49 protein-coding genes (2 of these 49 cut by a window edge) are annotated in these 57,671 nt (G+C 69.0%); 26 read left to right on the top strand and 23 right to left on the bottom strand.

What is annotated here, in order from left to right; all coding sequences use genetic code 11:
* Together P1Y20_RS16520 and P1Y20_RS16515 are read right to left on the bottom strand one after the other, a co-directional pair.
* Positions 1-179 carry the 5' end (the start) of a DsrE/DsrF/DrsH-like family protein gene (locus P1Y20_RS16520; protein ID WP_304449811.1) on the bottom strand. It extends 430 nt beyond the left edge of the window, so only the first 179 of its 609 coding nucleotides appear in the window; the start codon lies at positions 177-179; its stop codon lies beyond the left edge, outside the window.
* 2 nt (positions 180-181) lie between these two features.
* Positions 182-427, bottom strand: a complete 246-nt coding sequence (locus P1Y20_RS16515) for a sulfurtransferase TusA family protein (protein ID WP_304449810.1) — start codon at positions 425-427, stop codon at positions 182-184.
* Positions 428-658: 231 nt separating this feature from the next.
* On the opposite strand from P1Y20_RS16515, the gene P1Y20_RS16510 reads away from it, so the two are divergent.
* The 4 genes from P1Y20_RS16510 to P1Y20_RS16495 all read left to right on the top strand — a co-directional run bounded on the left by P1Y20_RS16510 (position 659) and on the right by P1Y20_RS16495 (position 4,354).
* The gene (locus P1Y20_RS16510; RefSeq protein WP_304449809.1) at positions 659-1,846 is read left to right on the top strand and encodes an MBL fold metallo-hydrolase; all 1,188 of its coding nucleotides are present in this window, start codon (positions 659-661) and stop codon (positions 1,844-1,846) included.
* A 25-nt stretch (positions 1,847-1,871) separates the two neighbouring features.
* Positions 1,872-2,369 carry a YeeE/YedE family protein gene (locus P1Y20_RS16505; RefSeq protein WP_304449808.1) on the top strand — a complete coding sequence of 166 codons (498 nt, stop codon included), beginning with the start codon at positions 1,872-1,874 and terminating at the stop codon, positions 2,367-2,369.
* The gene (locus P1Y20_RS16500) at positions 2,366-2,842 is read left to right on the top strand and encodes a DUF6691 family protein (protein WP_304449807.1); all 477 of its coding nucleotides are present in this window, start codon (positions 2,366-2,368) and stop codon (positions 2,840-2,842) included. The genes P1Y20_RS16505 and P1Y20_RS16500 overlap by 4 nt, the downstream gene beginning before the upstream one ends.
* A gap of 390 nt (positions 2,843-3,232) precedes the next feature.
* Positions 3,233-4,354 (top strand): MBL fold metallo-hydrolase, encoded by a 1,122-nt coding sequence (locus P1Y20_RS16495; protein WP_304449806.1) that lies wholly within the window; start codon positions 3,233-3,235, stop codon positions 4,352-4,354.
* 216 nt (positions 4,355-4,570) lie between these two features.
* Here P1Y20_RS16495 and P1Y20_RS16490 read toward each other — a convergent pair whose 3' ends face one another.
* Positions 4,571-5,344: an SDR family NAD(P)-dependent oxidoreductase gene (locus P1Y20_RS16490; RefSeq protein ID WP_304449805.1), complete on the bottom strand. Its 774-nt coding sequence runs from the start codon at positions 5,342-5,344 to the stop codon at positions 4,571-4,573.
* Positions 5,345-5,678: 334 nt separating this feature from the next.
* Here P1Y20_RS16490 and gfo6 point away from each other — a divergent pair, with 334 nt between their 5' ends.
* The 3 genes from gfo6 (at position 5,679) to P1Y20_RS16475 (ending at position 9,260) form a co-directional block, all read left to right on the top strand.
* Positions 5,679-6,755 (top strand): D-xylose 1-dehydrogenase Gfo6, encoded by a 1,077-nt coding sequence (gene gfo6 / locus P1Y20_RS16485; RefSeq protein WP_304449804.1) that lies wholly within the window; start codon positions 5,679-5,681, stop codon positions 6,753-6,755.
* 132 nt (positions 6,756-6,887) lie between these two features.
* On the top strand, positions 6,888-7,931 hold the full coding sequence (locus P1Y20_RS16480; protein WP_304449803.1) for a zinc-dependent alcohol dehydrogenase: 1,044 nt from the start codon (positions 6,888-6,890) through the stop codon (positions 7,929-7,931).
* A 99-nt stretch (positions 7,932-8,030) separates the two neighbouring features.
* Positions 8,031-9,260 carry a mandelate racemase/muconate lactonizing enzyme family protein gene (locus tag P1Y20_RS16475; RefSeq protein ID WP_304449802.1) on the top strand — a complete coding sequence of 410 codons (1,230 nt, stop codon included), beginning with the start codon at positions 8,031-8,033 and terminating at the stop codon, positions 9,258-9,260.
* Positions 9,261-9,511: 251 nt separating this feature from the next.
* Here P1Y20_RS16475 and P1Y20_RS16470 read toward each other — a convergent pair whose 3' ends face one another.
* Positions 9,512-10,927, bottom strand: a complete 1,416-nt coding sequence (locus P1Y20_RS16470) for a GntP family permease (RefSeq protein ID WP_304449801.1) — start codon at positions 10,925-10,927, stop codon at positions 9,512-9,514.
* Positions 10,928-11,081: 154 nt separating this feature from the next.
* Positions 11,082-11,948, bottom strand: coding sequence for a fumarylacetoacetate hydrolase family protein (locus P1Y20_RS16465; protein WP_304449800.1), 867 nt, complete (start codon positions 11,946-11,948; stop codon positions 11,082-11,084).
* 109 nt (positions 11,949-12,057) lie between these two features.
* Between P1Y20_RS16465 and xacF the strand changes: the two genes are divergently transcribed.
* Entirely contained in the window at positions 12,058-13,497 is a 1,440-nt protein-coding gene (xacF, locus tag P1Y20_RS16460; protein WP_304449799.1) for a 2,5-dioxovalerate dehydrogenase, read from the top strand.
* A 149-nt stretch (positions 13,498-13,646) separates the two neighbouring features.
* Positions 13,647-14,546, top strand: a complete 900-nt coding sequence (locus P1Y20_RS16455; RefSeq protein WP_304449798.1) for a dihydrodipicolinate synthase family protein — start codon at positions 13,647-13,649, stop codon at positions 14,544-14,546.
* Between the two features lie 13 nt (positions 14,547-14,559).
* Here the strand turns inward: P1Y20_RS16455 and P1Y20_RS16450 are convergent, their stop codons facing one another.
* Together P1Y20_RS16450 and P1Y20_RS16445 are read right to left on the bottom strand one after the other, a co-directional pair.
* The gene (locus P1Y20_RS16450; RefSeq protein ID WP_304449797.1) at positions 14,560-15,345 is read right to left on the bottom strand and encodes an HpcH/HpaI aldolase family protein; all 786 of its coding nucleotides are present in this window, start codon (positions 15,343-15,345) and stop codon (positions 14,560-14,562) included.
* A gap of 99 nt (positions 15,346-15,444) precedes the next feature.
* On the bottom strand, positions 15,445-16,188 hold the full coding sequence (locus P1Y20_RS16445; protein ID WP_304449796.1) for an SDR family oxidoreductase: 744 nt from the start codon (positions 16,186-16,188) through the stop codon (positions 15,445-15,447).
* A 153-nt stretch (positions 16,189-16,341) separates the two neighbouring features.
* Between P1Y20_RS16445 and P1Y20_RS16440 the strand changes: the two genes are divergently transcribed.
* The 3 genes from P1Y20_RS16440 to P1Y20_RS16430 all read left to right on the top strand — a co-directional run bounded on the left by P1Y20_RS16440 (position 16,342) and on the right by P1Y20_RS16430 (position 20,318).
* Positions 16,342-17,517, top strand: a complete 1,176-nt coding sequence (locus P1Y20_RS16440; protein WP_304449795.1) for an enolase C-terminal domain-like protein — start codon at positions 16,342-16,344, stop codon at positions 17,515-17,517.
* Between the two features lie 462 nt (positions 17,518-17,979).
* Complete coding sequence (locus P1Y20_RS16435; protein ID WP_304449794.1) at positions 17,980-18,735, top strand: IclR family transcriptional regulator; 756 nt, start codon at positions 17,980-17,982, stop codon at positions 18,733-18,735.
* Between the two features lie 614 nt (positions 18,736-19,349).
* Positions 19,350-20,318, top strand: a complete 969-nt coding sequence (locus tag P1Y20_RS16430; protein WP_304449793.1) for a C-terminal binding protein — start codon at positions 19,350-19,352, stop codon at positions 20,316-20,318.
* 658 nt (positions 20,319-20,976) lie between these two features.
* On the opposite strand, the gene P1Y20_RS16425 is transcribed toward P1Y20_RS16430, so the two are convergent.
* The 4 genes from P1Y20_RS16425 to P1Y20_RS16410 all read right to left on the bottom strand — a co-directional run bounded on the left by P1Y20_RS16425 (position 20,977) and on the right by P1Y20_RS16410 (position 26,655).
* Complete coding sequence (locus tag P1Y20_RS16425; protein ID WP_304449792.1) at positions 20,977-21,990, bottom strand: alcohol dehydrogenase catalytic domain-containing protein; 1,014 nt, start codon at positions 21,988-21,990, stop codon at positions 20,977-20,979.
* A gap of 67 nt (positions 21,991-22,057) precedes the next feature.
* Positions 22,058-23,221 (bottom strand): pyridoxal phosphate-dependent aminotransferase, encoded by a 1,164-nt coding sequence (locus tag P1Y20_RS16420; protein WP_304449791.1) that lies wholly within the window; start codon positions 23,219-23,221, stop codon positions 22,058-22,060.
* A 137-nt stretch (positions 23,222-23,358) separates the two neighbouring features.
* Positions 23,359-23,952: a flavin reductase family protein gene (locus tag P1Y20_RS16415; RefSeq protein WP_304449790.1), complete on the bottom strand. Its 594-nt coding sequence runs from the start codon at positions 23,950-23,952 to the stop codon at positions 23,359-23,361.
* Positions 23,953-24,015: 63 nt separating this feature from the next.
* Positions 24,016-26,655, bottom strand: coding sequence for a heavy metal translocating P-type ATPase (locus tag P1Y20_RS16410; RefSeq protein ID WP_304449789.1), 2,640 nt, complete (start codon positions 26,653-26,655; stop codon positions 24,016-24,018).
* Positions 26,656-27,277: 622 nt separating this feature from the next.
* On the opposite strand from P1Y20_RS16410, the gene P1Y20_RS16405 reads away from it, so the two are divergent.
* The 3 genes from P1Y20_RS16405 (at position 27,278) to P1Y20_RS16395 (ending at position 29,512) form a co-directional block, all read left to right on the top strand.
* On the top strand, positions 27,278-28,408 hold the full coding sequence (locus P1Y20_RS16405) for an FAD binding domain-containing protein (protein ID WP_304449788.1): 1,131 nt from the start codon (positions 27,278-27,280) through the stop codon (positions 28,406-28,408).
* 107 nt (positions 28,409-28,515) lie between these two features.
* Complete coding sequence (locus tag P1Y20_RS16400) at positions 28,516-28,701, top strand: hypothetical protein (protein ID WP_304449787.1); 186 nt, start codon at positions 28,516-28,518, stop codon at positions 28,699-28,701.
* Positions 28,702-28,723: 22 nt separating this feature from the next.
* Positions 28,724-29,512 (top strand): acetoacetate decarboxylase family protein, encoded by a 789-nt coding sequence (locus P1Y20_RS16395; protein ID WP_304449786.1) that lies wholly within the window; start codon positions 28,724-28,726, stop codon positions 29,510-29,512.
* A 416-nt stretch (positions 29,513-29,928) separates the two neighbouring features.
* Here the strand turns inward: P1Y20_RS16395 and P1Y20_RS16390 are convergent, their stop codons facing one another.
* The 3 genes from P1Y20_RS16390 to P1Y20_RS16380 all read right to left on the bottom strand — a co-directional run bounded on the left by P1Y20_RS16390 (position 29,929) and on the right by P1Y20_RS16380 (position 31,248).
* A complete protein-coding gene (locus P1Y20_RS16390; RefSeq protein ID WP_304449785.1) occupies positions 29,929-30,351 on the bottom strand; it encodes a universal stress protein in 423 nt (140 codons plus the stop codon).
* A gap of 237 nt (positions 30,352-30,588) precedes the next feature.
* Positions 30,589-30,756 (bottom strand): hypothetical protein, encoded by a 168-nt coding sequence (locus P1Y20_RS16385; RefSeq protein WP_304449784.1) that lies wholly within the window; start codon positions 30,754-30,756, stop codon positions 30,589-30,591.
* 318 nt (positions 30,757-31,074) lie between these two features.
* A complete protein-coding gene (locus P1Y20_RS16380) occupies positions 31,075-31,248 on the bottom strand; it encodes a hypothetical protein (protein WP_304449783.1) in 174 nt (57 codons plus the stop codon).
* Between the two features lie 499 nt (positions 31,249-31,747).
* Here P1Y20_RS16380 and P1Y20_RS16375 point away from each other — a divergent pair, with 499 nt between their 5' ends.
* The 3 genes from P1Y20_RS16375 (at position 31,748) to P1Y20_RS16365 (ending at position 35,389) form a co-directional block, all read left to right on the top strand.
* The gene (locus P1Y20_RS16375) at positions 31,748-32,404 is read left to right on the top strand and encodes a helix-turn-helix domain-containing protein (RefSeq protein ID WP_304449782.1); all 657 of its coding nucleotides are present in this window, start codon (positions 31,748-31,750) and stop codon (positions 32,402-32,404) included.
* 126 nt (positions 32,405-32,530) lie between these two features.
* Positions 32,531-33,904 (top strand): aminomethyltransferase family protein, encoded by a 1,374-nt coding sequence (locus P1Y20_RS16370; RefSeq protein WP_304449781.1) that lies wholly within the window; start codon positions 32,531-32,533, stop codon positions 33,902-33,904.
* A 54-nt stretch (positions 33,905-33,958) separates the two neighbouring features.
* Entirely contained in the window at positions 33,959-35,389 is a 1,431-nt protein-coding gene (locus tag P1Y20_RS16365; protein ID WP_304449780.1) for an FAD-binding oxidoreductase, read from the top strand.
* 10 nt (positions 35,390-35,399) lie between these two features.
* Here P1Y20_RS16365 and P1Y20_RS16360 read toward each other — a convergent pair whose 3' ends face one another.
* From P1Y20_RS16360 to P1Y20_RS16350, 3 genes are all read right to left on the bottom strand, one after another.
* Complete coding sequence (locus tag P1Y20_RS16360; RefSeq protein WP_304449779.1) at positions 35,400-36,260, bottom strand: methylenetetrahydrofolate reductase; 861 nt, start codon at positions 36,258-36,260, stop codon at positions 35,400-35,402.
* 70 nt (positions 36,261-36,330) lie between these two features.
* Positions 36,331-37,341, bottom strand: coding sequence for a DUF8073 domain-containing protein (locus tag P1Y20_RS16355; protein ID WP_304449778.1), 1,011 nt, complete (start codon positions 37,339-37,341; stop codon positions 36,331-36,333).
* A 116-nt stretch (positions 37,342-37,457) separates the two neighbouring features.
* Positions 37,458-38,414, bottom strand: coding sequence for a succinylglutamate desuccinylase/aspartoacylase family protein (locus P1Y20_RS16350; protein ID WP_304449777.1), 957 nt, complete (start codon positions 38,412-38,414; stop codon positions 37,458-37,460).
* A 145-nt stretch (positions 38,415-38,559) separates the two neighbouring features.
* Here P1Y20_RS16350 and P1Y20_RS16345 point away from each other — a divergent pair, with 145 nt between their 5' ends.
* The 4 genes from P1Y20_RS16345 to P1Y20_RS16330 all read left to right on the top strand — a co-directional run bounded on the left by P1Y20_RS16345 (position 38,560) and on the right by P1Y20_RS16330 (position 45,727).
* Complete coding sequence (locus tag P1Y20_RS16345; RefSeq protein WP_304449776.1) at positions 38,560-41,124, top strand: GcvT family protein; 2,565 nt, start codon at positions 38,560-38,562, stop codon at positions 41,122-41,124.
* A gap of 200 nt (positions 41,125-41,324) precedes the next feature.
* Positions 41,325-43,874 carry a GcvT family protein gene (locus P1Y20_RS16340; protein WP_304449775.1) on the top strand — a complete coding sequence of 850 codons (2,550 nt, stop codon included), beginning with the start codon at positions 41,325-41,327 and terminating at the stop codon, positions 43,872-43,874.
* A gap of 50 nt (positions 43,875-43,924) precedes the next feature.
* The gene (ilvA, locus tag P1Y20_RS16335; RefSeq protein WP_304449774.1) at positions 43,925-45,184 is read left to right on the top strand and encodes a threonine ammonia-lyase; all 1,260 of its coding nucleotides are present in this window, start codon (positions 43,925-43,927) and stop codon (positions 45,182-45,184) included.
* A gap of 99 nt (positions 45,185-45,283) precedes the next feature.
* Positions 45,284-45,727 (top strand): universal stress protein, encoded by a 444-nt coding sequence (locus P1Y20_RS16330; RefSeq protein WP_304449773.1) that lies wholly within the window; start codon positions 45,284-45,286, stop codon positions 45,725-45,727.
* A gap of 58 nt (positions 45,728-45,785) precedes the next feature.
* On the opposite strand, the gene P1Y20_RS16325 is transcribed toward P1Y20_RS16330, so the two are convergent.
* Positions 45,786-45,947, bottom strand: a complete 162-nt coding sequence (locus P1Y20_RS16325; protein WP_304449772.1) for a hypothetical protein — start codon at positions 45,945-45,947, stop codon at positions 45,786-45,788.
* Between the two features lie 50 nt (positions 45,948-45,997).
* Complete coding sequence (locus tag P1Y20_RS16320) at positions 45,998-46,414, bottom strand: hypothetical protein (protein WP_304449771.1); 417 nt, start codon at positions 46,412-46,414, stop codon at positions 45,998-46,000.
* Positions 46,415-46,811: 397 nt separating this feature from the next.
* On the opposite strand from P1Y20_RS16320, the gene P1Y20_RS16315 reads away from it, so the two are divergent.
* Positions 46,812-48,563 (top strand): BCCT family transporter, encoded by a 1,752-nt coding sequence (locus tag P1Y20_RS16315; RefSeq protein ID WP_304449770.1) that lies wholly within the window; start codon positions 46,812-46,814, stop codon positions 48,561-48,563.
* Between the two features lie 112 nt (positions 48,564-48,675).
* Here P1Y20_RS16315 and P1Y20_RS16310 read toward each other — a convergent pair whose 3' ends face one another.
* A complete protein-coding gene (locus P1Y20_RS16310) occupies positions 48,676-49,272 on the bottom strand; it encodes a hypothetical protein (RefSeq protein ID WP_304449769.1) in 597 nt (198 codons plus the stop codon).
* A gap of 69 nt (positions 49,273-49,341) precedes the next feature.
* Positions 49,342-51,729, bottom strand: a complete 2,388-nt coding sequence (gene folP, locus P1Y20_RS16305) for a dihydropteroate synthase (RefSeq protein ID WP_304449768.1) — start codon at positions 51,727-51,729, stop codon at positions 49,342-49,344.
* Positions 51,730-51,957: 228 nt separating this feature from the next.
* Here folP and P1Y20_RS16300 point away from each other — a divergent pair, with 228 nt between their 5' ends.
* Positions 51,958-53,685 (top strand): formate--tetrahydrofolate ligase, encoded by a 1,728-nt coding sequence (locus P1Y20_RS16300; protein WP_304449767.1) that lies wholly within the window; start codon positions 51,958-51,960, stop codon positions 53,683-53,685.
* A 4-nt stretch (positions 53,686-53,689) separates the two neighbouring features.
* Here P1Y20_RS16300 and P1Y20_RS16295 read toward each other — a convergent pair whose 3' ends face one another.
* Positions 53,690-54,070, bottom strand: a complete 381-nt coding sequence (locus P1Y20_RS16295) for a Rid family detoxifying hydrolase (protein ID WP_304449766.1) — start codon at positions 54,068-54,070, stop codon at positions 53,690-53,692.
* Positions 54,071-54,164: 94 nt separating this feature from the next.
* Positions 54,165-54,575, bottom strand: a complete 411-nt coding sequence (locus P1Y20_RS16290; protein ID WP_304449765.1) for an EamA family transporter — start codon at positions 54,573-54,575, stop codon at positions 54,165-54,167.
* A 200-nt stretch (positions 54,576-54,775) separates the two neighbouring features.
* Here P1Y20_RS16290 and P1Y20_RS16285 point away from each other — a divergent pair, with 200 nt between their 5' ends.
* Both P1Y20_RS16285 and P1Y20_RS16280 read left to right on the top strand, forming a co-directional pair.
* Positions 54,776-55,999, top strand: a complete 1,224-nt coding sequence (locus P1Y20_RS16285; RefSeq protein WP_304449764.1) for an NAD-binding protein — start codon at positions 54,776-54,778, stop codon at positions 55,997-55,999.
* A 64-nt stretch (positions 56,000-56,063) separates the two neighbouring features.
* Positions 56,064-57,671, top strand: the 5' portion of a protein-coding gene (locus tag P1Y20_RS16280) for a BCCT family transporter (protein ID WP_304449763.1). The gene runs 249 nt beyond the window's last position; the window shows 1,608 of its 1,857 coding nt (coding positions 1-1,608); it begins with the start codon at positions 56,064-56,066; its stop codon lies beyond the right edge, outside the window.

Below are 57,671 nucleotides of genomic sequence, written 5' to 3'. Positions count from 1 at the left end.
TTCGTCGCGACGATGACCATCGAGGTCTCGTCGTCCCCGCTCTCGTCTCTGAGGTCCGCGACCTCCTCGCGTAGTGCGTCGATCTCGGCCGCGAGTTCGGCCGCGGTCTCGTCGTCGAACGCGTCGGTCCGCTCCGCGGCGGCCTCCGTCGACGAACGTTCGGACGTGTCCGTGCTCATGGTCACGCCGTCCTGCGCACGTAGTGTTTGAACACGTCGGCGTCCTCCTCCTGACCGAGGAGTTCGACGCTGTCGGTGGCCTCCGCCCAGCCAGCGATGTCGCTCACGCTGCCGGAGTCGGTGGCGAGCACCTCCAGTACGTCGCCCTCACTCAGGTCGTCGATAGCTCCCTTGGTCTTCACGACCGGCATCGGGCACGATTCGCCTTTCACGTCGAGCGTCTCGGTGACTGTGTATTCCGTACTCATAGTGGATTCGCCTGTTCCGTATTGGGCTTACAGCACCATACTCGTGTGTCGGTAAAAAGCTTGTCGGTCCGTGGGAAAACTAAGCACGAGTAGCTCAGAGTGTGCTGGCTATGGACGGCGTGTAGCGCCTCGTAGACGCGTTTCTGGCCACGGAGGGAGAAATAGTATTGTACTATAGTGGAATTACTCTCCGAACCCTTATGTACGAGCGGCCAGTAGCAGGGGGTACAGATGGACGATACGTTTCCCGACCCGGACGCGGACGTGGCATCGGTCGCCCCCGAGACGCTCAAGCGGCGCATCGACGACGGCGAGCCCGTAACGCTCCTCGACGTGCGTGCGACGAGCGAGTTCGAGGAGTGGCACATCGACGGCGACTCGGTGGAGGTCGTCAACGTCTCCTACTTCGAACTGCTCGAGGGGGTCGACGACCACCTCGACCGTATCCCCGCGGGCGACCCGACGGTCGTCGTCTGCGCGAAGGGCGGGTCGAGCGAGTACGTCGCCGGGCAACTGGTCGACGCGGGCCGCGACGCCGTGAACCTCGAACGCGGGATGCAGGGCTGGGCGCGTCTCTACGAGTACCACGAACTGGCCGTCGACACGGACGCGACGGTCGCGCAGTACCAGCGACCCTCCAGTGGCTGCCTGGCCTACATGGTCGTCAGCGACGGCGAGGCCGCCGTCGTCGACCCCCTCCGGGCGTTCGTCCACGAGTACGTTCAGGACGCCCGTGCGATGGGCGCCGAGGTCACCTACGCGCTCGACACGCACGTCCACGCCGACCACGTGAGCGGCGCCCGCGAACTCGCCGCCGAGACGGGCGCTCGCGTCGTCCTCCCCGAACCGGCGGTCGAGCGCGGCGTCGAGTACGACGTCGATTACGAGACCGTCGCCGACGGCGACGTGCTCTCGATCGGTGACGTCGAGGTCGACGTGCTCCACACGCCCGGTCACACCTCCGGGATGACCTCCTACCTCGTCGACGGCTCGGTGCTCCTCACCGGCGACGGACTGTTCACCGAGAGCGTCGCCCGTCCCGACCTCGAGGGCGCCGACGAAGAGGCGGCCCGCGCGGCCGCCGGCGAACTGCACGAGACGCTCCAGTCGACCGTGCTGTCCCTCGACGACGACGTGCTGGTCGCGCCCGCACACTTCAGTGACGCCGCGACCGCCCGGGCGGACGGGACGCACACCGCACGCCTCGGCGACCTGGTCGAGCGGATGGACGCGCTGTCGATGGACCGCGAGTCGTTCGTCGAGTTCATCCTCTCGGACATGCCCCCGCGCCCGGCGAACTACGAGGAGATCATCGCGACGAACCTCGGTCGACGGGACACGGCCGACGAGGAGGCGTTCGAACTCGAACTGGGCCCGAACAACTGCGCCGCGAGCAGCGACGCGATGACGAGCGACTGACCATGGAGGCGCTCCGCACGAACCAATGACGCTCTCACCACTCCCGCTGGTCGCGCTGGCGGAGCTGTTCCCGCGAGGTATCGCCCAGTACGCCGCGGGCGGACTGCTCATCGGACTCGGCGTCGCGACCATCTACCTCGGGACCGGCATCATCGCGGGCGCGAGTACGTTCCTCGAGTCCACGCTGTCGTACGTCTCGGACGTCCCCCGGTTCAACCGGGCGAAGTACCTCGCCTCGCGCGACTGGCGCGTCGTCTTCACCGCCGGCATCGTCGGCGGCGCCGCGGTGTACGCCCTCGCGTTCGGCGAGTTCGGCTGGACGACTGAGGTCCAGCCGTGGCGGCTGTTCGTCGGGGGCGTCCTCGTCGGCGTCGGCACGCGCCTCGGGAAGGGGTGTACCTCCGGCCACGGCGTCTGCGGGGTCGGGTCGCTCTCCGGGACCTCACTGGTCAACGTCGCGACGTTCATGGCCGTCGCCATCGGGACGGCGCAGGTCGTCGCCGCGCTGGGGGTGACGCCGTGAGCGCCGACGACGACGGGCGCGGTCTCGCGTTCACCCTCGTGGTCCTCCTGGGCGGCCTGGTCTTCGGCTTCGGCCTCGCCCTCAGCGGGATGGCGAAACCCGAAATCGTTCTGGACTTCCTCCAGTTCGAGGACCTCGGTCTGCTGTTCGTGATGGGCGGTGCCGCCGTCGTCTCGGCCCTCACGTTCTTCGGCGCGACGCGGTTCCTCGACCGCGCGCCGCTCACCGGCCGCGGCTACACCCGCCGCCTGAAGACGATGGACCGGAACGTCCCCATCGGCGGGGTCGTCTTCGGCGTCGGCTGGGGGCTCTCGGGTATCTGTCCGGGCGCCGCGTACGCGAGCGTCGGTATCGGGAACCTCACTATCCTCTGGGCCATCGCCGGGATGTTCCTCGGCGCCTACGTCCAGGGGTTCGCCCGCTCCTCCGGGACGGACGAGACCGACACGGTGGACACCGTCTCCACCGACTGACGCACGCCTCTCGCGACGGTCGGACGCGGACGCTCCTCGCGATTAATATTGCATAACTGCTGAATCATTAGGTGTGGACTCAGTGACGACGCCGTTCGGAGTCGAACGCGCGAACGGCCGACGGGGAGCGACGACAACGGGGCGGTTCGTGCCGGGAGGCTACTCACACCGACCGTCGACGCCGGTTTCGTCGGTCGCCCCGTCGGGACTGGAACCCGCGACGTGATGGGGGTAGCGAGGGTGAACGAATCTGGAAAACCCCTCCTCCGAGCACCGCACCGCCTTCGCTCGACGGAACGAGGGGACCACTGCGGTCGGTGCACCACGTCTTGTCGACACGCCCGCGAAGCCAACTGATTTAAGTAGCTGTAGTGTATAGTTGTGGTTGTTATGAGCACTACTACATGCGAGCCGACGACGGTCGCACGACGGGTACAGGACGACGAGGACGGGCCGTTCGTGCTCGACGTCAGACCGGAGGATGACTTCGAAGAGTGGCGGATTCCCGGCAGCACGAACCTCCCCATCTACGACGAACTCCTCGACTACGATTACTCCACGCTGGAGACGCACCTCGACGAACTCCCGGCGGACGAGGAGATCGTGGTCGTCTGTGTCGCCGGCGTCACGTCCGCACGCGCGGCCGAGTTCCTCCGTGAGCACGGCTACGACGCGACGTCCGTCGACGACGGGATGAACGGCTGGGGGCGCGTCCACCGTCAGTACGACGTCGACGGCGTCGACGGCGTCGTTCAGGTCGTTCGCCCTGGGACCGGGTGCGTCTCCTACCTGGTCCACGACGGCGACGAGGCGGTCGTCGTCGACCCGACGCAGTACGTCGACGAGTACCTCAACGCCGCCGAGGAGCGCGACCTCGAGGTCGTCGGCGTCGCCGACACGCACGCCCACGCGGACCACGTCTCCGGAGCGCGGCGCCTCGCGGGGGAACTCGACGTTCCCTACTACATCCACGGGGCGGACGCCGGGGAACTCGACCGCGTGACCGAGCTCGCCGACGGCGACGTGCTCCCGGTCGGCGACCGCGAGCTCGCGGTCCGCCACACGCCCGGTCACACCCCCGGCAGCGTCTCGTTCGAGTACGGCGACGCGCTCCTCTCCGGCGACACGCTGTTCCTCCGAAGCGTCGGTCGGCCCGACCTCGAGGACAGCTCCGAGGACGCCGTCCGCGAGGCCGCCGAGCGGCTGTTCGACAGCCTCGACGAGCTGACCGACCTCGACGACGGGACGGTCGTCCTCCCCGGGCACTTCAGCGAGGAGGACGTCCGACCGCTCGCGACCGAACTCGGGGAGCTGCAGGCGGAGACGACGAACGAACTGCTCAGCTACGTCGAGGAGGGCGACCGGGAGGCGTTCGTCGAAACCATCGTCGAGAGCCTCGCGGACGAGCCCGCGAACTACAACGAGATCAAGCGGATCAACTGGGGCACGGAGCAGCCGGGCGACGACGTCGAGGAACTCGAACTCGGCCCGAACAACTGCGCCGCGAACTGAGGACCGGGGCCGCTCTCGGCTGTCGACGTACGCGCGTAGACCGTTCGACGGGACCGCTCGCGCTCCGGTCGCTCACCGTGTGTGGTCGAATTCTCGTCCACGACCGGGCGAACCGCCGTCCTCGTTCGGTGACGGGTCGTCCGTCGCGAGGCTCGACCTTGTCGAGGGTCTCGCTAGTGGTCCGTCCGGTACACTCGCCGAGCGCACCGACCGGGTCTAGAGAGCGCTGTCCGCGAACCCGCCGTCGACGGTCACCACCTCCCCCGTCACGAAGGAGGCGGCGTCGCTCGCGAGGTAGACGGCCGCGCCGACGATCTCCTCGCGACGTGCCACGCGGCCGAGCGGGGTTCGCTCGTCGATGCGTGCGCGTTTCTCGGTTCCGTCGGCGTACGTCTCGGCGTTCTGTGGGGTGATGACGAACCCCGGCGCGATGGCGTTGACCCGCACGTCCGGGGCGAGTTCCTTCGCCGAGGCACGGGTGAACGCCTCGACGCCGCCCTTCGCGGCGCTGTACGCCGGGAGGTCCGCCATCGCGAGCCGAGCCGACAGCGAGGAGATGTTGACGACCGACCCTCCGTCGTCCAGCGCCGGGGCGAACGTCTGGGTGACGCGGCGGACGCCGTCGAGGGCGACGTCGGTGACGAACGACCACTCGTCGTCGGAGATGTCCCGAACTGACGCCCGGGAGATGGCTCCCTGCGACGCGACGACGACGTCGACGCCGCCGAGTTCGTCGGTCACCGTCTCCCGGACGCGCGCGAGCGAGTCGCCGTCGGTCACGTCGCAGGTGACCCGCGCCGTCTCGACCCCCCGTTGCTCGATGGCGTGCGCCGTCTCCTCGACCTTCGCCTCGTCCCGACTCGTCGCGACCACGTCCGCCCCCTCCGCGGCGAACCCGAGGGCGATAGCCTGTCCGATACCGCTCGTCCCACCGACGACGACGGCTCGCTTGTCCTCGACGGTCACCGGCGTGTGCGAGTACGTGCCCATACAGACGTCACGCTCGTCTGCCGGCATGAGTGTTTTCATGGGGAGAGCGGGGAGAAACGCCGGAGACGCCTCGCGGTCTCCACGGTGGTGGACGCCTGCCCGTCACTCGCGAGTAGTCGGGCTCGAGTTCGACCACGCTCGCCACGCCGAAGGCGGCCTCCGGGAGGTCCTCGCCGTTCGCGAGCGTCGACGAGACGATAGCTGGGCGACGTGCTGTCGGAGAGGCGGGAGAGTTCTCCCGATGACGTCGCCGTCGGCGCGTCAGTCGCCGTCGGAACGAGCCAACGTGACGCCGGACGGTACGACTTTAGTGCCGTCACTCGAACGAGCGGTCGTGACAGAGCACGCACTCATCGGCCGGTTCGACGAGCGAGACTGGGAGACGAACCCGGAGGGCACGGTCAGGTTCGCGCTGATCGGTCTGGGGTGGTGGACCGTCGACGTCGTCGTCCCGGCGCTCGAACGGACCGACTACTGCGAGGCGACCGTCCTGGTGAGTTCGAGTCGGGAGAAGGCAGCGCGGCTCGCGGACCGCCACGACGCGGATCGGGGCATCACCTACGAGGAGTACCACGACGGCGTCGGGAGCGAGGCGTACGACGCCGTCTACGTCGGTACCCCCAACGCCTACCACCTCGAGTACGTCGAGACCGCCGCCGACCTCGGGAAGGCCGTCCTCTGTGAGAAGCCGCTCGAGGCCAGCGTGGAGCGGGCCGAACGCCTCGTCGAGGCCGCGGAGGCCGGCGGCGTGCCGCTGATGACCGCCTACCGAATGCACACCGAACCCGCGGTCCGGCGGGCGAAGGAACTCCTCGACGACGGGTTCGTCGGCGAACCGGTCCACGCCTACGGCAACAACACCCAGCCCGTCCTCGAGATGATTCCCGACCCGGACCAGTGGCGCCTCGACCCCGACGTCACGGGATACGGCACCTCCGTGATGGACCTCGGAATCTACCCCATCAACACCGCCCGGTTCCTCCTCGACCGCGACCCGGTCGCGGTGCGAGCCCGGATGGCCTCCACGCACGGGGCGTTCGCCGACGTCCCCGATCAGTACGCGTCGATGACGCTCACGCTCGAGGGCGGCCTCCCGCTGCTCTGTACCACCAGCCAGCACGCCCAGCAGGACTCACAGCTCACGATCGTCGGCACGGAGGGCGCTATCGAACTCCACCCGGCGTTCCACGGCGAGGCGAAACTCCGCCTCGCTTCGGGGAGCCTCCGGGTGACGGTCGACGACGTGGACTTCGACGAGGTCGCGGAGATGCGCGAGGAGTTCGACTACTTCGCGGACCGGGTCCTCTCGGGTGACCCGATCCTCCCGGACGGCCGGCACGGTCTGGCGGACATGCGGACGATCGCGGCCGTCCACGCGTCGGCCGAACGCGACGAGCGAATCGAACTCTGAGCTCACCACCGCGTCCACCTCCTCGCCGCCTCGACGGGGGAGCCGTCGAACCGGCGGCCGTTCCTCGAGGCGCCGTCGAGTGAGCGGCGACGAACCCCCAGAACTATACAGTGCGATGACGCAGACGGTCGCATGCGAGGACTCGCCAAGACCAGTCGGAGCCGTGGAGCCCTGGAACTCGTCGACCTGCAGCGACCGTCGCCCGGGCCGGACGAGGCGCTCGTCGAGGTGGACTACGCGGGCCTCTGTGGGAGCGACGCGGGCATCTACGAGTTCGAGTCGGCGTTCGAACGGATGGAACTGCCGACGGTCATCGGCCACGAGTACACGGGGCGAATCGTCGAGACCGGTGCGGACGTCACGCGGTTCGCGGTCGGCGACCGGGTCGTCGAGCGTCCCATCCGCGGTTGCGGCGCCTGCTATCAGTGCGAGATGGGGGAGGAGAACGTCTGTCAGAACGCCGTCATCACCGGCGTCGACCACGACGGCGCCTACGAGGGGTACGTCGCGGTCCCCGAGACGGCCCTCCACCCCGTCCCCGAGGGGATGGACCCGAGACACGCCGCGCTGGTCGAACCGACGAGCATCGGCGCCCGCGCGGTGATCGAGAACTCCGAGGTTCGACCCGGCGACCGCGTCCTGGTCGCCGGCCCCGGTCCGATCGGCCTCCTCACGGCGCAGATCGCGCGGGCGCAGGGCGGCGACGTCGTGGTCGCCGGCGTCGGCCGCGACGCCGCCTACCGCCTGCCGCTGGCGGAGGACCTCGGCTTCGCCACCGTCGACGTCGAGGCCGACGACCTCGACGCCGTCCGCGACGACCTGACCGACGGCGTGGGCTACGACGTCGTGTTCGACACGACCGGCCACCCCTCCGGGCTGCCGATGTCCGTCGAGGAGGTCCGCAAGGGCGGGCAGATCGTCCTCGTCGGGCAGACCGGCGAGACCACGATGCCGTACTCGCCGCTCGTGCGCGCGGAAATCGACCTCCAGTGCTCCTACGCGTCGATGTACGAGGACTTCGAGCGCTCGCTCCGCCTCATCGCCTCGGGCGACGTCGACCACGCGACGTTCCTCGACGACCGGTTCAGCCTGCTCGACGCCGAGGCGGCGTTCGAGGCGTTCCTCGCCGGCGAGACGTGTAAACCCGTCTTCGACGTCTCGGCCCTGCGCGACTGACGGGCCGGAGTCGGAGACCACCCACCCGTCGTCTCGCCTCTCGTCTCCGCCGCAGCCTCAGACAAACTTTTGTAGCGTCGACCGGAGTTCCGACCGCAGATGGACTACAGACAGCTCTCCGACCCGAACGCAGAGTACACCATGCGCGACCTCTCCGCCGAAACCATGGGCGTCTCCAACTCCCGGGGCCCCCGGGACGTCGAGATTACGGACGTCCAGACCACCATCGTCGACGGGAACTACCCGTGGACGCTGGTGCGCGTCTACACCGACGCCGGCGTCGTGGGCGACGGCGAGTCCTACTGGGGGGCGGGCGAACGGGAGATCATCGAGCGGATGGCGCCGTTCGTCGTCGGCGAGAACCCCCTCGACGTCGACCGCCTGTACGAACACCTCGTCCAGAAGCTCTCCGGCGAGGGGTCGATCGGCGGGAAGGCCATCTCGGCCATCTCGGGCATCGAACTCGCGCTGCACGACGTCGCCGGGAAACTCCTCGACGTACCCGCCTACCAGCTCCTCGGCGGCAAGTACCGCGACGAGATGCGGATCTACTGCGACTGCCACACCGAGGAGGAGGCCGACCCCGAGGCGTGTGCCGACGAGGCCGAACGCGTCGTCGAGGACCTGGGCTACGACGCCCTGAAGTTCGACCTCGACGTCCCCTCGGGCCACGAGAAGGACCGCGCAAACCGCCACCTCCGCGGCCCGGAGATCGAGCACAAGGCCGACATCGTCGAGCGCGTCACGGAGCGCGTCGGCGACCGCGCCGACGTCGCCTTCGACTGTCACTGGTCGTTCAGCGCCGGGAGCGCGCACCGACTCGCGGAGCGCCTCGAGGAGTACGACGTCTGGTGGCTGGAGGACCCGATCCCGCCGGAGAACCACGACGTGCAGGCGGAGGTCACGAGGCGCACCTCGACGCCCATCACCGTCGGCGAGAACGTCTACCGCACCCACGGCAACCGGCGACTGTTCGAAGAGCAGGCGGTCGACATCGTCGCGCCGGACGTCCCCCGGGTCGGCGGGATGCGCCAGACGCGGAAGATCGCCGACCTCGCGGACCTCTACTACGTCCCGGTGGCGATGCACAACGTCTCCTCGCCCATCGGGACGATGGCGAGCGTCCACGTCGGCGCGGCGATTCCGAACTCCCTCGCGGTGGAGTACCACTCCTACGAACTCGGCTGGTGGTCGGACCTCGTCGAGGAGGACGTCATCGAGGACGGGTACGCCGAGGTTCCGGAGAAGCCGGGACTCGGCGTCACGCTCGACCTCGACGCCGTCGAGGAGCACCTCGTGGAGGGTGCGACGTTGTTCGACGAGGCGTAGCCGACGTCGAGCCAGCGGGAGGTTGTCCCGCGCTGTTCGACGAGGCGTAGCCGACGTCGAGCCAGCGGGAGGGTTGTCCCGCGCTGTTCGACGAGGCGTAGCCGACGTCGGGTGCAGAACCGGGACGCCGCCCCCTCGTATCGAGCCGTCGACCACCCAGTCGGGTGCCGTCGCCACGTGTCGTCGAATCGAGCGAGTGACTGCCCGTGGTCGACCACACGTTCGAAAAAACCGGAGCGGTGAGACCGTCTTCAGGCCATCGGGAGGACCGACGAGAAGGCCAGTGTGCTCAGCAGGCCGCTGAATCCGATGAGGATCGTCGCGACGGTCCACGTCTTGAGCGTCTCCGCCTGCGTGAGGCCGCCGATCTCCTTGACGATCCAGAAGCCGCTGTCGTTGTACCACGAGCAGAACGACGCGCCCGCCCCGATGGACATCACCAGGTACGCGAGGTTGACCTCGAGACCGCTCGCCAGCGGCGCCATGATCCCCGCGGTGGTGACGATGGCGACCGTCGCCGACCCCTGGACGAGGCGGACGCCCGCCGCGATCAGCCACGCCGTCACGAGTAGGCCGAGACCGACCTGCTCGAGACTGCCCGCGATGTACTCGCCGGCGCCGGCGGCCTCGATCATCACACCGAACGCCCCACCGGCCGCAGTGATGGCGGCGATGTGACCGCCGCTCTTGAGCGCGTCGGTGAGTTCGTCGGAGAACGTGTCGCTGTCGAGGTCGCTCACGCGGTAGAACGTGAGCGCCGCCGCCATCGCGGCGACCGTCAGCGCGAGGTTCGGGTCGCCGAAGAAGGTCGTAACGCTGACCAGCGTGGCCGTGGCGCTCTCGCCGATGAACGCCGTTACGGAGCCCTCGAACGTCGTGACGAACGTGTTCGAGGTGACGAGGAGGACCGCAAGCAGGATGGGCAACAGCGACTCGAACACGCCGGGGAGCGCGCTGGTCGGGACCTCGTTCTGCTCGTCGAGTTCCTCGACGGTCGTGCCCATCGCGTCCCGGAGCGGGATGTCGAGCCGCCGGTTGATCCAGTAGCCGTAGCCGAGCCCCGAGATGAGTGCCGTCGGCAGGCCGACCATGAGCCCGATGAGAATCGTCTCGCCCAGGTTGGCGCCGAATTCCTCGACCGCGAGGAGCGGTCCGGGGGTCGGCGGAACGAACCCGTGCGTGACGACCCCCGCGGCCCCGACGGCGACGATGAACAGGGTGTAGTTTTGCCCCTGCCGCGACCGGGCCGCGCGCGCCAGCGGCGCGAGCAGGTAGAACACGTTGTCGAAGAACACCGGAATCGACATGACGAAACTGCTGCTGAACAGCGAGATCTCCGTGTTGTCGTCGCCGAAGAGGCTCGTGAACCCCCGGACGATGCGATTCGCCGCCCCGCTCTCGACCATCGCCTTGCCGATGATCGCCGCCATCAGGATGGGGATACCGATACCGGCCATCCCGTTCCCGAAGGCCGTCGCGAACTCGGCTGGTACGTCCGCGAACGGGATCGCCGGCGCGACGACCCCGACCACGAGGCCGGCGATCACGAGCGAGACGAACGCCGGGAGGTCGAGGACGACCAGCAGCAGGACGATCGTCACGATTCCCGCGAACAACGCGAGGAGCGGTGCCTGTCCACCCGCCTGTAGCACTGTGGTACCGAACATCACGACTACATGCATAGTTAATGTACTTTACTTTTTCTCATTATTGTCTGTCACCTATGTGGCGTGTAAAGGTCCGGGAGAGCGCGTCTCGCTCCGCACCGCGGCGACGAGCGACTCCTGGCCTTCGCGTCGTCTCCGGGACGCCGTGTCCGACTCACACCTCGACGACCGGGTTCGTGAGTTCGCCGATACGCTCGATGGCGATGGTGACCTCGTCGTCCGGCCGGAGCGTGAAGTCGTCGTCGGGGACGAGCGAGGTGCCGGTGAGCAGGACGCCGAGTTCGGGGACGACGTCGTGGGCCCGCCAGTACTCGACCAGTTCGTCGCAGGTCCGGGTCATCTCGCCGATCGAGGTTCGGTCGTCGTAGCGGACCTCGCCGTCGCGCGTGATGGACATCGACATCGAGAGCTCGTGGGGGTCGCCGACCTCCGAGGCGGACGCGACGCAGGGGCCGAGCGAACAGCACCGGTCGTATATCTTCGCCTGCGGGAGGTACAGCGGGTTCTCCCCCTCGATGTCGCGGCTGCTCACGTCGTTGCCGATGGTGTACCCGACCGTCGAGCCGTCGTAGAGCACGATGCCGAGTTCCGGTTCTGGGACGTTCCACGCGGAGTCGCCCCGGACACCGACCGCCTCGCCCGGGCCGACGGTCCGACTCGGCGTCGCCTTGAAGAATATCTCCGGGCGCTCGGCCTCGTACACGTCGAGGTACATCTCCGGCATCCCGCTCTCGGCCTCGCGCGCCGCCTCGCTGATCTCGTAGGTGACGCCCGCCGCCCACACCTCCTCTGGGACCACCGGGAGCGTCCCGTCGGCGAGCGCGTCGGGAGCGACGGTCGGTGCCTCGGCCGTGAGCCCCTCGGCCACCTCGTCGACACCGACGCCCACGGCGTCGGCCGCCGCCGCGAGCCGTCCGAACCCGTTCAATCGGGGTTTGACTGCCGTCAGATCGTACGCCGTCTCTCCGTCGACGGCGATCAGCCTGTACTGGTCACCGCTCGAAAGGCGCTGGTACCGCATGGGCGACTCCACGTCTCGCCCCGTTATAGCTTCTCGGCTCCGGACGGGTCGAGGGGCGCGGGCGTCCGTACAACAAGAACTATGAGCGAACGGGTCGACGCTGAAACGAATGCCAGACCAGCGACTGAACTACGTCGACGGCGAGTGGACCGACTCCCACACCGGCGAGACGTTCGAGACGACGGACCCCGCGACGCCCGGGGAGGTCGTCGCGACGTATCCGCAGTCCGACGCCGAGGACACGGAGCGGGCGATCGAGGCGGCGCGCGACGCGAGCGAGGAGTGGCGGGAGACGCCGGCCCCCGAGCGCGGGCGTATCCTCCGACAGGCGGGGGCGACGCTGGAGCGACGCCGGGACGAACTGACCGAACTGCTCGTCCGCGAGGAGGGCAAGACCCGGACCGAGGCGGGCGGCGAGGTCCAGCGAGCGATCGACATCTTCCACTACTACGGCGCGAAGGCGAGCGACCTCGGCGGGACCGTGAAGAGTTCGAGCGCACGTGACGTGAACCTCTACACGACGAACGAACCGCTGGGTGTCGTCGGGCTGATAACGCCGTGGAACTACCCCATCGCCATCCCCGCCTGGAAGCTCGCGCCGGCGCTGGCGACGGGCAACGCGGTCGTGATAAAGCCCGCCACGCTCGCGCCCGGCGTCGTCCACGAGATGGCGCGCGCGCTCGAGGAGGCGGGGCTCCCCGCCGGCGCCCTCAACGTCGTCACCGGCCCCGGGAGCGCGGTCGGTGACACCCTCGCCGGCCACGAGGCGGTCGACGCCGTCTCGTTCACCGGCAGCACGGCCGTCGGGAACACCGTCTACGACACCGCGACGGCCGACGGCAAGCGTGTCCAGCTCGAGATGGGCGGGAAGAACCCGACGGTCGTCTCACGCACCGCGGACCCCGAGGAGGCGGCCGACATCGTCGCGGCCGGCGCGTTCGGCGTCACCGGCCAGGCGTGTACCGCGACCTCCCGCGCCGTCGTCCACGAGGACGTGTACGACGAGTTCGTCGACGCTATCGTCGACCGCGCCGCGTCGATCGACCACGGCCACGGACTCGACGACCCGGGCATGGGACCGCACGTCAGCGAGTCCGAACTGGAGAGCACCCTCGAGTACGTCGACGTCGCCCAGGGGGAGGGCGCCACCCTCGAGTACGGCGGGTCGGCGCTCGACCGCGAGGGACACTTCGTCGAACCCGCGGTGTTCTCCGACGTCGACTCCGAGATGCGTCTCGCCCAGGAGGAGGTGTTCGGGCCGGTCCTCGCGGTCATCCCGGTCTCTGACTTCGACGAGGCGCTCGCGGTCGCCAACGACGTCGACTACGGTCTCGCCGCGAGCGTCGTCACCGACGACCACACCGAGGCGAACCGCTTCGTGCGCGAGATAGAGGCGGGCGTCGTCAAGATCAACCAGAAGACGACGGGCCTCGAACTGCACGTCCCCTTCGGCGGCGTGAAGGACTCCTCGAGCGAGACGTACCGCGAACAGGGCGACGCGGCGCTCGACTTCTACACCATCAGCAAGACGGTGTACGACACCTACTGACGCGGCGCCACCGCCTCCGAGTCGACCCTCTCGACTTCTCTTCGACACACTACACCACCGGGTGTCGACCACGACCCGTGTCGACGGACGCGACGACGACTCCCGTCGAGGTACCAACCTATAACTACCGTCGCGGGGGAGAGTCCTACATGACCGAAGACGTCGCACGACGGTTCGAAGGCGCTCACTGTCCACTCGTCACCCCGTTCGAGGGCGGGGAGGTGAACCACGAGGCACTCGCGAGGCTCGTCGACCACGTCCTCGGGGGTGGCGTCGACGGACTCGTCCCCTGCGGGACGACCGGCGAGTTCGCGAGCCTCGACGACGCGGAGTACCGGGCGGTCATCGAGACGACGGTCGACGCCGCCGAGGGCGCGCCGGTGATGGCGGGCGCGGCGGAGACGAGCGTCCCGGAGACGCTCGCGCGAATCGAGACGGCCGCCGACGCCGGGGCCGACGCCGCCCTCGTCACGCTCCCGTACTTCCACGGCTCGAACGACCCCGCGGGCGACGCGGCGTTCGTCCGCGCCGTCGCCGACGACGCCGCCCTCCCGGTGTACCTCTACAACATCCCCGCCTGCGTCGGGCGTCCCATCGCCCCCGAGACGGTGGTCACCCTCGCCGACCACGACCGGGTCCTCGGCCTGAAGGACTCCAGCGGCGACTTCAACTACTTCTCGGAACTCCTGCGCCGGACGCCCGACCGGTTCCAGCTGTTCGAGGGGTTCGACAGCCACCTCGTCGCGGGGCTGGTGTTCGGCGCCGCCGGCGGCATCAACGCGCTGTCGAACGTGATTCCGGAGGCGTTCGCTGCGTCGACCCGCGCGGTCCGGTCGGGCGACGTGGCGACGGCCCGCCGGATTCACGAGGAGCGCGTCGCGCCGCTGTTCCAGCAGTGCGTCGCCCACGGGTTCGCTCCGGCGACGAAGACCGCGCTGCGCGCCCGCGGCGTCCTCGACGGTGAGGAGGTCAGACCGCCGCTCGTCGAACTCGACGACGACGCGCGCGACGACATCGCCTCGCTCGTCGAAGGCGTCGCCACGGAGTAGCGCCGAGACGGACTCACTCCTCGCCGTCGGTCACCGCTCGCGAGTGCTCGAGCGCCGCCGCCGCGCTCTCGGCGAGGTGCACCACGTCCACGCCGGCGACGAGGTAGTCGACGTCCCACGCGAGACGCGCCTCGCGCTCCTCGGCGCTCGTCGCGAGCGTCCCCACCGCGACGCCGGCGTCGCGGGCCGCGTCGACGACGTGGCCCACCGCGTCGACGAACTCCTCGTCGTCCCACTCGCCGAACCGGCCCATCGACATCGAGAGGTCGACGGGGCCGACGAACACGCCGTCGACGCCCGGCACCGCGGCGATCTCCGCGGCGTTCTCGACGGCCCGCTCGGTCTCGATCTGGACGTACCGGACGACCGCGTCGTCGGCCGTCTCGACGTGTTCGGCGAGCGAGCGACCGTAGTCGGACGCGCGGGCGACGCCGAGTCCGCGCCGGCCGGCCGGCGGGTAGCGACACGCCTCGACGACCTCGGCGGCCTGCTCGGCCGTCTCGACCATCGGGACGAGCACCGCCGACGGGCCGAGGTCGAGCGTCCGTTTCAGCGTCGTCGGGTCGCCGTCGGCGACGCGGACGAGCGACTCCGTCTCGCCGGGGGCGGCGTCCACCGCGCGGAGCAGGTTCCCGATCGTCTCGTACGACATCGGGGAGTGCTCCTGGTCGACCGCGAGGAAGTCGTACCCCAGCCCCGCGAGCAGTTCCACCGCGGACGGGTCGGGAATCGACGCCCACGTCCCCACGAGCGGGGCGGTGGCCTCGTCGATGCGCGCCAGTCCAGGTCCTTCGGACATAGTGTGGGCCTCGCGGCACGGGTATGTATAGCTTCGACTTCGAGCCGACGTTGCCGGCGGTCGGTCGCGGTCACGAGGTGCCGCCGTCGGCCCCGTCCGTCAGAAGTGCGAGAACTTGTCCCGGCGGTAGAGGTCGAGTTCGCTCACGGAGTTCGGCGGCCGCTGTTTCGCGGCGAAGACGACGGCGTCGGCCACGTCCTCCGGTTCGGACGCCTCGTCGGGGCCGTAGCGTTCCTCGAAGGCGTCTCCCGACTCCGACCCGAACTCCGTCCGCACCTCCGTCGGGTTGACGACGGTGACGGCGACGCCGTCGTCGCCGACCGCGCCCGCGAGGCTCAGCGCGAACCCGCGCGTCCACCACTTCGTCGCCGCGTACACCGGAGCGTCGGGCCGCGGGTGTTTCCCGGCGAAGCTCCCGACGAAGGCGAGGGTACCGTCGGACTCCCGGAGGTGCGGCACTGCGGCCTGTGCGGTGTAGAACATCCCGTCGACGTTGACGTCGGTCATCAGTTCGTACTCCTCGACGGAGAGGTCCTCCACGTCGGCGTCGACGCCGAGGCCCGCGTTGGCGACGACGACGTCCAGCCCGCCGAACGCCTCGACGGTCTCGTCGACCGCCGTCGTCACCTGCCCGCGGTCACGCACGTCGGTCGGGACGACGATGGCCGCCCGGTCGTGCGTCTCGCGGACGTCCTCGGCGACGGCTTCGAGCCGTTCCTCGCGTCGGGCCGCGAGCGCGACGTCGGCTCCCGCGGCCGCCAGTCGGAGGGCGGTCGCCCGACCGATTCCCGAGGTGGCTCCCGTCACGAGCGCAGCACTGTCTTCGAGCGCGTGGTCGCTCATGCGTGACACGCTCTCGCTGCGACACGGTAAAGCTACGGGCTCGACTCGTTCCGTCTCGACGAAGAGGGAACACCCCGCCGCCGAGCCCCCGTGGGGACGACGACGCCTGCGAACCCACCAGCGTTTATTAGGACCCACCGTGATGGCCGAGGTATGGCACCGACAATCACGCGAATCGAGAGCACCGAGTTCCGGTACCCGCTCGAGGACGTCGGCACCGACGGGAACGGGTTCAACCTCGCGTACGAACCGGGGACGACGACCCACCGGAAACTGTTCGCGCTGAAGGTCCACACCGACGTGGGAATCACCGGCGAGTACGTCGGCGGGAACTCCCCGGCGGCGGCGCAGCTCAACACGTTCGCCGACTACCTCGTCGGGAGGAACCCGCTCGACCGCGAGCGACACTGGAGCGAGGTCAAGCGGGCGCTCAGGAAGTACGACCGCATGGGCATCGGACCGCTCGACATCGCCCTGTGGGACTTCGCGGGCAAGTACTACGACGCACCGGTCCACGAACTCCTCGGGACGTACCGCAGGCGCCTCCCGGCGTACGCCTCGACCTACCACGCCGACGACCACGGCGGCCTGGACTCGCCGGAAGCGTACGCCGACTTCGCCGAGGAGTGTCTGGCGGCGGGCTACCCCGGGTTCAAGATACACGGGTGGGGCGGGAGCGACGACGCGCGCGACGTCCAGCGGGAGGTCGCGACGATACGCGCCGTCGGCGAGCGGGTGGGCGACGAGATGGACCTGATGTCGGACCCCGCCTGCGAACTGGAGACGTTCGCGGACGCGCTGAAGGTCGGTCGCGCGTGCGACGAGTACGACTACCTCTGGTACGAGGACCCCTACAGGGACGGCGGCATCTCCCAGCACGCCCATCGGAAGCTCCGCGACATGATCGACACGCCGGTCCTCCAGACCGAACACGTCAGGGGACTCGAACCGCACACGGACTTCATCGCCAACGACGCGACCGACTTCGTCCGCGCGGACCCGGAGTACGACGCCGGTATCACGGGCGCGATGAAGATAGCGCGCGTCGCGGAGGGGTTCGGCCTCGACGTCGAGTTCCACGCGCCCGGCCCCGCCCAGCGCCACTGTATCGCCGCCACGCGCAACGCGAACTACTACGAACTCGCGCTCGTCCACCCGGAGGCACGGAACACCCAGCCGCCGGTGTACCGGGGTGCGTACTCCGACATGTTCGACACCGTCGACGAGGACGGGACGGTGCCGGTCCCCGACGACCCCGGACTCGGCGTCGAGTACGACTGGGACTACGTCGAGGCGAACAAGACCGGGAGCGTCCACACCTACGAGTAGGGCACCAGTCGTCCCCGTCCGGTTCCCGGACCACCCGCCCGGACCGGCCCCGGACGCGTCACGACCTCGCTCGCCGCCGTCGACGAGCAGGGACTCGCGGTCGGTCGCGTCGTCCTGACGCCCCCGCGTTTCGCTCCGCGAAGACCGACGCGTCACGACCCCCATCGACAGGGTCGACCGTCGAGGGCGTTCTATCATCGAGAACCCTCGGCTGGTACCACCTCTCGAACGCCGTGTGAACACGGAACGCCGGGCGTGAGCGACCGCGACGTCCGACGCGCCAGTCGAGGAATCGACGTCCCGGACCTGTGCCGACTCGCGACGGCGCTATAGACGTCGGGCGTGGCGCTCCGGTCCACGGGGTGTGCCGTCGCTTCCCGCGCGAGCCGCCGACCGGGGTGACCGTTGGCCGCGTTCTGCCATCGAGAACACTTATGTGGGTGCTCCGAGGAACCCACTCGCATGGACGCGAAACACCCGGTGCGGGCGACCGAGAAGACGCTCACGCTGGTCGAGGAGCTGATGGACCGAGGGCCGAGCGGCGTCACGGAACTCGCGGACGCCCTCGAGACGAGCAAGAGCACCGTCCACAACCACCTGACGACGCTCCGGGAGCACGGATACGTCGTCAAGGCCGGCGACGAGTATCGGCTCGGACTGAAGTTCCTGGAGGTGGGCGGTTCGACCCGCAAGTCCATGGAGTTCTACCAGGTCGCCGAGCCGGAGGTGAAGGCGCTGGCCGACGAGACCGGCGAGCTCGCCAACCTGCTCGTGGAGGAGCAGGGGATGGGCGTCTACCTGATGCGTTCGAAGGGCGAGGAGGCCGTCGACCTCGACACGTACGCCGGCCTCCGGACGCCGCTCCACATCACCGCGCTCGGGAAGGCGATACTCGCACACCTGCCCGAGGAACGTGTCGAGGAGATCGTCGACCGGCGCGGACTCGCACCCAAGACGCCCCACAGCGTCGGGACTCGCGAGGAGTTGAACGACACGCTGGCCGACGTCCGCGAACGAGGCTACGCGATAGACGACGGCGAGCGACTCGAGGGGCTCCGGTGTGTCGCCGCGCCGGTGAGGGGCCCCTCGGGCGTGGTCAGCGGCGCCATCAGCGTCTCCGCGCCCGCGAGTCGAATCGGCGACGAGGACCTCCACGGCAGCCTCCCCGAGCGCGTCCTCAGCGCGGCCAACGTCATCGAACTCAACATCAACTACTGACGGGGTGTTCTGCGATACGGAACGGACTGCGGGGGGAGGGGGTCGCGTCCTCACCGAAGGCGGGGTTCCGAGAGCCCGAACGGAAGAGAGGTCACGGACCGTCGTCAATCGGCGTCTTCGACCACACGACAGCGCGAACGTGACAGGCACTCGTACGAAGACGCCCGTTCTCTATTACAGAATAGACCGTCCAGGGAGATGTCGGCGGTCCCAAGGCGAGGAATCGGAACGCGCCCGTGAACGACCGCTGGACAGGGTCGGCGCTGAGACGATTCGAGGCTCCTCCTTCGACGACACGCTCGCCCGCTCCCATTCCGTGAGCGTATCGACCTTGGCGGGTTCGAATAACAAACATATAGCCGTTATGCAAACGAACCAACGGGCTCTCAACGGCCGACGTTCGTTCGGTAGGAGAGAACGAGAGGGGTCCTCGACCACCCCGTCGGAGTCGCTCCGCGTCCGCTGTGCGTTCGTCTCTCCCTCACCACGGGGGGTCTCTGCCTTCGATACGCAGTCGGTGCGGACGGCAAATCGTTCACGGACCCGCCGTCTCACCCTCGTCCACTCGCCGCCCGCCCCGACGTTTTTTGCCCCCGCGAGTCACTTCCTACGCCATGACGTACCAGATAGCGATATCGCAGGCCGACTACCCGGACGCGGAGGTGGAGCGAGCGGTGTTCGACGCTGTCGACGCGGACGTGGTCGTGGGGCACGCAGAGAGCCCCGCGGAGCTCGTCGAACTGGCGCGCGGTGCCGACGCACTGCTGGTCGAGTACGCCGACGTGACCGCCGCGGTGCTCGACGCGCTGGACGACCTGGTCGTCGTCTCGCGGTACGGCATCGGTGTCGACAACGTCGACGTCGAGGCGGCGACGGGGCGCGAGGTCGCCGTCACGAACGTCCCCTCGTACTGCGAGGAAGAGGTCGCGACACACGTGCTCGCGCTGTTACTCACCGTGGTACGCGAGACGGCCCAGTACACCGCGGCCGTCGAATCCGGGACCTGGGACTGGAAGGTCGCCACGCCGATCGAACCGGTAGTCGGCAAGACGGTCGGTTTCGTGGCGTACGGCAAGATACCCCGGGCCGTCGTGCGACTAGCGCGGGGGTTCGACTTCGAGTACCTCGTCTACGACCCGTACCTCGACGCCGGCGATATCGCCGACGAACCGGTCGAACGGGTCGACTTCGAGACGCTGCTGGCCGAGTCCGACATCGTCTCGGTTCACGCCCCGCTGGTCGACGAGACGCGACACCTGTTCGACGCCGACGCGTTCGCACGGATGCGTAAGGATGCCGTCCTCGTCAACACCGCTCGCGGCCCGCTGGTCGACGAGACGGCGCTGAACGACGCTCTCAGGGAGGGAGAACTGGGCGGGGCCGGCCTCGACGTCATGGTCGACGAACCGGTCGAGTCGTCGCCGCTGTTCGAACTGGACTCGGTCGTGGTGACGCCCCACGTCGCGTGGTACTCCGAACGCTCGCTCGACGAGGTGCGACGCAAGGCCGCCGAGAACGTCGTGCGGTTCCTGGAGGCCGGGGAACCGCACGGGTTCGTGAATCGGGATGCGCTGAACAGATAGGGTCATACATGTACATTACTCACAATATTATCTGATGAAACGCACACGTATACCGGTTCACTTGTATATCGTATATTTATGTACATGTTCAAAATTGATATACTCACTCGGTCGAGAGACGACGAAGTCCCCGGAGGCGGTGTCGACAGATTCCGATGAACACCCCGACCGTATATCCGTTCTTCGGGTCGAATATCGGTTGAATCGGTGATTCACCACCGGTCACTAGTACCGATCACTACTTCGCGTCGTGACCTCGACCGAGGCCACGACCTGTGCATTACCAATGAAATAGACCGTGGAATCTATCTCTCAGCAGTCTGCTTCTACGTGTAATGGTGCGCGCACGATATTTGTGGGTGTAGTACACTATTGTATATATTATACACAAGTACGGTGTGAGATTGCCCACGGCCGAGGAAGTCTAATATATGTCGGTAGTACGCTCTATAACCACACACTAATAGTGGACACTGCGAAACGAATAATCCAACAGTCATTATATCGGGGGATTTGGTTTGCATCCCCGTAGCAGTTCGTCACCGTGACAGGGCGTGGAACGACGTCGGTCTGTACTGTCCGGGTCATCGTAGTCGGACGTGTCATCCCTTTAGTGCATCCGGAGAACCCGCGAGAACCCATTTCGACAGGGAGCGCCCTACGGGGTTACGACGAGTTTACCGACGCTCTCGCGGTCCTGCATCGCCGCGAACGCCGCACCGGTCTCCTCGAGCGGGTAGGTCCCGTCGACCTCCGGCACGAGCGCGCCGTCGGCGACGAGGCCGACGAGTCGCTCCAGGTCGCCCTGCGTCCCCATCGTACTCCCGACGACGCGCTTGTGGCCGAGGAAGAGGTCGGGGATGTCGACCTCGGAGGTCCCACCGGCCGTCCGGCCGCAGACCGCCATCCGGCCGCCGCGTCGCAGGACGTCCAGACCGACCTGGGTGTACGCGCCACCGAGGTGGTTGAGCACGCCGTCGACCGGTCCGATGTCGGCGACCGCGTCCCGGATCTCGTCCGGGTCGGTGCTCTCGATGGCGTGGTCGAGGCCGAGCGATTCGAGGCGGTCGAGTTTCTCCCGCGAGGACGACGTCCCGACGCTGTGTGCACCGAACGTCGCCGCCAGTTGCACCCCGGCGACGCCGACGCCGCCGGTCGCGCCCGGGACGAACACGAGGTCGGCCGGCCCGGCCTCGACGCGGCGGAGCATGTGGTACGCGGTCGTGTAGGCCGTCGGGAGCGCGGCGGCCGCCGTCGTTTCGATGTCGTCGGGAAGCGTGACCAGGCGGTCGCCCCGGACGCGGGCGACCTCGGCCAGCCCGCCGTGGTAGAGCGAGAAGTTCTCGCAGAGGTTCTCCGGACCCTCTCGGCAGTAGCGACACGTCCCGCACGTCTCGTTCGGGCAGAGTACCACCCGGTCGCCCTCCCGAACACCGGTGACGCCCTCGCCGACGGCCCGGACGGTCCCGGCGACGTCGAGACCGCTGACGAACGGCAGGTCGTCCGTCTCGACCATCGCGGAGTCACCCTCGAGGATCCAGAGGTCGTGACGGTTGATCGCACACGCCTCGACGTCGACGACCGCCTCTCGGGGTCCGGGGTCGGGGGTCGGTCTGTCGATTATCGAGACGCCGTCCGGGCCGGTGAGTTCGCTGAAAGCTGCGACACGCATCGAACGGGGGTTCGCGCCCCGCCCAGTTAGCAGTGGGGGAGCGGACTCCTCGACCGGGGAAGGACGACTACCAGAAGCGGTGTTCGTCGAGGCGGGCGAGCGCCTCCTCGATGGTGGCCTCGTTCCGCGAGAAGGTGAAGCGGACCCAGTCCGCGGTCCCGTCCGTGTAGAAACTGCTCCCGGGGACGACCGCGACGCCCGCCTCTCGAACGAGGCGGAGCGCGAACTCGGTGTCGTCGACGTCGCCGGGGTAGCGCGTGAGCATGTAGTACGCGCCGTCCGGTTCGACGGGGTCCAGGCCGACGTCCCGGAGGCCGTCGTACAGCGTGTCTCGCCGGCGCTCGTACGACGCCGCGAGGTCGGCGTAGTACCCGTCGGGGAGCGAGAGCGCCTCGACGCCGGCCACCTGGAAGGGGGTCGGAGCACAGATGCTCGTGTAGTCGTGGACCTTGCGGAGTTCGGCGGAGAGGGGTTCGGGTGCGAGCGCGAACCCGACGCGCCACCCGGTCACGGAGTAGGTCTTGGAGAGACCCGTACAGACGACCGTCCGCTCGGCGAGGCCGTCGACTTCGACGGGACTGACGTAGTCGTCCGTGTAGACGATGTGCTCGTAGATCTCGTCCGTGACGACGACGAGGTCCTCCGCGACCGCGACCTCGGCGATCACCTCGAGTTCGCTCGGCGTGAAGACCGTCCCCGTCGGGTTATGGGGATGGTTGAGGAGCAGGAGGGAGGCCTCCGTCGCGGCGCCACGGAGCGCCTCCGCGTCCACTTCGAGACCGTCCGTGATGTCGAGCGGGACGGGACGGCCCCCCGCGAACTGGACGGCGGGGATGTAGCTCTCGTAGGTCGGTTCGAAGTAGATGACGCCGTCGCCGGGGTCACAGAGCGAGAGGAGCGTGGCGACGACCGCTTCGCTCGTCCCGGTGGTGACGGTGACCTCGGTGACCGGGTCGTACGAGACGCCCTTCCAGTCGGCGTAGCGTCCCGAGACCGCCTCGCGGAGTTCCGGGAGGCCCCAGGTTATCGTGTACTGACTCGACGTGTCGATCGCGTCCTTCGCGGCCTGTTTCACCCGGTGCGGGGTCTCGTCCTCGTCGGGTATCCCCTGCGCGAGGTTGATGGCGTCGTGTCGGTGCGCCTCGCGCGTCATCTCCCGGATGACGGACTCGCGCATCCCGGTGACGCGTTCGCTGCCGATCGGACGGGGGAGCGTGGATGGGTCCGGCATACATCGGACTCCTCCCGACTCGGGTAAGAACCCTGCCGATGTCTGGGGGCGCGCTGCCCCCGGCCGAAGCACGCCAGGCGACGCGAACGGCGGCGATGGTCCACCGGAGAGACAATTGATAGGCGATTCTTCCCGACTCAGAACTGCCTGGTCAGCTCCATCCGGTCGATGCTCGTGTAGTACGGTCCGCCGAGGCGACCGACCGTGTCGAGCGCCTCCATCGAGAGGTCGCCGTCGACCAGCACCGCCTCCGAAACGTGAAACGTCTCGACGTCCCCGAAGACGACCGTGCGGTCGTGTATCTCGACGGACTCCCGGTACGTACACTCGATGTTGATGACGGCGTCCGCGACGCGGGGCGGCGTGACGTGCGTCGACGGTGCCCGCTCGACGCCGAAGGCGTCGAACTCGCTCTCGTCCGGCGGGAGGTCCGCCGAGGTCCGGTCCATCTGCTCTGCGACCCCTTCGGTGACGACGTTGACAACGAACGCCCCGGTCTCGAGCGCGTTCCTGGCGGTGTCTTTCCGCTCACCGGTGTCACGGGCGTTCGCGCTGAACATCAGCACGGGCCGTTCGGACGAGACGTAGTTGTAACAGCTGAACGGGGCGAGGTTGTCCACTCCCTCGACGCTCGTCGTACTCACCCACCCGATGGGACGGGGGGTGACCGCCGACTTGACGATACGGCTGTTCGCTCGCGCGCTGAGGTCGCGCACCGGGAACTCCTGCATACGTCTCCGGACGTCCCTGGACGTTGTATAACACACTGGTCCCCGCGAACCGGGCCGCTGGGATCAGGGCGACTCACCGGGCGTGGCGCGAACCCGCGACAGCCGCATCGCGTTCCCGGTGACGCCGACGGTCATCCCGGCGTCGCCGAACAGCACGGCCGCCCAGATGGGCAGGCCGAACGGGACGGCGACGGCGAGCACCGCTTTCGCCCCGAGGCTCGTCCAGATGTTCTGCCGGATGACCCCGTTGGCCCGGTGCGAGAGGTCGTAGAGGTACGGCAGTCGCGAGAGGTCGTCGCCCATCAACGCGATGTCGGCGGTTTCGAGGGCGGTGTCGGTCCCGGCCGCCCCCATCGCGACGCCGACGTCGGCGGTCGCGAGCGCGGGCGCGTCGTTGATGCCGTCACCGACCATCGCGACGGTGCCGTACTCGCGCTGGAGCGCCTCGACCGCGTCGACCTTCTCCTCGGGGAGGAGTTCCGCGCGCACGTCGTCGACGCCGACCTGCTCGGCGATGGCGTTCGCGGTCCGTTCGTTGTCGCCGGTGAGCATGACGACGTGTGCGACGCCGAGGTCGTGGAGTCGTTCGACCATCGCAGCGGCGTCGGGACGGAGCTCGTCGGCGACGGCGATGACGCCCTCCAGTTCGTCGTCGGTCCCGACCAGCACGACGGTCTTGCCCTCCGACTGGAGCCTTGGGACCGTCCCCTCGAGCAGGTCGACGCAGTCGTTGCGCTCGCAGAGGTGCCGGCTCGTCGTCGTGACCGTTCCCCCTTCGGTCGTCGCGTGAACGTGCGAGAGGTCGAAGCCCAGTTCCTCGAACAGGCCCGGTTTGCCGGCGAAGTGGGGTGTCCCGTCGAGGTCCGCCCGGACGCCCTTGCCGGTGATGCTCTCGAAGCCGTCGACCTCGCGGTCGTCGACGCCGCGGTCGTCGGCCTGTGCGACGATGGCCTCGCCGATGGGGTGTTCCGACCGGGTCTCGAGGCCGCGCGCACACCGTAACACGTCCTCCTCGGTGTTGTCGTTGAGCGGGACGACGTCGGTGACGACGAGTTCCCCCTTCGTGAGGGTGCCCGTCTTGTCGAGGGCCACGGCGTCGACCTCGCCCATCGCTTCGAGGTGGTCGCCGCCCTTGATGAGGACGCCGTTCTTCGCGGCGCTGGTGATACCCGAGACGACCGAGACGGGCGTCGAGATGACGAACGCACACGGACAGGCGAGGACGATGAGCGTCAGCCCGCGGACGAACCACGTCACCCAGTCCGCACCGAACGCGAGCGGCGGAATCACCATCGCTGCGAGCGCGACGCTGACGACGGCGGGCGTGTAGTAGTGCGCGAACCGCTCGACGAACTGCTCGCGGTCGGTCTTGTTGGACTGGGCGTCCTCGACCATCGAGACCACCCGCGAGATGGTGTTGTCGCTCGCCTCGCTGGTCACCTTCACCTCGAGGTACCCCCCTTCGTTGACGGTTCCGGCGTACACCTCGTCGCCGGTCGTCTTGTCGACGGGGACGGACTCGCCCGTGATGGGCGCCTGGTTGACCGCGCTCTCGCCGTTGACGACCTCGCCGTCCATCGGGACGTTCTCGCCCGGGCGGACGAGGACGACCTCGCCGACCCGGACGTCGTCGACCGGAACGGTCACCTCGGTTCCATCGCGACGGACCGTCGCCTCGTCGGGTGAGAGGTCCATCAGTTCGCGGAGGGAGTCGCGGGTCCTGTCCATCGAGTAGCGTTCGAGCAACTCGGCGACGCTGAACAGGAACGCGAGCGTCGCGGCCTCGAAGTACAGCGCTGCGCCGAAGCCCAGGCTCGCGACGAGCGCGCCGACGATCGCACCGCTCATCAGGAGGTCGATGTCGAGGTTCCAGTTACGTGCGGAGTAGTAGCCGTTGCGGACGATGGTCTGGCCACCGACCGCGACCGCGACCAGGAAGAGTACGTCCGCGAGGAGTACCTCTCGACCGAGGACGCCCAGTACCTCGACGTTCGGTCCTCGAAGGACGAACTCGAAGAGGAGGCCGAGGCCGACGAACGCCCCGCTGATCCACGTCTTGACGGCCCGCTGGCTTCGCCAGACGCTGTCCGGCCGGCCCACCCCTGCCGCGTCGTCCTCCTCGGCGTTCGTCACGGCGTACCCCGCGTCCTCGATGGCGTCGACGAGTCGACGACGTGAGACGGTCCGCTCGTCGAACTCGACCCGGACGGTCCCGCTCGTCGGCCGCGTCTCGTACCGCCTGACACCGCGAACCGACCCGAGGGCGTTCTCGACCTTCCCGGCACACGAGGCACAGTCCATGTCCGGGACGTCGAACTGGGCCGTCCGCGGTCCGCTACTCGCCTCGACCGTGTACCCCGCTTTCTCGACGCGGTCGCTGATGGCGTCGGCGTCGGTCTCGGACTCGTCGTAGCCGACGAGCAGTCGCCCACTCGTCACCTGTGGGTCGACCGAGTCGATTCCCTCGAGCTGTCGAACGCTCGCTTCGACTTTCTTCGCACAGGACGCGCAGTCCATGCCGGGTACCGTCAACTCGACGGCCGTCTCGTCGTCGAGACTACCCTCGGGAGGGCCCCCGCGCGACGAGTGGTGCTCGCCGTCGGCGTCCTGCCTGCGGCCGCGACGGGGGTCACGACCGCCGGAAGACTGCGCCGCCCCCCTCCCGGATGGTGCCGTATCGGAACCGGGAGCCTCGTCTGTCATATCTCGAGCTAGCCGTCCGAGACGTATTAATCGAGCTGTTAGGAACCCGCCTGTTTACTAGAAACGTTATTACTCGAATGGAGTTCGTTTGTTAACTCCGCCGCCCGCGCTCGACATCACACAGTCGACTGCACGGTTCGTCACACAGACCGCTGACCGTTCGTTCGGTAGCGTCGGTGCGGCGGGGACGTCAGTGTACTGTAGAGGCTCGAAGACACAATACCGTTCCGACGGCGCGACCGTCTCGTGTGTGGTGCGACGCCGTCGAGGAACACAGGTGGGGATGAGGTTCGGAAGTCACACGGGGCCCGTCGTCGAACACTCGCACGGGCGGTACGGGAGACGTCTCCCCCGGTCTGCCCGTCACACGACTCCGAGAACGCAGGCCCGCCATCGGGTCGGTGACTTCGCGCCTGTAGTACCTCTGGAACACTACAGTCCTCTTCAGGTACTATGGGATGGGATGTTATACCTCTTTTTGTCCGCTCGTGACACGTTACGACAGGTGCCTGACGAAGCGGCGTCGTGTCACGTTCGAACTCGACTATGGTCGACGACGTCCTGCGGCGCTCCCGGACCGTCCGGGGTTTTAGTCGTGACCGACGTAGGGACGCTCGAACCCATGAGGCGTACGTCGGACCCGAACGAACTCCGTATCGCCGTCTCCGGCGGTTCGATGGGCGGGCTGTTCACCGGCCTCGCCCTCCGCGCGGCCGGGCACGAGGTCGCCGTCTTCGAGCGGTCGGACGTCGAACTGCGAAGCCGTGGGGCGGGTATCGTCGCCCAGCCCCTGATGCTCGACGTCCTGCGGGACCACGGAACGACCCCCGAGCACATCACGACCACGACGTCGCGGCGCGAGTACCTCGACCGGAACGGGACCGTCGAGCGAGGGTACGAGGAGGCGATGACATTCACGTCGTGGGACGCCGTCTACCGGTGCCTCCGCGAGTCGTTCCCCGACGACCGCTACCACTCGGGACGGACGACCGCCGGAGTCGACGTCCACGACGGGACGGTCACGGTCCGCTTCGAGGAGGGCGACGCGGTCGAGGCGGACCTCGCCGTCGTGGCCGAGGGCGGGCGGTCGGCGACCCGCGAGGCCCTCCTCCCCGACGTCGAGCCCGAGGACGCCGGCTACGTCGCCTGGCGGGGCGTCACCCCCGAAGCCGCCGTTCGCCCCGGCGTCCGCGAACAGTTCGAGGACACGTTCACCTTCTATCAGGGACCCGACGGCCTGATTCTGGCCTACCTCATCCCCGGGCCCGACGGGGAGACCGCGACCGGCCGGCGTCGGCTCAACTGGGTCTGGTACGATGACCTCGAGAGGGCGGAGCGAGCGCGACTCCTCACGGACGCCGACGGCCGCCAGCGGACGTTCTCGGTCGCCCCGGGCGACCTCAGGGTCGACGTGGTGGACGGATTGCGGACGGACGTCGACGAACGGCTCCCGGCCGTGTTCGCGGACCTCGTGGCGGGTACTGACCGACCGTTCGTTCAGACGATATACGACCTCACGGTCCCCGAGATGGCGTTCGGCCGCGTCTGCCTGCTGGGGGACGCCGCGTTCGTCGCCCGACCGCACACCGCCGCCGGGACGGCGAAGGCCGCCGCCGACGGCGTCGAACTCGCGGCGACGCTCGACGGGAGCGACGTCGTCGGGTCGCTCCGTGACTGGGCGGCGTCACGCCTCGCGGCCGGTCGGCGACTCGTCGCACGGGGCCAGCGGATGGGGGACGACTACATGGACTGACCTCGCCTCTCGCGACGGGACCTTTATCATCGTTCGTGTGAAACAGTTCGTTCCTTCTGCCAGTGCGATGCCTCGCACGTCGCATCTGACGGGGGAGGACGAATATCATGACCGAGGAACCATTCGCCAGCGAGGAGTGGTGGGAGGAGTATCGGGCGGTCGTCGACGCGGATGTCGAGAAGCTGTTCCGAGCGTACCTGAAACCCGTCCTCGACGACGTCCGGGGTGTCCGAGACGAACCGCTCCCCGACGTCTTCACCCCCGCAGCCGTCGGCGTCGACGCGAACAAGTGACCTTCCGTCCTATCCAACGACCATGAGTGAAACACCGTTCGACCCCGAGGCGTACACCGGAATGCCCGAGGGTGAACACGTCCCGGCGCCACAGTTGATCAAGAACGCGCGGATGCTCATCGTCGGCTACGAGGCCGACCCCGAGGCCCTCGAGGCGGCGCTCCCGCCCGGACTCGAACCCCACCCGAACAACCTCGTCCAGATGAACATGTACCGGGTGCCGTCGGCCGACCAGACGAGCCACCTCGACCCGTACACCCTCACCTACCTGACCGTCGAAGTCGCCGACCACGACAGCCGTGCGACCAGCGCGGCGGCGGGCGAGATGTCCGTCCCCGGTCGGTTCTGGGTGGGCTACTGGAACGACTCGCCGCAGATGCAGGCCTACACGCGAGAGAGTAGCGGTATCCCGGCGCTGGAGGGAACGTGCGACTGGACGGAGGACGACGGCCAGTTGGTCTCGACGCTCTCCGTCGCGGGCAACCCGGTCATCGAGGCGGAGGCGAGCGTCGGCGACGAACAGGTCGACACGCTCACCGGCCACCTCCACTACTACGCACACCGACAGCTCCCGGACCCGGCGGGCGGCCGCGCACAGGTGAACGAACTCGTCGAGGTGCCCATCCCGTTCGTCAGCGAACTGTACGAGGCCGAGGTCGACCGCGTCGACTTCGACTTCCCGTCGGGGTCGCGGTTCCAGCGGTTCGCCCCCGACGAACCGCTCTCGACGCCGTCGGTCCTCCACGGGACGGTCACGTTCACCTACTCGCAGGGGCGCTGTATCCGCGATTACCTCACCGAGGACGGCTGACGAGCGAGCCCGTCCCGACCGCTCCGACGTGACCGACCCTCCTCGCACGGGCGCTTCGGCTCGCGGGGAGACGACGGGTAAGCGATGGGTTGGCACGGAGTGGTAACGCGGCGTCTCGGGTGGCTGGTGGTAGCCCCGGTAGACGGGAGCCTCGAAAGAGCCGACGCTCGGTGCAGTGTCATGAGACGCCGCGTACGTGCCAGCTGGTGACTAACTCTCAGACGGTGTCGCGGCGTCTTGTCCTTGTACCATGCGTCAGGGGTCGACAGGAATCAGGTCGGAAACCTCCGAACCCCGCCGGAACCTGTGAGGGGTGACAGGTAAATGGTACCGGTTGACACGAATACTGCTCACAAGTATCCACGAGCCGTCACGTCACCCCCCGTCACGGGTCCCGGCGACGGGTCGTCGTCGGTTCACCCGTGCAGCGGCACCGTCGTCACGTGGACGGGGGCGGCGCGAACGACGCGTTCGGTGACGCTCCCGAGGTGGACGAGCCGGTCGATACCGGTCCGTCCGTGGGTCCCCATGACGACGAGGTCGACGTCGTACGCCCCGATGGCGTCGACGATCTCCTCGGCGGGGACGCCCCGGCGGAGGTGCTTCTCGACGGGGACACCGTACTCGTTCCCGAGTTCGTCGACCGCGTCGAGCGCCCGTTCGGCGTCGCGTTCGGCCGCCTCGACGACGAGGTCGTAGTCCGACGCGACGAACCGCGCGTCGATGACGGAGAGCGCGTGGACCGAGGCGTCGAACCGGGTAGCCAGTTCGAGGCCCGTCTCGGCCGCCTCCGCCGCGCCGTCGCTTCCGTCCGTCGGCAGGAGTATCCGCGAGTACATAGGAAACGTTCGTAACCGCCGTGTATAACGGTACCTCTACACACAGAGGACGTTCGTACGGCCGGTGGGGCCCCTGTACGGTGGTGACGGTGACAGCGGTGTCCGTCACGAGGTACCCGACGTTGTGTCGGACCGCCGGCTAGTCGATCGTCGGAACGCGAAGGAACGCGTCGGCGCTCGGTCACGAAGCCGCCGTCGGTCGAGCGCGGCGTATCACCGTCGCGGCCGTCGGTCGATCTACCGGTTGTAGGTGTCCGGAATCAGCACGCGACCGTGACGGCGAAGGAACTTCGTGACGGTCTTCTCGACGACCCCGAAGTTGGGGGGGAGCGAGACGGCGGGGAGATAGATGTCGTTGGTCGTGGAATCGCTGCGTCGAAGATGGCTACGTTTTGCGTTACTCATCTCACTTCTTCCTACTGTCCTGGGCCCCAAAGCCCCTCGCGCGTACACGTACAGGGGTTTATATTCCAGCCTGGCAAACAGTCTCGGACGCAGTTATAATTCGTGAAGGTCTCGACGACAGCCCGTCGAACCGTCTCGGCCAGAACTCAGTGTGAGTGCGTCTCTCACCCGATACCCCGCGATACTCCGGACCGCTCCGGGTCCGGAAACAGTGCGCCGCCCGCCCGCCGGTCGGTGTCCGCACCCGTTCGCCGGCGGAACTACCAGAATTTTGCCATAGTGTCGGGTACCTCGGCCGGTGGGGAGAGCACGTTCGTCTCATCCGCCGGGGTCGTGGTCGAACGCCTCGTCGGCGAGGCCCTCCAGCAGCGTTTTCGCGTCCTCGGTGGTGTCCTCGTCGACATCGTCGATGGCCCCGACGCTGTGTGCGCCACCGTGTACCGTCTCCAGCGCGTTCAGGTTGAGGTTCCCGCCCGGGTCAACGACCGGCAACTGGAGGTCGGCGAAGTTCTCCGGCGGGCCCCCGAAGGAAGACAGGAGGAAGTGGTCGGCGGTCTCGCCGAGGCGTCCCCGAGTAGGGCGGCTCGTGGAGCGCGTAGTCGGTCATCGGTCCGTTCGGTCAGCCTGGCCGGCGGGGTGGCGCCCGAGTTCGTCGGAGAACTGGGCCGCCGGGTCCGTCGCCGCTCCCTCCTCCACCCGCTCGCCGCGCGTCTCCGGCGTGGCCCGGCTCGCGCTGAGACCGGCACCCCGAGAGACGAGCTCCGTCCTGTGCTGTAGCTCGCCGACGAAGGCGCGTGGTTCATTTGAGTCGCCGTCGGCAGTGTCCCGTCGAGGCGCCCGCCCCGGAAGTCGATTATATGAGGGGTCCGGCGAGATGTCGGTGGCCGTCCCCCACCAGTGTATGTAAACGTTATTTATCACCCGGGGTTACTCTCCTGACAGACCGGTCCGCCCGACGCGACGGCGCGTCAGCGGCGGAGGCCACGCCCCCATGTCCATCACAGCGAAAGTCCACGTCAAACACGACCGCATGGCGCTCGTCCCGACCCTGCGGACCCTCGACGACGTCCGGATACGCGTCATCACGCAGGGAACGACCAGCCCCGGGATGACCGTCTTCCCGTTCCTCGTCGAGTACGACGACCGGGCGGCACTCGAGGCCGCCTTCGAGGCCGACGAGACGGTCCACGACTACGAACTCGTCGACTGGACCGACGGGACGGGCATCTACTACATCGAGCACACCCCGGAGACGAAGCTCATCAGCACCGCGGTCACGCGGGCGAACGGTTACCTCGTCCACACGGAGACGCGGGGCAACGGCTGGCTCGTCCGTCTCCTCCTGCCCGACCGGGAGGCGCTCAACGCCGTCTGGACGTACGCGACCGAGAACGACATCACGCTCGACATCGTGGAGATATACGGCAACGAGGACGCCTCCGGCGACCGCTCGTTCGGCCTGACGACCGAACAGAAGGCGGCGCTGCAACTCGCCTACGAGAAGGGCTACTTCAGCGAACCGCGCGACATCTCGCTCAGCGAGGTGGCCGAGGAGATCGGCCTCTCGTCGACGGCGATGAGCGGCCGTCTGCGGCGGGGGATGCGGAACCTCGTCGCCGCCACCATCGCCGACCAGGAGACGGAGTAGTCACCTGGGCGACGGAACGCTCGCCGCCCTGCCGGGGGCGAGGGCGGAGTCTCGACGAGCGCTACATAAACACCATTGATTGTTAACGACCCCTTTTATGTTCGATTGCTAGCGTACTACACGAGTATGCCAGACAACGACGGACACCCGAATCACCCGGGCGTCGACCAGTCTGACCGCGTCCTGCCACGGAACCTGCGCCAGAGCGGCGACCCCGGCATCAGGATGCTTGTCTCGACGCGCGTGCGCAAGTCACCGTTCTTCCACAAGTCGTTCAACGAAGAGGGGGCGTGGCGATGTACGGTGTACAACCGTATCTACCACCCGCGCGGCCTCGTCGAACCCGAAGACGGCGGCGCGATGGCCGAGTACGAGGCGCTGACGAACACGGTGACGCTGTGGGACGTCGCCGTCGAGCGCCAGATCCGCGTGAAGGGTCCCGACGCCGAGGCGCTCACCGACTACGTCATCACCCGCGACGCCACCGCCATCGAACCGATGCACGGCAAGTACGTCATCCTCTGTAACGAGGACGGCGGCATCCTGAACGACCCCGTATTGCTCCGGGTCGCCGAGGACGAGTTCTGGTTCTCCATCTCGGACTCGACGCTCATGCAGTGGCTCCAGGGCGTCAACGTCGGCATGGACTTCGACGTGGAGATCGACGAGATAGACGTCGCGCCGATGCAGATCCAGGGCCCCCGTTCGGAGGACGTCATGCGGGAGGTCGTCGGCGACGAGGTCAGCGACATCCCCTACTACGGCCTGCTGGAGGCGGAGGTCGACGGCTGCGAGGTGCTGGTGAGTCAGACCGGCTTCTCCGGCGAGAAGGGCTTCGAGATCTACGTCCGCGACGCGATGGAGAACGCCGAACGCGTCTGGGACCCGGTCCTCGAAACCGTGAAGGACCACGGCGGGATGCAGATCGCGCCCGGCCACCACCGGCGCATCGCGGCCGGCATCCTCTCGTGGGGCCAGGACATGGACCACGAGACGTCGCCGTTCCAGGTGAACCTCGGCTACCAGGTCCCCGACGAGAAGGAGGGGGACTACATCGGGAAGGAGGCCCTCGAGGAACAGAAGGAGGCCATCGAGAACGGCGAGTACCCGTTCAACCTGAAGCTCGTCGGCCTGAAGATGGCGGGCGAACCCATCCGCGACTACGCGCCCGACTTCTGGCTGGTCTCGGACCCCGAGACGGGTGAGGAGTGCGGCTACATGACCTCGCCGTGGTGGAACCCCGAACTGGAGACGAACATCGGCCTCGGGTTCGTCCCGGCCGACAAACTCCAGGAGGCGACCGACGCGCCGCTCAACGACGCCGTCTACGAGGAGGAACCGGACCTGGAGTTCCAGGTCCACCTCCCCGAGGAGTACGCCGAGGAGGACGACGAACCGGTGTACGCGAAGGTGGCGAAGGTGCCGTTCAAGGAGTCGGTCAACCCGAGCGCCCGCGAACAGGCGAAGCTCCACGCCCGCCAGGACGCGAGCGACGACTGACCGACCGGACCGCTCGACTCACGATTTCTTCGCCGCACGTGGCGAACCAGCGAGATGACCGGAGACACCACCCCCCCGACGACGCGCCTCCCGAGCGCGGCGCTCGACCGGCTCCGGGCGCGCGTCCGCGGCGCGGTGCTCTCCCCCGACGACGACGGCTACGACGACGCCCGGACGGTGTGGAACGCCCGCGTCGACCGGTACCCCGGCGTCGTCCTCCGGTGTGCGGGGGTCGCGGACGTCGTCGCGGGGGTGGACGTCGCCCGCGAGTACGACCTCCCGCTCGCGGTCAAGGGCGGCGGCCACCACGTCTCGGGCAGCGCGGTCTGTGACGACGGCGTCGTCCTCGACCTCGGCCCGATGGACGGGGTGCGCGTCGACCCGGACGCGCGGACGGCGCGGGTCGGGGCGGGCGCCACGTGGGGCGTGGTCGACCACGAGACCCAGGCGTTCGACCTCGCCGTCCCGGGCGGACAGGACCCCGACATCGGCGTCGCCGGGCTGACGCTCGGCGTCGGCGTCGGCTGGCTCAGCCGGGTGTACGGCCTCACCTGCGACAACCTCCTGTCGGCGGACGTCGTCACGGCCGCCGGGGAGTGGGTCCACGCCAGCGAGTCGGAGCACGCGGACCTCTTCTGGGCGCTCCGCGGCGGCGGTGGCGCCCTCGGTGTCGTCACGAGCTTCGAGTTCCGGCTCCACGAGGTGCACGAGGTGTTCGCCGGGTCGCTCGTCTACCCCGCCGAGGAGACCCGGGCGGTGGCACGCCGCTACCGGCGGTTCGTGGCCGACGCACCGCGCGAGGTGCGACTGCTGTTCGGGAGTATGGTCCTCCCCGACTCGACCGTCTATCCCGAGTCGGTCAGGGGGACGCGCGTCGCCATCCTCATCGCCTGCTACGCCGGGTCGCCGGCGGAGGGGTGTCGGGTCCTCGACCCGCTCAGGGCGGCCGGCGACCCCGTCATGGACAGCCTCCGGCCCCGGTCGTACGCGTCGTTCCAGCGCGCCGGCGCGAGCGGCGGGTCCGCGCGAACCCACCTCCGGAGCCAGTACGTCGAGACGCTCACCGACCCGGTCGTCGACGCCATCGCCGAGTTCATCGCGGACGCACCTTCCGAGGGGGCGACGGTGTTCGTCTCGCCGCGGGGCGGCGCCGAGACGGACCCGGCGCCGGACGCGACCGCCTATCCCCACCGGGAGGACGCCCATCACCTCCTCGTCGAGACGCGGTGGAACGACCCCGACCGGGACGACGACCACGTCGCGTGGGTCCGGGCGTTCCACGAGGCGCTCCGGCCACACACGACGGGAGCTGTCCCGCTGAACTTCCTGCCCGACGACGAACCCGAGGCCCGGGTCCGGACCGCCTACGGCGAGAACCGCGACCGACTGGCGGCGGTCAAGCGCGAGTGGGACCCCGGGAACCTGTTCCGGACGGAGCGGAGCGTCGACCCGGCCGGGGAGGACGCGGCCGCCGGGGACGAGTGAGTCGGGTGCGCTACCCCTGGAGGCGGTCGTGGCGCCACTCCTCGGTGTCGGCCGTCTCGTTGAACGTGTAGACGTGGACTCCGCGGATGGCGTAGTGCTCGTCGTTCGCGTACGGCGCCAGCCCGTCGATGAGGTCGTCGGGGCGGTACGTCCCGCGGGACCCGACGAGCTGGCGGACGAACCCGAGGACGCCCGTCGTCTTCTTGAGGAACTTCACGGAGTCGCCGACGCCGACCTTCCGGGATATCTTCAGGAGCCGCTGGTACTTCATCACGCCGGGGATACCCACCTCGACGGGGAGGTCGATGCCCCGCTCGCGGAGGTCCTCGACCCACTCGACGACGGCGTCGGGGTCGTAACAGAGCTGGGTGACGATGTACGTCGCGTACGGCTCCTTCCGTTCCATCGAGTCCATGAGCGTCTTCTCGTCGATGAACGCGTGTCCCTCGGGGTACCCCGTGATGCCGACCTCCTCGAAGGAGTACGACGTCTCCTCCAGTGCGGTGAGCAGGTCGAGCGCCGACTCGAACTCGCCGGCCGGTTCCTCGCGGTCGCCGCCCGGGACGAAGACGTCGGTCACGCCGGCGTCCGTCAGGCGGCGGGCGATGTCCGACAGGTGGTCGCGGTCGGTGACGTAGCGGGCGGCGACGTGCGGGACGACGTCGTACCCGCGGGCCGCGGCCTCCTCGGCGCGCTCGACGGTCCGCTCGATACCGAGTTGTGGTGACGTGGTGATGGCGACGGTGGCGCCCTCGGGGAGGTGCGTTAGCTCGTCGTCGAAGCTCTCGAACGGCATCAGCTCGAAGCGCGCGTCGGCGAGGAGCGCCTCGACCCCCGCCGGCGCGGTCGTGGTCCGTGTTCCCAGGGACATAGGTCGTGTACGGATAGGCCTATCGACACTTGCCTCTGTGGGTGTTCCAGCGAACCCGTTTAAGTACGCGCTACGCCTCGCCGGCGGCACAGCGCCTGATGCGCGTGGCGACCTCCTCGTAGGACGTCCCGCGGTTCGGGCCGTCCGCGACCCGGTGCATCACGAGGTCGAGCAGGTCGAGCTGCCGCAGGAGTTCGACCGTCGGCCGGCGGTCGAGGTCGAGTTTCCGCTGCACCTCGAAGACGGAGACGGAGTCGACGACGGCCTCGACGACGTCGGACAGTTCGACCTCCTCGGGGAGACCGACGCCGTCGGCCACCAGCCGTTCGTCGGGGAGCGACTCGCGGTCGTCCGTCGTCGGGCCCGGGTTCCGGTCCGGGTCGGAGTCCGTGGTCGGGTCCCCCCCGCCGTCGCCGGGGTGCGCGCTCGCGTCCCCGTCGGGAGACGGTCCCTCGTCCCCGGTCGACGTGGCGTACGACACCGGGTCGTGGACGCCGGCCTCTATCATGTACCGCCGGACCGTCTCCGCGGCGACGTCCATCTCGATACGCCGGCTCATCTCCGAGAAGGTGTCGCAGGCCTCGTAGAGCGCCCGGAGGTAGTCGGTGTCCTCGTACGGCGGGAGCGATTCGTCGCGAACGGCCTCGAGCGCGGCCGTGTCCGGAGCGACGTCGTCCCCGCGGTCGCGTGGGGCGTCGTTCTCGTCGATACCCTCGTCGACCGCCGCGGGGTCGACAGTGAGGTCGACCGTCAGGACGACCTCCTCGTCGGTGACGCCGACGGCCCGCGTCGCCATCGAGACGGCCTCCGTCGCGGCGGGCGGGAGGTCGAGGAGGTCCGCCGCCGAGAACTCCACCTGGAGTCGGTCGCCCTCGGTCAGCGTCGCCGTCCGTGGGGGGAGTGCCGGCCGCGTCCCCCCACCGACCGCCGAGCAGAGCGACACCGCGACGTCCATCGTCGCGCAGAGGCACTCCCCACCCGCCTCGCGCGTCGCCACCTCGACCCGCCGCACCGACCGCCCCCGCGACTCGTACCGCTCGACGATTCGCGAGAGGACGTCGAAGGAGGTTCGTAGTCCCATAGTCTTGTTAACTAGCGACACATCGAGGTTCATAACGATATGTCAGGAATAGCCAACCCATTGAAGTCAGTTCACATGGCTCACCCGCCGCAGCGGCCATCAGCGTGCGGAATGGCTTATCCCTCGACGGGCGTGGCGACGCCGGCGAGGCGCTCGCCCGCGACGACGACCGCCTCCCGGGCGAGGGAGTAGAGGACGCCCGACGACCCGACCGTCACGGTCTGGAGCCGTTCGAACGACGACGGACAGAAGACCGCCCCCAGTTCGTCCCCGGCGTCGACGCGGTCGCCGACGCTCACGTCCGGGCGGAGTTCGAACAGCCCCGACGACGCGGCGCGGGGCGACGCCGCGTCGTCCTCGAGGACGGCGGGCGACGGCGTCGAGACCGGGGAATCGGGGAGGACGTCCAGTTCCCGGAGGACGTTCCACACGCCGTCGGCGCCGGCGTCGGCGGCCGAGTGCGCCACCGTCCGACTGTTCGCGAGTTCCGCCGTGACCGCCGGGATGTCCGCCCGTACCGCCGCGGCCCGCAACTTCCCGCCGCCGTCCTCCATCGCGTTCGCCCGGTCTGCGAGGAGGTACTCCGAACCGAACGCCTCCGCGAGCGCCCGCGACTCGGGGGCCTCCGGCCGGAAGCGGACGTGTTCGAGGGTGTCCGCGGTCCCCGTGTGCAGGTCGACGACGGCGTCGGCCTCGCGCACCAGCTCCCACAGGCGGGCCGCCAGGCGCTCCTGGAGGCTCCCGCCGTCGTCGCCGGGCCACACGCGGTTCAGGTTCGGGTTCAGCGCGTCGTACGCCGCCGGCGTCAGGTACGACCGGTGGTCGAACGCCAGCGGGTTCGCGACGGGGACGACGACGACGGTCCCCGCCACAGTCCCGGAGACGAGGCGCCCGTGGAGGCGCCGGAGCGCCGCCGCCCCGTTGAGTTCGATGCCGTGCTGGGCGGCCTGGACGTGGACGGTCGGCCCGTCGCCCCCGACGTACCGGTGGACGGTGACGCCCACCTCGGCCCCCGAGGGGAGGCGACCGAGGCGCCGGTCGGCCGTGGTGTGCGTGACCGGTTCGTACTCCATACGCCCCCCAGCGGACCGACCGTCAAAAGCGCCGGGCACGGCGGTGTGCCCGTTCCTCGACCTACCAGCGTTCGGACGAATCGAGGAACCCGCCGGGTGGGGCGAAACTATATCCCGCCGCCGGGGCCACCTCCCAAGCGGATTCATGGACACCACCGATAGCGTGCCGACCGAAGCCGGTACCGTCGTCGTCGGGGCCGGTATCGTCGGCTGCAACCTCGCGTACCAGTTGACGGCCCTCGGCCGCGACGACGTCGTCGTCGTCGACCAGGGACCGATGCCGACGACGGGGGGCTCGTCGACGCACGCCCCGGGCATCATGTTCCAGACGGCCGAGGACAAGATACTCACCAAGTTCGCCGACTACAGCCGACAGCTGTACTCGGACCTGGAGGGGGCGGACGGCCAGCAGGCGTACAAGGAGGTCGGGGGCATCGAGGTCGCTCGAACGGAGGAGCGGATGGACTTCCTCCAGCGCCGCGTCGAGAACGCCACGGCGTGGGGTATCGACGACCCGCAACTGCTCTCGCCGGCGGAGGTGGTCGAGCACCTCCCGCTCGTCGACGAGGAGCAGATTCTCGGGGGCTACTACTCGCCCACCGACGGGCAGGCCTCCGGCGTCGTCGCCTGCGACGCGCTGGCGCGGGCGGCGATGGACCGCGGCGCGACGTTCGTCCCGCACACCCGGACCGAGGACGTCGTCGTCGAGGACGGGTCGGTCGTCGCCGTGGAGACCGAACACGGACGCATCGACTGCGACGAGGTGGTCGTGGCGACGAACATCTGGGCGCGGCAACTGGGCGAGCGACTCGGCGTCCACCTCCCGGTGGCGCCGGTCGAACACCAGTACACGATGACCGAACCGCTCGAGGAGCTGTCGGCGAACGCGGCCGACGTCACCGACCACCCGCTGTTCGAGCAGTACGAGAACGTCTCCGGCGAGAAAGCCACACGACTGCTCGCGTCCCCCGACCGGCCCATCCTGCGCGACCAGGACAACGCGATGTACTTCCGGACCCACGGGGACGCCTACGGCATCGGCTCGTACAACCACGAGCCGGTCGTGCCGGACCCCCGCGAACTGGGCGGCAACGACCCCGACGGCAACCAGGCGTCCGTCCACGACTTCACGGAGCACCACCTGGAGACCGCCACCCACCCGGACCGCCCGGACAAGGCGCCCCGGCAGGCCAGCGACGAACTCATCCCCGCCACGGCGGGGAAGGACCTCGAGCACAGGTACAACGGGATGTTCGCGGAGTCGCCCAACGGCCTGCCGGTCATGGGGCCGGTCCAGGGCTACGACGGCCTCTGGACGGCGGCCGCCATCTGGATCACCCACGCCGGCGGCGCCGGGAAGGCCCTCGCCGAGTGGATGGTCAACGGGACGCCCAGCCTGCCCGACGGCCCCATCGACCTCGGCCACGCCGACGTCAACCGCTTCGACGCCCACGAGGGGAGCTGGGACTTCACCCGCGACATCGGCGGCGAGGAGTACCGTATCGTCTACAACATCGTCCACCCGAAGTGGGTCTGGGAGGGCAAACAGCGCGACATCCGGCGGACGCCGATGTACCACTCCCACGTCGCGGCCGGCGGCGAGATGTGGGCGGAAGCCGGCTGGGAGGCGCCCCAGTGGTTCGAGTCGAACGCCGACCTCGTCGAGGAGTACGGCGAGCGCATCCCCGACCGCGAGGGGTGGGAGGCCACCTACTGGTCGCCCATCGAGGGCGCGGAGGCGCTCCACGTCCGCGAGAAGGTCGGCCTCCACGACATGACCCCGTTCAACAAGATGGAGGTCGTCGGCGAGGGGGCCGGCGCGTTCGTCCAGCGCCTGTGTACGAACGACGTGGACCTCGACGTCGGCGGCGTGCGCTACACGCTGATGTGCAACGAGGCGGGCGGCGTCCGCGCCGACATCACCGTCACGCGCACCGGCGAGGAGCGCTACCTCCTGTTGACGACCGGCCGCGAGGTGGGCAACAACCACGTCGCCTGGGTGCGCGAGCACGCCCCGGAGGGCGTCCACGTCAACGACGTCACCTCCAGCCTGGCCGCGATGGTCTGTACCGGCCCCGAAGCGCGCAACGTCCTCTCTGCGGTGACCGACGTCGACCTCTCGGACGACGCCTTCCCGTTCTTCACGAGCCAGCAGTTCTTCGTGCGGAACGTCCCCGTCACCGCGCTGCGGGTCTCCTACGCCGGGGAACTCGGCTGGGAGTTCTACACCCCCTCCGAGTACGGCGAGACGCTCTGGGAACACCTCGTGGAGGCCGGCGAGGAGTACGACCTCAGACCCTACGGTAACGGCGCGCTGAACGCCCTGCGCATCGAGAAGGGGTTCCGGCTGTGGGGCGCGGACCTCGACACCGAACAGACCCCCTACGAGGCCGGCCTCGGCTGGGCCGTCGACATGGACACCGACTTCATCGGGAAGGAGGCGCTCGAAGGGGGGGCCGAGGACCTCCGCCAGAAGGTGGCCTGCCTCACCCTCGACGACGAGGAGGCGGTCGTCATGGCCGACCGCCCCGTCCTGAAGGACGGCGAGGCCATCGGCTACGTCCACAGCGCGGAGTACGGCTACACCGTCGGCGCCTGCGTCGCCTACACGTACCTGCCGCCGGAGTACGCGGAACCGGGGACCGAGGTCGAGGTCCTCTACGAGGGCGAGCGGTACGCGGCGACCGTCCGCGAGGAACCGCTCGTCTGAGCCCGGGCGACCCCGTCGCATAACATCCCTGTCATACTGTGGTTCGCCCGCCCGTCACGGGAACGCCACGGTCGTCGCGGGCGGTCAGCCCTCATCTCTCGTATTCGAGCCTCTGAGATGGCGAGACGTGCGATTACCGGTTCGGGTCGTGGCCCCCACCGGTGTACTTATGATACTGATAGACCGCAGTACGGGGTGACATGAGTTCCACGGACCTCCCGTCGCGAGCGGAGACCGTCGTCATCGGTGCCGGTGCCGTCGGCTGTAGCGTCGCCTACCACCTCTCGGAGCTCGGCGCCGAGGACGTGGTCGTCGTCGACCAGGGGCCGCTACCGGTGACCGGCGGGTCGTCGGTCCACGCCCCGGGCATCATGTTCCAGACCTCGCCGTCGAAGCTCCAGACGAAGGCGGCCTACTACACGAGTCGCCTGCTCTCGGAGATGGGGGCGTACGACGAGGTCGGGGGCATCGAAGTCGCCCGCAGCGAGGAGCGGATGGACTTCCTCCAGCGCCGCGTCGAGAACGCCACCGCCTACGGCCTGCCGGACCCGCAACTGCTCTCGCCGGCGGAGGTGGTCGAGCACCTCCCGCTCGTCGACGAACAGGAGATACTGGGCGGGTACTACTCGCCCACCGACGGCCGCGTCGACGGCATCGCGGCGCTCCAGTGGTACGTCGAGCACACGGACGCCGCGTTCTACGGCGACACGACGGTGACCGACCTCGACGTGGCCGGCGGCGAGGTTCGAGCCGTCGAGACCGACCGCGGCCGCGTCGAGTGCGACCGCTGCGTCGTCGCGACGAACAACTGGGGCTACCAGACGGGCCGGATGGCCGGTCTCGACCTCCCCATCGCGCCGGTCGAACACCAGTACGTCGTCACCGAACCGCTCGCGGAACTCGAAGGGACCGGGGGGTCGGTCGGCGACAACACCGCCGGCCTCGACGTCCCCGGGAACCGCGACATCCAGGAGTACATGAGCGAGGGACCGCACCAGCCCGTCGGGCGCGACCAGGACAACTCGCTCTACTTCCGCACCCACGGCGACTCCCTCGGGATGGGGTCGTACAACCACGAGTCGCTGTCGGTCGACCCCGAGGCGATGGGGGCGAACAGCGAGGAGCGACAGGCGTCGGTCCGCGGCTTCACGAGGGAACACTGGGAGCGCCCGACCCACCCGAACCGCGAGAAGTCGGCCAAGCAGGCGTTCGACGAACTCCTGCCGGCGTCGGCGGACGCGGAGTACGCCGTCACCGAGAACGGCATCTTCGTGTTCACGCCCGACGGGATGCCGGCGGTCGGTCCCACGACCGTCGACGGCCTCTGGAGCGCCCTCGCCATCTGGTGGACGCACTCCGGCGGGTACGGCCGCATCGTCGCCGAGTGGATGGAGAACGACGTCCCCCGCCTGCCGTCGGGACCGGTCGACACGGGGAGCGTCCACGTCCGCCGGTTCGAACCCCACGCCGGCGAGAAAGACTACTTCGTCGACCGCGGGGCGAAGCGCTACGAGCAGGTGTACTCCATCGTCGAACCGCGCTGGCAACCCGAGGACCACCGCGGCCTGCGGACGAGTCCGTTCCACCACCACCAGCGGGAGCTGGGGGCGCACTTCGTCCAGAGCGGTGGGTGGGAGAGCGCCCAGTGGTACGACTCGAACGCGGACCTCGTCGAGCGCTACGAGGACCGCATCCCCGAACAGGACGGCTGGCAGGGCATCAACCGCTCGCCCATCGAGGGCGCCGAACACCTCCACACCCGCGAGCACGTCTCGCTGTTCGACATGACGTCGTTCAGTTCCATCGTGGTCTCGGGGGAGGGGAGCGAGGCGTTCCTCCAGCGGATGTGTACGAACGACGTGGCCATCGACGTCGGGCAGGTGCGTTACTCCCTCCTGTGCAACGAGGGGGGCGGCATCCTCGCGGACGTCACCGTCGTCCGCCTCGGGGACGAGGAGTACATGGTCACGACCGGCGGCGGGAACTCGCCGGGCATCCACGGGACGTGGTTGCGCGAACACGCCCCCGAGACCGTCTCGGTCCACGTCGAGGAGGGCGCGAAGTCCACTATCGGGCTGTGGGGACCGAAGGCGCGCCTCCTCCTCCAGCGGTGTACAGACGCCGACGTCTCGAACGACGGCCTCCCCTACTTCCGCGCGAAACGGCTCTACGTCGGTGAGGTGCCCGTCGTCGCGCTCCGGGTGTCGTACGTCGGGGAACTCGGCTACGAACTGTGGGCGCCGACGGAGTACGGCTCGCGCCTCTGGGAGACGCTGTGGGAGGCGGGCGACGACCTCGGCGTGCGACCGATGGGCGGGGGCGCGCTGGAGTCGATGCGCCTGGAGAAGGGCTACCGCCTCTGGGGGACCGACATCGACACGGACGCCAACCCCTACGAGGCGGGCCTGCCGTTCGCCGTCGACACGGACACCGACTTCGTCGGGAAGGAGGCGCTCGAAGCGGCGCGCGAGGCGGGCATCGACACCCGCGTCACGCCCCTCACCCTCGACGACTCGACGGACGTCGTCCTGAGCGGCCGGCCCGTCCTGAAGGACGGCGAGGCCATCGGCTACGTCCAGGCGGGCGACTTCGGCTACGCCATCGGGGAGTCCATCGCCTACACGTACGTCCCGAGCGAGTACGCCGAGGCGGGGACCAGCGTCGAGGTCCTGTGCGAGGGCGAGACCTACGCCGCGACCGTGCGCGACGAACCGCTGTTCGACCCCGGCCGGGAGAAGATACTCCGGTGAGCACCGTCCGACGACCGACCGCGAACTGACCCGACCTCGACTCCACGACCATGACCGACACCGACGCAGACACCGACACAGACGAACTCCCCGTCCAGTACAGCGACATCGAGCGCGCGCGCACCCGTCTCGACGACGACACGGTCGTCAAGCGCACGCCGGTCGAACTCAGTTCGTCGCTCGGCGGGTTCGTCGACGCGACGGTGTACCTGAAGATGGAGCACCTGCAGTGGACGGGGTCGTTCAAGACCCGCGGTGCGTACAACAAGATACGGCAGGACGTCGACCGCGGCGTCGAGTCGTTCGTGGCCGCCAGCGCGGGCAACCACGCCCAGGGTGTCGCGCTCGCCGCGACGAAGTGCGGCGCTGAGTCGACCATCTACATGCCGGAGACGGCGCCGCAGGCGAAGGTCGACGCGACGCGGGGGTACGGCGCGACGGTCGAACTCGTCGGCAAGGACTTCCAGGAGACGATGGCCCACGCGAAGGCGGCGGTCGAGGAGACGGACGCCGAGTTCGTCCACGCCTACGACGACCCGGACATCATCGCCGGGCAGGGGACGCTCGGCACCGAGATGTACCACGACTGTCCCGACGTCGACACGGTCCTCGTCCCCATCGGCGGGGGCGGCCTCATCTCCGGTATCTCGACGGCCATCAAACACCTCTCGCCGGAGACGCGCGTCGTCGGCGTCCAGGCCGCCGGGGCACAGACGGTCCACGAGAGCCTCGACAAGGGGATTCCGGTGACCCTCGACGAGGTCAACACCATCGCCGACGGCATCGCCACCGGCGGCATCTCCGAGACGACGCTGCGCATCATCCGGCGCAACGTCGACGAGGTCGTCACCGTCACGGACACCGAGATCGCCCGCGCCATCCTCCTGTTGCTCGAACGGGCGAAGCAGGTCGTCGAGGGGGCGGGCGCGGCGTCGGTGGCCGCGCTCCTGGGCGGCGACGTCGACGTGGCCGGCGAGACGGTGATGCCGCTGCTCTGCGGGGGGAACCTCGACATGACGCGTCTCCAGACAGTCCTGGTCCACGCACTGACCGCGCGCCAGCAGCTCCTGCGCCTCCGTATCCGCATCGACGACCGGCCGGGGACGATGGAGGAGATCGCCGGCATCGTCGCCGACTACGGCGCGAACATCCACGACGTGCGCCACGACCGGTCGGTCGACAACCTCGAGATCGGCGAGGCGTACCTCGTGTTCAGGGTCGAGACCAGCGGCGCGGAACACGCCGCGGCCATCGTCGACGCCGTCGAGTCGGCGGGCTACTCCGTCGAGAACATCGCGGCGACCATCTGACGACCGTCTCGGCTCGACCCCGCGTACGGCCGTGCAGACGGTGCGAGACGTGGTAACTTATTTCACGACACGTTCGGAACTCCGACTGGGGTGTCACACATGTACGAACACCTACTCATCCCGTACGACGGGAGCGACGAGGGGCGCAAAGGTGCTCTCCACGGAATCGAACTCGCCGCGGCGCTCGACGCGGACGTCCACGCGATCTACGTCATCGAGTTACCGGGGGCGCCGCGCGCGCTGTCGATCCGGGACGACGAGGAACAACTGCGCAGGGAGTACCGCGAGTACGGGGAGGAGATCCTCTCGGAGATCTGCGACGCGGCGACCAGCCGGGGCGTCGACTGCCACCGCGACATCCTCAGCGGGTCGGTGAGCGACCGCATCGTCGAGTACGCGGACGAGGAGGGGATGGACGCCATCGTGATGGGCTCCGCCTACCGCGGGAAGATCGGCACGCTCCTCGGAGGGACGACCGACAAGGTGGTCCGGACCGCGACGGTTCCCGTCGTCTCACAGCGTATGGGGGTCGACGAACTGTAACGGGACCCGGCCGCGACGTCGCTCCCCCGACGACGTGTCCGTCTGCCCCGTCGGTCGCTCAGCGGGAGACGAGTCGCGTCTCCCGGAGGTAGATGAGGACGCTCGCGCTCATGAAGCAGGCGCCAGCGACGGCGAAGTCGCCGGTCGTCATCGTCACCAGGGCCACGCCGAACAGGACGACCACCAGCGCCGCGGCGACCGTCGCCGGTACGTTGACCATACCGGCGGTAGCGCGACGGTGACCGTAAATCATGGCCTCGTGTCGACACCTCAGAAGGAGTGGCCGAACTCCCAGTGGTACTGACACCCTGGACAGGTCGCCCACTCGGGGACGTCGAAGACGTTGGGGTGGCGTCGACCGTGACGCATCCGGTCCGCGCAGACCGGACAGCGCAGGTAGACGAGCTCCAGTCGAGAGAACTCCCGGTAGGAGAACGTGGCGACGCACTCCGGGCAGTCGAGGTCGTCGTGCGGGTTGCGCTGATTGATTCCGGCGCCGCACCGCGAACACCGCACCCGTGCGGGCGGCCGTCGACCCCACCCCGTGTCGCCGTCGACCGTGCTCGTGTGCGCGTCGGGAATCGAGAGCTGAAACCGCCTCGCGTCCGGGTCCTTCCGGAGCGGGTCGACGACCAGTTTGGCGACCCGCTTGAGCCGGTCAAACACGACAGATAGTCTATCTGTCATTACGTGTTGTAGGGGCTCCAGTGGCTTAACTCACCGTCGGACCCGGCACGTTCACCGGGTTTCCCGGTCGAATCGCCCCCGGGTGAGTCCGTCGTTTCGGCCAGCACTCCGGACCCTGAATCGAACGGAACGTCGGCGCCGTGCGCCGGTTTTCGACCGTTTTTCGCCGGGAGCGGCGGCGGTCACCGCTGCCCAAATTTTATTATACTTAACCGCCTGGTTCTGTATGACGGTGCGATAACACTACGCACACGTACGACCCACGGCCAGGATCGGCGACGTGACGGGTCGTCACGCTCGTGATGTCCGGCCGGGACCGTTCGGTGAGCAACCCACAGATGGGGGAAAACGGACATGAACACACGCGAATCGCGGTTTCGTACGGAGGGGGTAACGCATGGCAGACACTGACGAGATGACGGGGGAGATGTCGGACGGTCTCCAGGTGGAACTGTTCCACCCGGACTCCGACCGGGAGGTCGGGGACACGAACATCGAGCGGTGGGGGTTCGACGTCCACCCGGTCGTCTTCCCGGTCGCGCTGCTCCTGATCGGGGTGTTCGTCGCGGTGACCATCCTGCTCGGGAGCGACGCCGCGGCGGCGTACGCGGCCGTCAGGGGCTTCTTCGAGGGGACCTTCGGCTGGTTCTACCTCCTCGTGGTGAACGTCTTCATCCTGACTATCCTCTACTTCGCCTTCGGCAAGTACGGGACCATCCGCATCGGCGGCGTCAAAGCCGAGAAGGAGTTCAGCGACTTCGCCTGGATGGCGATGCTGTTCAGCGCGGGGATGGGCATCGGGCTGATGTTCTTCAGCGTCTCGGAACCGCTCGAGTACTTCGGCAACGTGCCGGGCTACTACGGTGTCGAGGCGGGGACCGGCGCGGCGGCGTCCGTGGCGCTGGCCCAGACGTTCTTCCACTGGGGTTTCCACCCGTGGGCCATCTACGGACTGGTCGGCCTCGGGCTGGCGTTCTTCTCGTTCAACCGGGGGCTCCCCCTCACCTTCCGCTCCATCTTCTGGCCGCTGCTGGGCGACCGCATCTACGGCTGGCCGGGACACGTCATCGACCTGGTGACGGTCTTCGCCACGCTGTTCGGCCTCGCGACGTCGCTCGGACTCGGGGTCGCCCAGGTCAACGGCGGCATCTCGTACGTCGGCGGCGACATGCTCGGCATCATCTCCGTCCCGGAGGCGACCTGGGTGCAGATACTGCTCATCGCCGGCATCACCGCCATCGCGACGGCGTCCGTCGCGGCGGGCCTCGACGGCGGTGTCAAGCGTCTGAGCACGTTCAACCTCTACCTGATGTTCCTCCTGCTCGGGTTCCTGATGGCCGTCGGCCCGACCGTCTACATCTTCAGCTCCTGGGTCCAGGGGCTCGGGGCCTACTTCAGCAACCTGCCGGCGTTGTCGTTCTACACGGGCGCGCAGGGCGGCGGGGCCGCCACGGTCCAGGGATGGACCATCTTCTACTGGGCGTGGTGGATCGCGTGGTCGCCGTTCGTCGGGATGTTCATCGCGCGCATCTCGAAGGGCCGGACCGTCCGCGAGTTCGTCATCGGCGTGCTGTTCCTGCCCAGCCTGTTCTCGACCATCTGGCTGTCGACGTTCGGCGGCAGCGCGCTGTTCAACTCCCTCAACGGGAACGGTGCCGCGCTCGCCGCCTACAACGATGCGGGCCAGACCATCGCCATGTTCGCCATGCTGGAGCAGTTCCCGCTCGGGGCGGTCTCCGGCATCCTGGCGACGTTGCTCGTCATCACGTTCTTCGTCACCTCCTCGGACTCGGGGTCGCTCGTCGTCGACCACCTCACCTCGGGTGGGAAACACGACGTCCCGAAGGCCCAGCGCATCTTCTGGGCGGTGACCGAGGGCGCCGTCGCGGCGCTCCTGCTCTGGGGCGGCGGGCTCGCGGCGCTCCAGACCGCGTCCATCGCGACCGGCTTCCCGTTCGCCGTCATCCTGCTGGTGATGTGTTACACGGTCTACCTCGGGCTCGACAACGAGTACGAGATCCTCGAATCCGAGGAGTTCGCCGAACGCATCCAGGACATCACCGAGCGTGGCGAAGTGGAGGTGGTCACGAGTGGCAGCGACGTGGTGACCGACGTGAAAGGGGGTGGAACCGCGGAGGGCGACGACTGACCCCGACGGCCGTACCGACCGCCGTGGACGGACCGCCGTCCGCGGACTCGCACGCTTCTCACGCTTCTCCCTCGCTTTCGCTTCCGACTACCGCCGCCAGTGACCGACGGGGCTAGCCCTCGCCGGACTCGGTGGCGTCGCGATGAATCCACCGGCGGGTCGGGCCACCGACGCCGACGCCGGCGATGCCGAACCAGACGACGAGCGCGAGCCCGAACGGGAAGACCAGCCAGACGAGCGCCCCGACGGCGCCGACCCCCACCAGCCCGAGCCACGGGTCGCGGCCGCCGACGGCCGTCGTGAGCCACGTCCCGGCGACGACGAACCCGAGGCCGGCGAGCGACAGCAGGAGGACGGCGAGGACGCTGCCGACGAGCGTCGCGACGGCGGGACTGACGACACCGAGACGGGCCAGTTGGCTGTACGCGTAGCCGACGAGGAAGACCGCGAGACCGTAGGCGGCGAGGCCGTAGAGCGCCGAGACGAGCGGGTTGGCCGCAGTCGCGTCGACGGCCTCGTCGAGACGGCCGCCGTACCGATAGAGGACGGCCCCGCCGAAGACGAGGGTCGACAGGAACGCCGCAACCGCACGGGTCGGTCCCGGCGTGGCGAGGGCCGACGGGAGGTCGACCGCCTGCAACGGGAGCTGTGGAAGGGGGACTGGTCCCTCGAGTCCGTGGACACCGAGGAGGTCGTCACCGACGGTCATCGGTCGGAGTGTGGCGCGTCGTTCGGGGGGCGATACGTTCGGAGGCGTTCGGCGTCGAACACCGGTCCATCACTGGCCTCGCGCCTCGGCGACCGTCCTGACCACCGCCGCGTTCTCGGCGACGTCGTGTACTCTGACGACGTCCACCCCCCGCTCGGCCGCCAGCGCGGTGACCGCGAGCGTCGGCGGGAGGCGCTCGCCGCCCGGACAGCCGACGCGGTCGAACATCGACTTGCGGGAGTGGCCGACCAGGAGGGGACAGCCGAGGGCCCGGAACGCGCGGAGGCGGTCGACGAGTTCGAACGACTCGGCCGCGCGCTTGCCGAACCCGAGGCCGGGGTCGACGACGATGCGTTCGCGGTCGACGCCCGCCCGTTCGGCGAGCAGGACCCGCTCTCCGAGGTCGCGGAGCACGTCGTCGACCACGTCGTCGTACGTGACGCGCCGGTCGGGGTCGACGGGCGCCGACACGCTGTGGGTCAGGACCAGTGCGGCGTCGTGGTCGGCCACGACGAACCGCATCGCCGGGTCGGCGAGGCCGGAGACGTCGTTGACGACGGACGCCCCCGCGTCGAGCGCGGCGCTCGCGACCGCTGCCCGCCGCGTGTCGACGGAGACCGGGACGCCGAGGTCGGAGACGGCCTCGACGACCGGCACGACGCGCGAGCGCTCCTCCTCGACGGGGACGGGGTCGGCACCCGGCCGCGTGCTCTCGCCCCCGACGTCGACGACGTCGGCGCCGGCGGCGACCAGTTCCCGCGCCCGGGCGACCGCCGCCTCGAACTCGTCGTACTCGCCGCCGTCGTGGAAGCTGTCGGGCGTGACGTTCAGGACGCCCATCACGGCCGTTCGACGGCGGTCGTTGCCGAACGGGTTCGCGGGGGGCGGGTCGAGCGCAGCGTCCACCTGTCGCGCGACCGACCCCAGCCCGTGGCCCTCGCCGGAGAGGTCGGCGGCGAGCTCGCGGAGGCAGGGGACGGTTCCCCCGAGGGCGACCGCCTCGAGGCCCTCGGGGGCGCCGACGGCGGAGCGAACGCACTCCCCGCCGAGCGCATCGAGCCGTTCCGCGACGCGCTCGGCCTGCTCGCGTCGCAGGCGTGTCTCGAACGTCCGGTGGTCGAGCGTCTCGCGCGCCACTTCCGGGAACCGCCCACCGGCGAGGGGGGGCCGGGGCGACGTCCGGTCGTTCGGGACGACCAGCCGTGTCCACCGGTCGCGCGCCTCGGCGACGGCGTACAGCGACCCGGTGACGAGCACGAAGTCGGTGGGGGCCGCCGCCTCGACCGCACGGTCGGTCGCCTCCGGGACGGACGGGACCGCCTCGATGTGCGTCGCGTGGCCCTCGAAGACGTCCGCGAGCGTGTCGACGCTCGCCGCCCGGTCGACCTCGGGGCGGGTGACGAACGCGGTGTCGACCGGTGGGAGCGCCTCGACCATGCCGGCGTGGTCCTTGTCGGACATCGCCCCGAAGACGACGTGCAGGTCGTCGTAGTCGTAGCGCGCCAGCAGGTCGCGGAGCGTCGCCGTCGCCGCCGGGTTGTGCGACCCGTCGAGGACCACCCACGGCTCTCGCTCCACGACCTCGAACCGACCGGGCCAGGTGGCCCGCCGGAGGCCGTCGGCGACCGTCGACTCGTCGACGTCGGCGACCTGCCGGGCCAGCGTCGCGGCGATTCCCGCGTTCGTCGCCTGGTGGCGCCCGAGCAGCGAGAGCTGTGTCTCGAGCGCCCAGTCCGGGCCGGTGACGGCGACGTCGCTCTCGACGGCCGAACGCATCCCCGTCTCGACCGCGACCACGTCGGCGTCGCGCTCCCCGACGGTGAGTACGTCCGTCTCGCCCCGAACCGCGTCGAGGGCCGCACCCGTCGCGCCGGTGACGAGCGGTCTCCCCTCTGGCGCGACCTGCGCCTTGTCGCGGGCGATTGCCTCGACGGTGTCGCCGAGCAGGTCGGTGTGCTCCAGGGAGACGCTCGTCACCGCGCTCGCCACCGGCGAGACGACGCTCGTCGCGTCGTAGCGCCCGCCGATACCCACCTCCAGCACCGCCACGTCGACGTCCTGACGGGCGAAGTGGTGGAGCGCGAGGGCGGTGAGCACCTCGAAGTGCGTCGGGGCGTCGTCCTCGGCTCGGAGCGCTTCGATGCACGGTTCGAGGCGTTCGACGGACGTCGCGAGGTCGCGGCGCGCGACGGGTCGGCCGTCGACCGTCACCTGCTCGCGGAGGTCGGTGAGCTTCGGCGAGGTGAACAGACCGACGCGCACGCCCGACGTGCGGAGGACGCTCTCCAGCAACCGGGCGGTGCTCCCCTTCCCGTTCGACCCCGCCACCTGCACGCAGTCGAGGTCCTCGTGCGGGTCGCCGAGGTGCGAGAGGAGTCGGGCGGTCGTCGCCGTCCCGAACTTCGGTCGTCGTCGCTGGAGGGCGTGTATCGACGCGACCGCCTCGTGGTACTTCATGGCACATGTCCGCGCGGGCGACTCCATTAAGCTGTCGTCGAACGGACGCGAGCACCTCAGTCGATGGCGATTTCCGGACTGTCGAGCGGTCCCTGCGGCGAACCTCGAACTATCGAATTTTCCGCATGTAGAGCGGCGCGCGTCGCCTCACCGAGCGAACCACAACCCCTCCTCGTTCTGGTAGCTTGGCCAACGTTCTTGAGGAGGTGCCCGGAACGTCCGTCCGAGATGTCTCCACCCGACGAGGTCGAGGGGCCGCTTCCCACGGACTACGAGATCGCCCGGTCGACCGACATGGAACCCATCTGGGAGCTGGTCGAACCCTGGGGGCTCGGTCTCGACGACCTCCAGTACTTCGGCTCGTACACCGCGAAAGTAAAGCACCACGCCATCGACCGCCTCCGCGAGCAGGCGGACGAGAAGGCGGGGAACCTCGTGCTCGTGACGGGGATGACCCCCACCCCGAAGGGCGAGGGCAAGACCGTCACGACCGTCGGGCTGGGCCAGACGCTCAACCACATCGGCGAGACGGCGATGATCGCCATCCGCGAACCCTCGCTCGGCCCGGTGTTCGGCGTCAAGGGCGGCGCGGCCGGCGGCGGCCGCTCGCAGGTGTTGCCGATGGAGGACATCAACCTCCACTTCACCGGCGACCTGCACGCGCTCACCTCGGCGCACAACCTCATCTCGGCGATGCTCGACGCCAAGATATCGCAGGGCGACGAGCTGGACATCGACGTCAACGACGTCGCCTGGCCCCGCGCCATCGACATGAACGACCGGGTGCTCCGGGAGACGGTCATCGGCCTCGGGGGGAAGACCGGCGGGACCCCCCGCGAGGACGGCTTCCTGCTCACGGCGGCCTCCGAACTGATGGCCGTGCTGTGCATGGCGAGTAGTCTCGGCGACCTCAAGGAACGCGTCGCCCGCATCGTCGTCGCCTACGACGGCGACGGGGACCCGGTGACGGTCGACGACATCGACGCGACGGGCGCCGTCACGATGCTCCTCCGGGACGCCATCAAACCGAACGTCGTCCAGACCATCGAGGGGACGCCGGCGTTCGTCCACGGCGGGCCGTTCGCGAACATCGCCCACGGGACGAACTCGCTGATGGCCGACAAGGCCGCCTTCGGGATGGCCGACTACGTCGTCACCGAGGCCGGCTTCGGCTCCGACCTCGGGGCGGAGAAGTTCATGAACATCGTCTGCCGGCTGGGCGACATGACGCCGAACGCGGTCGTCCTCGTCTCGTCCGTCCGGGCGCTCAAGTACCACGGCGAGGACATGTGGCCCGCCGACTTCGACGACATCGCCGACGCCGGCGTCGGCGCCGTCGAGGCCGGCCTCCCGAACCTCGACAAGCACGTCCAGAACCTCCAGAAGTTCGGCGTGCCGGTCGTCGTCGCCGTCAACCGCTTCCCCGACGACGCCGACGAGGAGGTCGAAGCCGTCCTCGACCACTGTCGCGAGGACCTGGGCGTGAAGGCCGCCGAATCGACCGTCTTCGAGAACGGGAGCGAGGGCGGTGTCGACCTCGCCGAACACGTCGTCGCGGAGGTGGAAGCCGGCGACGAGGAGTCGTTCGCACCGCTGTACGACGACGAGGACTCCATCAAGGAGAAGATCCACACCGTCGCCACGGAGATCTACGGCGCCGACGGCGTCAAGTACACCGGCGGCGCGGAGTCCGACATCGAGCGGATGGAGGACCTCGGCTTCGGGGAGTTCCCCGTCTGTCTCTCGAAGACCTTCCACTCGCTGAGCGACGACGCGAGCAAGAAGGGCGTCCCGACCGACTGGGAACTCGAGGTGCGCGAGATATACCCCTCCGCCGGCGCGGGCTTCCTCGTCGCGCTCACCGGCGACGTGCTGACGCTGCCCGGCCTCCCGAGCGACCCCGCCGCCGCCGGGATGGACATCGACGCCGACGGGAACATCTCCGGGCTGTTCTAGACCCTCACTCCGTCACGGCGACGGCCTCTATCTCGACGGCCGCACCTTTCGGCACCGCGCCGGCTTCGACGGCGCTCCTGGCGGGCGGTTCCTCCTCGAAGAACTCGCCGTAGGCCTCGTTGAACGCGTCGAAGTCGTCGATGTCGTCGAGGAAGACGGTGGTCTTGACCACGTCCCCGAGCGACAGCCCCTCGGATTCGAGGATGGCTTCGACGTTTCGCAGACACTGGCGGGTCTGGTCGCCGACCGGTTCGTCGTCGAGCAACTCGCCGTCGGTCGTCAGCGGGAGCTGTCCGGCGGTGAAGAGCAGTCCACCGGCGGTCGTCGCCTGGCTGTACGCGCCGACCGCGGCGGGTGCGTCGTCCGTGCTGACCGTTCGCTTCATATCCACCCGCTCGGCGTCCGGGGTGTTAAATCCCGGTCGCGAGGGAGCGGGCGACACAACAGGTAGCGATTTCGACGGGTCGTGTCGACCGTGGTCACAGGTTGATGACGACGATGGCGACCAGCGCCAGGCCGATGCCGACGACCTTGCTCGCCGACAGCGGTTCGCCGAGCGCCACGATGCTGATGACCGCCGCCGTGACGAAGTACATCCCGCCGATGGTCGAGACGACGGCCGTCGACCCGACGGTCACGCCCACGTACGTCGCGACGACGCCGATGGCGGCCGCGAGGCCCGCGACGGCCGCGAAGGCCACCCCGTGCGTCGTCACGGTGAACGAGGCGTCGGAGACGAGGACGTAGACGCCCGTGATGACGGCGGCGGTCACGTAGGAGACGAACGCGGCCAGTTCGGGGTCGATGCTGTTCGAGGCGATGTCGCCGAAGACGATCCAGAAGCCCCACGCCAGCATGGTCGCGAACCCGAACGCGACCGCGGAGTTCACCGACACCACCGTCCTCTCGGCGCCGCGCCCGTCGGTTCGTTCGGCTCCCGTGTTCGGCTCTCGACGGACGACGGGCGTGTCATACGACGGGCTACTTCCCCCGCGATATTCAGTCTCACGACATCCTCACGCCGGTGCGAGCGGTGTCGTGGCCCGCCTCGCCGAGCGGTTTTTATACACCGTCGACGAATGGTGTGGGAGTGGTTGACGCACCGAACGAGCCGGGGGACCGGGCCGTAGAGGAGGTGTTCTACACCGCCGAGCGCGTCGCGCTCGTGGAGTGGCGACAGTTCTCCGGCGCGAAGCCGACGGTGCTCGTGACGGGCGTCGTCGCGCTCCTGGCGTTCGTCACGGGCCTCTCGAACATGAGCGAGGCGACGGTGACGCTCGGCGGACCGCTCGCGACTGTCTTCCCCGGAGCGTCGTCGTTCGTGCGGTTCGGCGGCGTGCTGTTCGCGTTCCTGCTGGGGACCGCGACGTTCGGGTTGCGACGGCGAAAGCGCATCGCCTGGCGGGTCGCGGTGGTGACGCTCCCCGCCCTCGCCGCCCTCCCGCTGTCGACGCTCCGGACGACCGACGTCCCGCTCCTGCTCTCGCTCTGCGTGGCGTTCCCGTTGCTCGTCTCGAACCGCGAGGACTTCCAGCGCCGCCTCGACCTCTCGCCGTTGCAGGTCGCCTCGCTGGCCGCCATCGTCGGGGTCGGCCTCTACGGCACCGTCGGCGCCTACGGCCTGCGAGGCCAGTTCGTCGGCATCGAGGACTGGGGCGACGCGGTGTACTACGTCATCGTCACCGTCGCCACGGTGGGCTACGGCGACGTCACGCCGACGACGACGGAGGCGCAGTGGTTCACCCTGTCGGTCATCCTCTTCGGGACCGGCGCGTTCACCATCGCTATCGGCGCGCTCGTCGCCCCGGCCATCGAATCGCGCATGGCGGCCGCCTTCGGAACCATGACTGCATCCGAACTCACACTCCTGGAGGACCACGTCGTCGTCCTCGGCGTCGGCGACGTGACGGCATCGCTCATCGACCGACTGGCCGACGCGACCGACTTCGTCGTCGTCACGCCGGACGCGGACGCTGCTACCCGGCTCAAGCGGGACGGGGCGAACGTCCTCACGGGCGACCCGACCGACGAGGCGGTGCTCGCGGACGCGCGCGTCGGCGACGCCCGTGGAATCGTCGTCGGGAGCGACGACGACGCACGGGACGTCCTCGCGGTCCTCGCGTGCAAGGCCGTCGCCCCCGACGTCCGGGTCGTGGCGGCCGTCAACGAGGAGAAACACGTCCGGAAGTTCACGTCGGTCGGGGCGGACGAGGTCATCAACCCACGGACCATCGGGGGGCGCCTCCTCGGGGCGTCGGTCCTCGGCGAGGCGTCCGCCTACGCGGACGTCCTCGGCGACGACGAAGCGGCGTGACGTCGAGTGAGTCGTGTTAACAGGTGCGACAGTTCTTTGGGCACCCGCTCCCGAGTGGGAAGGTATGAGCGCGTCGGGGACCGACGGCGCCGAGGGACTCGCGGCCGGGATACTGCTCCCGCTGTGTGCGCTGTCCGGCGGTGTCGTTCTCTCGGGGTTCTTCTTCCCGGAGTTCGTCGGCGAGGCCGTCGACGGAGCGGTGTGGTTGACGCTCGCGCTCGTCTTCTTCTGTTCGGGCCTCGGCTACCTCGCCGTCCTCCCGCACCGGGCGGACGCCGGGGAGCAGCCGGGCGAGCCGTACCTGCTCCACGTCCGTCGGACGGGGATTCGAGGCACCCTCGGCGAGTTCTTCGACCACCACGACCCGGTGGTCTTCGGCGTCCCCGTCGCCGTCTTCGTGGCCTTCCTCTGTCTGCAGGTCGCCTTCCCGGCGGGGACGACGGCGACCGTCGACGCCGTCTCGGACGCCGTCCTGCGCGAGGGGGGCCCCCTGTTCCAGGGCGTCGTCCTGCTGTCGGTGGCCTACTGCCTGTTCCTGCTGGTCGGGCCGTGGGGCGACGTGAAACTCGGCGGCCCGGACACCGAACCGACCTACACCTTCCCGACGTACTTCACGCTCGTGTTCACGGCGGGCATCGCCGCCGGGCTCGTGTTCTGGGGGCCGGCGGAGGCGCTGTTTCACTACCGCGACCCGCCGCCGTTCGTGGGGGCGACACCGGGGTCCGAGGCCGCCATCGGCGGGGCACTCACGTACGCGCTGTTCCACTGGGGACTCTCGGCGTGGAGCGCGTACGCCGTCGTCGGGGTCCCCGTCGCGTACTTCGTGTTCTCGCAGGGGGCGCCGCTGCGCGTCTCGACCATCCTCGCGCCGTTCCTCGGCGTCGACGGCCTCGACTCGCGGTGGAGCACGCTCGTCGACACGCTGGCGGTGTTCGCCACCGTCGGCGGCGTCGCCACGTCCGTCGCGCTGGTGAGCGAGCAGTTCCTCGCCGGCATCACGTTCCAGTGGGGCGTCACCGCCGGCGGGGTCGGCCCCGTCCTCTTCGTCGGGGGACTGACGTTCATCTACGTCCTCTCCTGCCTCACGGGCGTCCACCGGGGCATCCGCCGCATCGCGGGGGTCACCGTCGCGCTGTTCGCGCTGTTCGCGCTCGCCCTCGTCGCCGTCGGCCCCCGGTCGTTCGTCCTCGACCGGGGAGCGGCGGCGCTGGCGGGCTACGGCGTCGACTTCCTCGCACTGAGCCTCCACCTCGACGGACCGTGGGTGGCCGAGTGGACCGTCTGGAACTGGGCGTGGTGGTTCTCGTGGGCGCCGTTCGCCGGCCTGTTCCTCGCCGCGCTCTCGCGTGGCCGGCGGGTCCGGACCGTCGTGTTCACGAGCGTCGTCGCCACCTCGGCCGCCACGGCGACGTGGTTCCTCCTGCTCGGCGGGTCGTCGCTGTACGTCCAGCACACGGGGCGGGCCGACGTCCTCGCCGCCGTCGCGGCGCGCGGCGGGTCGGAGGCCGTCGCCGGCTTCCCGCTGTTCGCCGCCCTCCCCCTCGGTCGACTGCTGACCTTCCTCTTTCTGGCACTCATCGTCGGGTTCATGGTGACCTCGGCGGACACCTCGACGCTCGTCACGGCGATACTGGCGACGCGTCGCGGGCTGGCGCCGTCGACGGGGGGCGTC

It is taken from the genome of Halomarina ordinaria, assembly GCF_030553305.1.
In the GTDB taxonomy this organism is placed as follows: Archaea; Halobacteriota; Halobacteria; order Halobacteriales; family Haloarculaceae; genus Halomarina; species Halomarina ordinaria.
Note: the sequence above shows the minus strand (reverse complement) of the source record. Positions and strands in the feature narration are given on the sequence as shown.

Coding starts and splice junctions, on each gene's coding strand:
- P1Y20_RS16515 (WP_304449810.1), bottom strand. CDS start 427: ATGAGTACGGAATACACAGTCACCGAGACGCTCGACGTGAAAGGCGAA.
- P1Y20_RS16510 (WP_304449809.1), top strand. CDS start 659: ATGGACGATACGTTTCCCGACCCGGACGCGGACGTGGCATCGGTCGCC.
- P1Y20_RS16505 (WP_304449808.1), top strand. CDS start 1,872: ATGACGCTCTCACCACTCCCGCTGGTCGCGCTGGCGGAGCTGTTCCCG.
- P1Y20_RS16495 (WP_304449806.1), top strand. CDS start 3,233: ATGAGCACTACTACATGCGAGCCGACGACGGTCGCACGACGGGTACAG.
- P1Y20_RS16490 (WP_304449805.1), bottom strand. CDS start 5,344: ATGGGCACGTACTCGCACACGCCGGTGACCGTCGAGGACAAGCGAGCC.
- P1Y20_RS16480 (WP_304449803.1), top strand. CDS start 6,888: ATGCGAGGACTCGCCAAGACCAGTCGGAGCCGTGGAGCCCTGGAACTC.
- P1Y20_RS16475 (WP_304449802.1), top strand. CDS start 8,031: ATGGACTACAGACAGCTCTCCGACCCGAACGCAGAGTACACCATGCGC.
- P1Y20_RS16470 (WP_304449801.1), bottom strand. CDS start 10,927: ATGTTCGGTACCACAGTGCTACAGGCGGGTGGACAGGCACCGCTCCTC.
- P1Y20_RS16465 (WP_304449800.1), bottom strand. CDS start 11,948: ATGCGGTACCAGCGCCTTTCGAGCGGTGACCAGTACAGGCTGATCGCC.
- xacF (WP_304449799.1), top strand. CDS start 12,058: ATGCCAGACCAGCGACTGAACTACGTCGACGGCGAGTGGACCGACTCC.
- P1Y20_RS16455 (WP_304449798.1), top strand. CDS start 13,647: ATGACCGAAGACGTCGCACGACGGTTCGAAGGCGCTCACTGTCCACTC.
- P1Y20_RS16450 (WP_304449797.1), bottom strand. CDS start 15,345: ATGTCCGAAGGACCTGGACTGGCGCGCATCGACGAGGCCACCGCCCCG.
- P1Y20_RS16445 (WP_304449796.1), bottom strand. CDS start 16,188: ATGAGCGACCACGCGCTCGAAGACAGTGCTGCGCTCGTGACGGGAGCC.
- P1Y20_RS16440 (WP_304449795.1), top strand. CDS start 16,342: ATGGCACCGACAATCACGCGAATCGAGAGCACCGAGTTCCGGTACCCG.
- P1Y20_RS16435 (WP_304449794.1), top strand. CDS start 17,980: ATGGACGCGAAACACCCGGTGCGGGCGACCGAGAAGACGCTCACGCTG.
- P1Y20_RS16430 (WP_304449793.1), top strand. CDS start 19,350: ATGACGTACCAGATAGCGATATCGCAGGCCGACTACCCGGACGCGGAG.
- P1Y20_RS16425 (WP_304449792.1), bottom strand. CDS start 21,990: ATGCGTGTCGCAGCTTTCAGCGAACTCACCGGCCCGGACGGCGTCTCG.
- P1Y20_RS16420 (WP_304449791.1), bottom strand. CDS start 23,221: ATGCCGGACCCATCCACGCTCCCCCGTCCGATCGGCAGCGAACGCGTC.
- P1Y20_RS16415 (WP_304449790.1), bottom strand. CDS start 23,952: ATGCAGGAGTTCCCGGTGCGCGACCTCAGCGCGCGAGCGAACAGCCGT.
- P1Y20_RS16410 (WP_304449789.1), bottom strand. CDS start 26,655: ATGACAGACGAGGCTCCCGGTTCCGATACGGCACCATCCGGGAGGGGG.
- P1Y20_RS16405 (WP_304449788.1), top strand. CDS start 27,278: ATGAGGCGTACGTCGGACCCGAACGAACTCCGTATCGCCGTCTCCGGC.
- P1Y20_RS16400 (WP_304449787.1), top strand. CDS start 28,516: ATGACCGAGGAACCATTCGCCAGCGAGGAGTGGTGGGAGGAGTATCGG.
- P1Y20_RS16395 (WP_304449786.1), top strand. CDS start 28,724: ATGAGTGAAACACCGTTCGACCCCGAGGCGTACACCGGAATGCCCGAG.
- P1Y20_RS16390 (WP_304449785.1), bottom strand. CDS start 30,351: ATGTACTCGCGGATACTCCTGCCGACGGACGGAAGCGACGGCGCGGCG.
- P1Y20_RS16385 (WP_304449784.1), bottom strand. CDS start 30,756: ATGAGTAACGCAAAACGTAGCCATCTTCGACGCAGCGATTCCACGACC.
- P1Y20_RS16375 (WP_304449782.1), top strand. CDS start 31,748: ATGTCCATCACAGCGAAAGTCCACGTCAAACACGACCGCATGGCGCTC.
- P1Y20_RS16370 (WP_304449781.1), top strand. CDS start 32,531: ATGCCAGACAACGACGGACACCCGAATCACCCGGGCGTCGACCAGTCT.
- P1Y20_RS16365 (WP_304449780.1), top strand. CDS start 33,959: ATGACCGGAGACACCACCCCCCCGACGACGCGCCTCCCGAGCGCGGCG.
- P1Y20_RS16360 (WP_304449779.1), bottom strand. CDS start 36,260: ATGTCCCTGGGAACACGGACCACGACCGCGCCGGCGGGGGTCGAGGCG.
- P1Y20_RS16355 (WP_304449778.1), bottom strand. CDS start 37,341: ATGGGACTACGAACCTCCTTCGACGTCCTCTCGCGAATCGTCGAGCGG.
- P1Y20_RS16350 (WP_304449777.1), bottom strand. CDS start 38,414: ATGGAGTACGAACCGGTCACGCACACCACGGCCGACCGGCGCCTCGGT.
- P1Y20_RS16345 (WP_304449776.1), top strand. CDS start 38,560: ATGGACACCACCGATAGCGTGCCGACCGAAGCCGGTACCGTCGTCGTC.
- P1Y20_RS16340 (WP_304449775.1), top strand. CDS start 41,325: ATGAGTTCCACGGACCTCCCGTCGCGAGCGGAGACCGTCGTCATCGGT.
- ilvA (WP_304449774.1), top strand. CDS start 43,925: ATGACCGACACCGACGCAGACACCGACACAGACGAACTCCCCGTCCAG.
- P1Y20_RS16330 (WP_304449773.1), top strand. CDS start 45,284: ATGTACGAACACCTACTCATCCCGTACGACGGGAGCGACGAGGGGCGC.
- P1Y20_RS16325 (WP_304449772.1), bottom strand. CDS start 45,947: ATGGTCAACGTACCGGCGACGGTCGCCGCGGCGCTGGTGGTCGTCCTG.
- P1Y20_RS16320 (WP_304449771.1), bottom strand. CDS start 46,414: ATGACAGATAGACTATCTGTCGTGTTTGACCGGCTCAAGCGGGTCGCC.
- P1Y20_RS16315 (WP_304449770.1), top strand. CDS start 46,812: ATGGCAGACACTGACGAGATGACGGGGGAGATGTCGGACGGTCTCCAG.
- P1Y20_RS16310 (WP_304449769.1), bottom strand. CDS start 49,272: ATGACCGTCGGTGACGACCTCCTCGGTGTCCACGGACTCGAGGGACCA.
- folP (WP_304449768.1), bottom strand. CDS start 51,729: ATGAAGTACCACGAGGCGGTCGCGTCGATACACGCCCTCCAGCGACGA.
- P1Y20_RS16300 (WP_304449767.1), top strand. CDS start 51,958: ATGTCTCCACCCGACGAGGTCGAGGGGCCGCTTCCCACGGACTACGAG.
- P1Y20_RS16295 (WP_304449766.1), bottom strand. CDS start 54,070: ATGAAGCGAACGGTCAGCACGGACGACGCACCCGCCGCGGTCGGCGCG.